The organism is Kineococcus rhizosphaerae (assembly GCF_003002055.1).
GTDB classification, from domain to species: domain Bacteria; phylum Actinomycetota; class Actinomycetes; order Actinomycetales; family Kineococcaceae; genus Kineococcus; species Kineococcus rhizosphaerae.
Map to the genome: position 1 here is coordinate 112,102 of NZ_PVZF01000004.1, position 55,836 is coordinate 167,937.

Sequence of the window (55,836 nt, forward strand, 5' to 3'; positions counted from 1 at the left end):
CTGATGCGGCGACGGGACCTGCTCGGGCTCACCCTGGCCGGCGGGCTGCTGGCCGGGTGCGGGGACGGGGACGGGGAGGCCACCCCCTCCGCCACGGACACCCCGACCGGAGCCGCGAGCGGGTCCCCGTCCGGGCCACCGGACCCCGCCACGGACGACTCGTTCGTCCCCGAGGGCCTGTCCCGCGACCAGCTGACGGTCTTCCGCTACGGCGAGCACTACCGGCAGGTCTCGGACCTGTGGGTGCCGGTGGGCGAGCACGCGGGCTTCCTCGTCGTCGCCGTGCACGGCGGCGGCTGGGACGACACCAACGACCGCCGGGACCTGAACGTCCTCGTGGCCGACCTCGTGGGCCGCGGCTACCCGACGCTGAACGTCGACTACCGGGGCTTCGGGGAGAACGGCGGGTGGCCGGGGACGTTCACCGACACCGGTCAGGCCGTCGACCTCGCCGCCGACGCCGCGGCGAAGGCCTCCGTGCCCGCCGACCGGATCGCCTTCGTCGGGCACTCCGCCGGCGGTCACCTCGCGATGTGGGCCGCGGCCCGGCACACCCTGGCCGCCGACCAGCCCGCCGCGAACCCCCGGGTCACCCCGGCGCTGGCGGCCTCGCTGGCGGGGGTCCTGCACCCGTCGGTCGACTACGGCGAGAACGACCTCGTGGAGGCGCTGTTCGGCGGCCTGCCCGACCAGCAGCCCGACCGGTTCGCCTACGGCGACCCGTCGCTGCGCGTGCCGTACGGCATGCCGCTGTTCGCCGGGGCCGGGCTGGCCGACGAGGTCGTCCCGGTCTCCCAGACGCAGTTCTTCGCCGACGCGGTGACGCGGGCCGGGGACACGATCGACGTGCAGCTCCTCGACGGGGCGACGCACGACGACGCGAAGGCCCCGGACGGGCCGGTCGTGCCGCTGTTCCGCGACTGGCTGGAACAGCACTTCGCCTGAGCGTCGCAGGGCGTCAGCGCCGGTAGCCCGCCAGCGCCTCCAGGCGCGCGATGCGCTCGGCCATGGGCGGGTGGGTGGAGAACAGCTTCGCCACCCCCTGCCCGCGGAACGGGTTCGCGATCATCATGTGGCTGGAGTTCACGAGCTCTCGCTCGGGCGGCAGCGGCAGCTCACGGGTGCCCAGCTCCAGCTTGCGCAGCGCCGAGGCCAGCGCGAGCGGGTCCCCCGTCAGCTTCGCGCCGTCCTCGTCGGCGTCGTACTCGCGGGTGCGCGAGATGGCGAGCTGGATGACGGTCGCGGCCAGCGGCGCCATCAGGGAGAGCAGCAGCACCGCCAGCGGGTTCGGCCGGTCCTCGTCGCGGCCGCCGCCGAGCATCGAGCCGAAGAGCGCCCCGAACTGCGCGATCGAGGTGATGACCCCGGCGAGCGCCCCCGCGACCGAGCTCGTGAGGATGTCGCGGTTGTAGACGTGCATGAGCTCGTGGCCGAGGACGCCGCGCAGCTCCCGCTCGTCGAGCATCTGCAGGATGCCCTCGGTGCAGCACACGGCGGCGTTCTCGGGGTTGCGGCCCGTCGCGAAGGCGTTGGGCGCCATGGTCGGGGAGACGTAGAGCCGGGGCATGGGCTGGCGGGCCGTCGTCGACAGCTCCCGCACGATCCGGTACATGCCGGGCTGCTCGGCCTCGGAGACGGGCCGCGCGCGCATCGAGCGCAGGGCGAGGGCCGCGGAGTTCCAGTACCCGTAGGCCGAGGTGCCGACACCGAGGACGACGAAGACGAGCAGAATCACGGGCGCTCGGAAGGACGAGGCCAGCAGGGCGCCGATGAGGAGCAGGACGGCCCAGATCGCGCCGAACAGGACGGCGGTCTTCAGGCCGTTGTGGTGCCGGTGCATCCAGTCCCTTCCCCCGTGCGAGGTTCCCCAGGGCTGAACGCCCCGGGCCCCCCGCGCGTTCCGGTCAGCGGTGCCGGCCCGTGACGGCCGTCACGACACCCAGCGCGATCATCGAGGCGCCGCCGACGCGGGTGACGGTCCGCAGCCGGGCGGGCCGGCCGAGGAAGGCCGAGCGGACCCGGGCGGCCAGCAGTCCCCAGCCGCTGTCGCAGACGAGGCCGATGAGGACGGGGACGAGGCTGAGCAGGGCCATCTGCACGGGGACCGGACCCGCCGCGGGGTCGACGAACTGGGGCAGGACCGCCGCGAAGAGCACGAAGACCTTGGGGTTGCTGACGCCGACGAGGACCCCGGCGCGGACCGCCCGGCCCGCCGACCGCTCCGGCCCACCGGCGGGTCCGGGGGCCGTCCCGGGGGTGTGGCCGGCCCCGCGCAGGGCCTGCACCCCGAGCAGGACGAGGTAGGCGGCCCCGGCCAGCTTGACGACCTCGAGCGCGACGTCCCAGCGCTGCAGCACCGGCCCGAGCCCGACGGCGATCACGAGGGCGGCGCCGAGGCTGCCGAGGGAGTTGCCGAGCACGCTGGCCAGCGCCGCCGCGCGGCCGTGGGCCAGGGCGCGCCCGACGACGAACAGCACGCTGGGACCGGGCACGAGGATGATCACGGCGCTGGTGGCGGCCAGCGCGAGGACCTGCTCGAGCGTCAGCGGCACCCCGTCAGCGTAGGCGTCCGACGGTTGCGTGATGCATGTGGACTGTGAGTGACTTCGCTGAGACGCCAGGACGGGTGGACACGGGAGGTGCGGGTGACGACGGGCACCGACCGGCGGGCCGGGACCCTGCTCGCGCTGGCCACCGCCCTCGCCGCGACCGACAGCGTGGAGGACGTGGCGCTCGCCGTGCGGGACGTCGCGCGCGCGGACCTCGACGCCTGCTACGCGGCCGTGTCCATGATCGAGGGGCCCTGGCTGACGACCCCCGCGCTGGGCCAGCTCGACGACGACACCGAGCAGCGCTGGCTGCGGTTGCCCCTGGACCTCGACTCCCCCGCCCACCGCGTGGCCCGCTCCGGCCGGCCCCTGGTCTTCGCCACCCGCGACGAGCTCCTGGGGGCCTTCCCCGGCATCGCCGACCCGCTGCGCCGCACCGGCTTGCGCGCCGGCTACGTGCTGCCGCTGCTGATCTCGGGCGGGTTCCGGATCGGGGCGCTGAGCATCGCGTGGGACGAGGACCGGCCCCTCGTCGAGGAGGACCGGCAGCTGGTGACGGCCTTCGCCGGCGCGACGGCGCAGGCGGCCCGGCGGGCCCAGCTGTACCGCGAGCGCCGCGACGTCGCGCACACCCTGCAGGCCGCGATGCTGCCCGAGCTGCCGACGCTGCCGGGCCTGGAGCTGGCGAGCCGGTACCTGCCGTGGTCCCCGACCGACGAGCAGGTCGGCGGCGACTGGTACGACGTCATCCCGGTGCCCGACGGCGGGGTCCTGCTGCTCATCGGGGACGTGGCGGGACACGACATCGAGGCGGCGGCCCGGATGGGCCGGGTGCGCTCGATGTTCCGGGCCCTGGCCGTCGACCACCCCGAGGAGGACCCCGCCGCGCTGGTGAGCCGGCTCGACCACGTCCTCGACGTCCTGCACGACCAGACGCTGGCGACGATGGCCGTGGTGCGGCTCGACCCGCCGGGGACGCCGCGGACGGTGCGGTGGACGACGGCCGGGCACCCCCCGCCGCTGCTCGTGGACCCCCGCGGGCGCAGCTCGGCGCTGCTGCGCGAACCGGACCTGCCGCTGGGGGTGGCCCCGGACCGCCCCCGGCACGACCACGAGCTGCCGTGGCCGGCGGGCGGTTCCCTCGTCCTGTACACCGACGGGCTCGTCGAGCGGCGCGGGCGGGACGTGGGTGAGGGGATCCGGGACCTGCGCAGCAGGCTCGAGCGGACGCACACCGAACCCCTGGAGGCGCTGCTCACCGAGCTGGTCGCCGAGCACGCCGCCACCAGCGAGGACGACTGCGCGGTCCTGGCCGTGCGCGACCTGCCCTGACCCCCCGGCCCGCGGGGTCAGGGACGCCGGTGGGAGGCGCCGACGTGGTCGGCCGGCAGCCGCGGGCCGGCCCCGAGCCGTTCGCGCAGGGTCGTGCCCGGCGCGACCCGCGGGGCGATCCGGCCCCGGCGCTCCAGCTCGGGCACGAGGTGGTCGACGACGTCGGCGAAGGTGCCCGGCAGCGTGGCGTACATGAGGTTGAACCCGTCGACGTCGGCCTGCTCGGCGAACTCCTCGAGCTGGTCGGCCACGGTCTGCGGGGACCCGGCCAGCACCGGCCCGCGCCCGCCGACGGTGACGAACCGCGCGAGGTCGTCGATCGTCCACTCGCGGTCGGGGTCGTCGGTGAAGCTGCGCAGCGCGGAGCGGTTGGCGTCGGTGGTGACGTGCTGCAGCGTCTCGCCGGGGTCCAGACCGGCGAGGTCGACCCCGGTCCAGCCGCCGAACAGCGCGAGGGCCCCCTCGCGGCTGGCGTGCTCGCGGTAGTCGGCCAGCAGGGCCCGCGCCTCGGCGTCGGTGCTGCGCACGACGGCGGTCAGGCCGGCGTACACGGCGACCGAGCGGGGGTCGCGACCGGCTTCGGAGATCTTGCGGCGCAACGAGTCCACCGACCGGCGGGCGATCGCGGCGGTGGGCGCGATGACGAAGACGCACTCGGCGTGCCGGGCGGCGAACTCCTGCCCGCGCGGGGAGGACCCCGCCTGGAAGATCACGGGCGTGCGCTGCGGGGACGGTTCGCACAGGAACGCGCCGGGCACGTCGAAGTAGCGGCCGTGGTGGTCGATGTCGTGGACCTTGGCGGGGTCGGCGTAGACGCCGCGCGCGGTGTCGCGCACGACGGCGTCGTCCTCCCAGGACCCCTCCCACAGCTTGTAGCAGACCTCGAGGTACTCCTCGGCGACGTCGTACCGCTCGTCGTGGGCGACCTGCGCGGAGAAACCCAGGTTCCTGGCGGCGGAGTCGAGGTAGCCGGTCACGACGTTCCACGCGACGCGGCCGTCGGTGAGGTGGTCCAGCGTCGTCAGCCGCCGGGCCAGCGAGTACGGCTGCTCGTAGGTCGTCGTGACGGTCAGCCCGAAGCCGAGGGTCCGCGTGACGGCCGCCATGGCCGAGACCGCGGCCAGCGGGTCGTTGACGGGCACCTGCACGGCGCCGCGCACGGCCGCGTCGCGCGAGCCGGCGTAGACGTCGTAGGTGCCGAGGACGTCGGCGAGGAACAGCGCGTCGAACCCGCCGCGCTCGAGGAGCTGGGCGAGGTCGGTCCAGTGCCGCAGCGTGCGGTAGTCGGCGCTGCGGTCCTCCGGGCGCGACCACAGGCCGGCGGCCTGGTGCCCGACGCAGGCCATCGTGAAGGCGTTCAGCCGCAACGGGTTCACCGGGCACCCGCGTCCAGGGGCGCGTGCGCGGTCTCGCGGGTGAGCGCGGCCGAGACGGTCGTCAGGACCGCCAGGAGCGAGAGGTAGCCCGCGACCAGCCACGGGCGTCCGCCCCCGGCCGCCAGCAGCGAGGCGGCGATGAGGGGCGTCAGGCCACCGCCGAGGACGGCCCCGATCGAGTACCCCAGCGACGCCCCGCTGTAGCGGGTGCGGTCGTCGAACTGCTCGGCGAAGAACGCGCCCTGCGCGCCGTACTGGCTGTCGTGGCCGAGGTTGATCGCGATGACGACCGCGCCGACGATCAGGACCGTCGACCCCGTGTCGAGCAGCAGGAAGGCGGGGACGGTGAACACCGCGGTGAGCACCGCCCCGAACAGGTAGACGGGCCGGCGGCCGATCCGGTCGGACAGCAGCCCCCACAGCGGGGTCGCGGCCAGGCTCAGCACCGAGGCCACGAGGACGGCGAGCAGGCCGACGTCGGCGCCGTCGGAGCGGACGTGGTTCGTCAGGTAGCTGAGGGCGAAGACGGTGTAGAGGACGTACGCGCCGTTCTGCCCCAGCCGCATGCCGGTGGTCAGGAGCACACCGCGCCGGTTGCGCCGCAGCACCTCCGCGACGGGCCGGTGGGCCGTGGCGTCGGCCTCGCGCAACGCCGTGAAGGCCGGGGAGTCGGTGACCTTCAGGCGGATCAGCAGGCCGACGACGACGAGGACGGCGCTGGCCAGGAAGGGGACGCGCCAGCCCCAGGCCAGGAAGGCGTCGTCGCTGGTCAGGGCGCGGGCCAGCCAGAACCCGCCGCTGGCCAGCACCATCCCGGCGGCCGAGCCCATCTGCGGGATCGCCCCGAACAGCCCGCGGCGCCCGGGCGGGGCGTGCTCGACGGACAGCAGGACGGCCCCGCCCCACTCCCCGCCGGCGGAGAAGCCCTGCAGGAGCCGGCACAGGACGAGCAGGACGGGCGCCCAGACCCCGACCTGGGCGTGGGTGGGCAGCACGCCGATCGCGGCCGTCGAGACGCCCATGGTCAGCAGCGAGGCGACGAGGACGACCTTGCGGCCCAGGCGGTCGCCGAGGTGGCCGGCGACGGCGCCGCCGAGCGGGCGGGCCACGAACCCGACGGCGTAGGTGGCGAAGGCGGCGATGACGCCGACCGCGCCGCCGACGGTCGGGAAGAACAGCGGCCCGAGGACGAGGGCGGCCGCGGTGCCGTAGAGGTAGTAGTCGTACCACTCGATCGTGGTGCCGACGAAGCTGCCGAGGGCGGCTCGGCGGCGCGCCAGGCGGGCGCCGGGGCGCACGAGGACGTCGGAGGACTGCGTGGTGCTCACGGGGCTCCCATCGGTCCCGGCGGTAGCACCTGCCCTCGCGGGTGGTTGCTGCGACGTCGACGAGCCGGGTCTCTCGGTCGCTCTGGATGGCTGCGCCGAACCTACGACGGGATGATCGGGTGGGCAAACCGCGTCCCGGGGAGCCCGGGACCACGTGCGGTTCAGAGGTTCGTCACAGGCGGGGGTGGGACGGTGCGCCGTGTGAGGGGATCGACACGCTTCGGAGCCGTCTTCGTCCTCCTGCTCGGCTGCGTCGCCGCCGCCGTCCCCGCGGACCCCACCTCCCCGCGCGCCGCCGCCGGACCCCCCGGCGTCCCCGGCGCGGCCACCGCGCAGGGCGTGGCCACGGCGAAGGTCGTGGCCCTCGGCGACTCCGTGCCCAGCGGCGCCCACTGCGACTGCGACCCCTACCCCGCCCTCGTCGCGCAGGCGCTCGGCCCGGCCTGGTCCCTCGACCAGCTCGCCGAGGACGGGGCGACCTCCACCGACACCGCGCAGACCGCGCAGGACAGCCTGGCGACCATCGGCGGCGGCGACCTCGTCCTGCTCGAGACCGGGGCCAACGACCTCGCGCCGTTCGTCGACGCCGACCCGCTGCCCACGCCCGCCCAGGTCGACACCGCGGTCGACGACGCCGTGGACCGGGTGACCGCGACGCTGGACCGGCTCGGCCCCACGGGCGCCCGCGTCGTCGTCCTGGACTACTGGGCCGTCGGGCTCGACGGGGACGTGGCCGCCCGGACCTACACGGGCCCGCAGGAGCAGGTGCAGGACGAGCTGACGGACGCGTTCGACGACCGCCTCGCGGCCGTCGTCGGGCCGCGCGCCACCGTCGTGGGCCTGCGGCCCGTCTTCCACGGCCCCGACGGCGCGCAGGACCCGACGGCCCTGCTGGCCGACGACGGCGACCACCCCGACACCGCCGGCCACGAGGCCATCGCCGCCGCCGTGCTGGCCGCCCTGCACCGGGAGAACGCCACAGGTTCACCGAACATCCCCTGAGAACGACCGCCGGTGCGCCCGCCCGGATCGATGATCGGTGCAGGCACGCACTCGTGCCCGCGTCCGGCTCGGGGGGAGTCGCAGTGAGCCTGTCCAGCACGACCACTCAGGGGGTGGCCATCGGCGTCGCCGCCCTGGCCCTGGTGGCGGTCATCGTCTTCTGGCGCGGCCTCGCGCGCCGCGGCGTCCTGGGCCTGCTGGCCCGCACGGCGTCCCTGGTCGGCGTCAACGCGACCGTCCTGGTCGCGGTCTTCCTCGTCGTCAACAGCCAGTTCGGCCTGTACTCGTCCTGGTCGGACCTGCTGGGCCTCGAGCACGCGACGACCACGACCACGACCACCGCCGCCGGCGGGACGACGCAGGGCTCGACCCCCGTCGACGACGTCCACCCCCGGCCCCTGGACGGCTACGACGGCCGCGTGGTCAGCGTCGACGTCCCCGGCCCGGCGTCCGGGACCACCGGCCAGGTCCTCGTCGTGCTGCCGAAGGACTACGGGAAGGTGAAGGCGCCCGCGGGCGGCTACCCCGTCCTGGAGGCCTTCCACGGCTGGCCCGGCACCCCCCAGCAGTGGCTGGACGCGATGAAGGTCCTGCCAGCCCTCGACGGGGCCGTGGCCGACCACCAGCTCGCCGAGTCGATCGTCGTCGTCCCCGACCTGGAGATCCCCGCGGGCCGCGACACCGAGTGCGTCGACGGCCCGGCGGGCGAACCGCAGCTGGAGACGTGGCTGGCGCGGGACGTGCCCGCCTACGTCGAGAGCCACTGGACGACCAGCCGGAACGCGGACGGCTGGGCGAGCATCGGCCTGTCGATGGGGGGCTGGTGCGCCAACGAGGTGACGATGCTGCACCCGCAGCAGTTCGGTGCCGCGATCACCTTCGGCGGCTACGCCCGGCTGAACCTCGGCTCCTGGCGCCCCTTCGCCGCGGGCAGCCCGCAGGCCAAGCGGTACGACCTCGTCGCCCTGGCGAAGACCGACCCGCCCGCGGTGAAGCTGTGGGCGCTGGCCTCCAAGAGCGACGGCCTGGCCTGGCCCTCGACCTCGGCCCTGGCCGACGCCGCCCACGGCCCGCTGCAGGTCACGCTCGTGACCCAGCAGCAGGGCGGTCACCGCACGAGCATCTGGGCCGGGTTCGTGCCCCAGGCGCTGCAGTGGCTCGGGGCGAACGAGGAGGGGTTCGCCCCGACCGCCTGATCAGGGGATGGTCGGAGGGTGGTCAGAGGTTGGTCGGGGGGTGGTCAGCCGCGGCGGGCGCGCAGGGCCGCGGTGAGCGCGGGCAGGACCTCGGTGAGGTCGCCCACGACCCCGTAGTCGGCGAACTCGAAGATCGGCGCGTCCGGGTCGTTGTTGATCGCGACGATCGTCTGCGCGGCGGCCATCCCACCCTTGTGGTGCACGGCCCCGGACACCCCGGCCCCCACGTACAGCCGCGGCGAGATCGTCACACCGGTCTGCCCGACCTGCGCCTCGTGCCCGATCCAGCCCTCGTCGGTCGCGACGCGGGTCGCGCCCACGGCCGCCCCGAGGACGTCGGCGAGCTCCTCGACCCCGGAGAAGTCGCCCTCGACCCCGCGGCCGCCGACGACGACGACCTCCGCCTCGGCCAGCGCGGGCCGCTCGCTGCGCGGGCGCGGCTCGCGGGAGACGACGCTCACGGCGCGCGCGGCGGCCGAGGCCTGCACGGCGTGCTCGACGAGCCGCGTCTCGGCCGGCACCGCCAGCGGGGCCGCCTGCACGGCGTGCGGGGCGAGCGCGACCACCGCCAGGGAGGACGCCGCGGCGCAGGCGGTGTCCCACGTCCCGGCCAGGACGGTCTTGCGGGCCGTCCAGTGCCCGTCGGCGAGCTCCACGCCCGAGGCGCCCGTGACGACCCCGGCGCCGGTCCGCACCGCCAGCCGCGCGGCGACCTCCTTGCCCTCGAAGGTCGAGGCAACCAGCAGCAGCGACACGTCGCCCAGGGCGGTCAGGACCGTCTGCAGCCCGTCGACGACCGAGGTCGTCAGGTGCTCGTCGGCGCCCTCGACCCGGACGACGTGCAGCGCGTCCGCGCCGTGGGCGGCCACCACCTCGGCCTGCGGGTCCGCGCCGGTCCAGACGGCGTGCACCGGCAGACCGGTGGTCGAGGCCAGCTGGCGGGCCAAGGTGAGCAGCTCCAGCGAGGTGCTGCGGACGTGGCCGTCGGTGTGGTCGACGAGGACGGCGATGCTCACGCGAAACCCTTCTCGGACAGGTAGTCCACCAGCGCGGGGACGGTCTCGGCGTCCCCGGTGACGAGCACGCGGTCGGAGCGCTCGGGACGTTCGGCGGCCTGCGCGACCCACGTCGCGGACCCGGCGGAGCCCACGGTCGCCGGGTCCACGCCGAGGTCGGCCAGCGACCAGGTCGCGACCGGCTTCTTGCGCGCGGCCACGATCCCCTTGAAGTTCGGGAAGCGGGCGCGGAAGGCCTGGTCGGTCACCGACAGCACCGCCGGGGCGGGCGCGGTGAGCACCTCGACGTCGGTGGAGGTCTCCCGGCGCACCGTGACGAGCCCGTCGGTGACCTCGATGCGGTCGGCCAGCGTGAGCTGGGGCCAGCCCAGGACCTCGGCCAGCGCGGCCGGGACCAGCGACGTCAGCCCGTCCAGGGCCGCCATGCCCGCGACGACGAGGTCGACGGGCTGCTCGGCGTGCAGCTTCGCCACCGCGGCCGCCAGCACGCGGGCCGTGGCGATCGCGTCGGAGCCCGCGAGGGCCTCGTCGCTGACGTGGACGGCGGTGGACGCGCCCATCGCCAGCCCGCGGCGCAGGGCCTCCACGGCCGGGGCCGGGCCGACGGTCAGGACCGTCACGTCGTGGCCCTCCCCCCCGTCGTCCTTCCCGAACCCGGCGGCCTCGGCGGTGCGCAGCCCGGCCTCGAGGGCGTCCTCGTCCAGCTCGTTGAGGGTGTCGTCGTCCCCGCCGCGGACGAGCCGGCCATCCTCCCCCAGGGACCGGGCCGACTGCAGGTCGGGGACGTGCTTGACGCAGACGACGACGCGCACGTCAGCCGACCCTGCGGGAGGCCTTGATCATGTCCTCGCGGGACACGACCTTGACGCGCTCGCGGCCGTGGGGCTCGCCCAGGGCCCGCTCGAACGCGTCGAGGACCTCCCAGTCGGTCCAGGTCAGGACGTCGACGCCCTTGTCCCGCAGGAAGTCCAGGATCGCCTGCGGGTCCGGCTCGCTCGCGCGGGAGAACCGCGCGGCGTCGGCCACGAGGTGCTTGACGGTCTCGGAGGCGTCGGACTTGGTGTGCCCGATGAGCCCGACGGGACCGCGCTTGATCCAGCCCGTCACGTAGACGCCGTCCACCGGCTCGCCCTCGGGGGACACGACGCGGCCCTCGTGGTTGGAGATGACGCCCGCGAGCTCGTCGAACGGCAGGCCCGGCAGCGGGGAGCCGAAGTACCCGACCGCGCGGTAGACGGCCTGCACGTCCCAGTCGTGCAGGTCGCCGGTGCCCTCGACGGTGCCGTCGCCCACCAGGCGGGTGCGTTCGGTCCGCAGGCCCGTGACGTGGCCGTCGGCGCCGGTGACGATCTCGGCGGGGGCGTGCAGGAAGTGCAGGTGGATGCGGCGCGAGGCCGTCGACTCCCCCTCCTTCAGCGTCCAGTCCGTCAGCGTCTTGACGACCTGGCGGGTCTGGTTGGACTTCGCGATGGCCGCCTCGGAGCCCTCGTCGAACTCGAAGTCCTCCGGGTCGACGATGACGTCGACGTCGGGGACGTGACCGAGCTCACGCAGCTCCAGCGGCGAGAACTTCACCTGCGCGGGACCGCGACGGGCGAAGACGTGCACGTCGGTGACCTTCGAGGCCTTCAGGCCCTCGTACACGTTGGCCGGGATCTCGGTGGGGAGCAGGTCGTCGGCGTGCTTGGCCAGCACGCGCGCCACGTCGAGGGCGACGTTGCCGGCCCCGAGGACCGCGACGGAGGCGGCGTCCAGCGGCCACTCGCGCGGGTAGTCGGGGTGGCCGTCGTACCAGGAGACGAAGTCGGCCGCGCCGAAGCTCTCGGGGGCGTCGACCCCGGGGATCGTCAGCGGGGCGTCCTTGATCGCGCCGGTGGAGAAGACGACGGCGTCGTAGTGGCGCCGCAGGTCCTCCAGGGTGACGTCGGTGCCGAAGTCGACGTTCGTCAGCAGCCGGATGTCGCCGCGCCCCAGCACCTTCTGCAGGGCCACGATGATCTGCTTGATGCGCGGGTGGTCGGGCGCGACGCCGTAGCGCACGAGCCCGAACGGCGCGGGCAGGCGCTCGAACAGGTCGATGCCGACGCCGTCGAAGCCCGTGGCCGACAGGTCGGCCTTGGAGAGGATGTCCGAGGCGTAGATCCCGGCCGGTCCGGCTCCCACGACGGCGACGCGCAGCGGACGGTTCGAATCGGTCACAGCTCTCGGTGTCCCTGTCTCTCGAGGAGGATTCATCCGTAGGCAAGCCTAAACGCCGGGCGCCACCACCACGAACGCGACGATGACCCCGTGACCCCCGTGGACCAACCCCCCGCCGGCCCTGCACGAACCGTCCACACCCGCAGCGGGGTCCTCGCCGGGGCGGCCGCCTACGGGCTGTGGGGGCTGTTCCCCTTCTACTTCCACGCCCTGCGCTCGGCCGGCGCCCTGGAGATCCTCGCCTGGCGCGTCGTGTTCTCCCTCGCGCTGTCCGCGGTCCTCGTCACGGCGCTGCGCCGCTGGGGGCGCGTCGCCGCCGTCGCGCGCTCGCGCGAGCAGCGCACCCTGCTCGCGGCGGCCGCCGTCGCCGTGGCCGTCAACTGGGGCGTCTACGGCCTGGCCGTGGTGGACGGGCACGTCCTGGAGGCCGCGCTGGGGTACTTCGTCAACCCGCTGCTGACCGTCCTGCTCGGGGTCCTCGTCCTGCGCGAACGGCTGCGGCCCGGGCAGTGGGCCGCGGTCGGCGTCGGGCTCGCGGCCGTCGTCGTCATCACCGTCGACCTGGGCCGGCTGCCGTGGATGGCGCTGACCGTGGCGGTCTCCTTCGCCGCCTACGGGCTGCTGAAGAACCAGCTCGGCCGCCGCGGCGGCGGGGTGGACCCGCTGACCGGGCTGACGGTGGAGACCACCGTCCTCGTCGTGCCCGCCGTCGTGGCCCTGCTCGTGCTGGGGCCGCGGGTGACGTTCGCCACCGAGGGGCCGCTGCACGCGGGCCTGCTCGTGCTGGCCGGCCCCACGACGCTGGTGCCGCTGGTCCTGTTCGCCACCGCCGCCTCCCGGGTGCCGCTGACCGTCATCGGGATGCTGCAGTACGTCACCCCCGTCCTGCAGTTCGTGGCGGCGCTGCTGCTCGGGGAGACCATGCCGGCCTCGCGCTGGATCGGCTTCGGGCTCGTCTGGCTGGCCCTGGCCGTGCTCACCGTCGACGTGGTGCGCCACCAGCGGCTGGGAGCGCGCCGGGAGTCCGCCGGGAGCACACCCGTCACGGTGCACGAGCGGTGATCCACCCGGCAGACTGCTGAGAGTGCTGCCCCCGCTCCTGGCCCGGCGCGCCCGACGGGCCCGCACCCGCCGCCTCGGCGCCGTCTTCGTCGTCGTCCTCGCGGTCGTCGGTGTCCTGTCCGCGGTGACCCCGCCGTTCCGGGAGCGCTTCGGCCCCCTCCTGGAGGTCCTGCCCCTCGGGGTCCCGCTGCTGACCAAGACGGTCCTGGTCCCCGTCTCCATCGCGCTGCTGCTGCTGGCCCGCGGGCTGCGGCAGGGGCAGCGGCTGGCGTGGGTCGTCACGCTCGTCCTGCTCGCCACCTCCGCCGTCCTGCACCTGCTGAAGGGCATCGACGTCGAGGAGGCCGTCCTCGACGTCGTCCTGCTCGTGTGGCTGTCCGCCAACGCCCGCTCGTTCCCCGTGCTGCCCAGCGCCGCCCGCACCCGGCGCGCGGCGCGCGTCCTGACCATCGGCGCCGTCCTCACCCTCGCCGTCAGCGCCGCCCTCGTCGTCGCCGTCGGGGAGGAGCGCCACCCGCGCGAGACGACCGCCGCCGTCGTCGAACGGCTCGTCGGGGACAGCAGCCGCCCGCTGCCGGTGCTGCGCGGGGACGAGAGCCACGTCTTCCTGCCGCTGCTCAACCCCTCGCTGCTGGCCCTGGGCATCACCCTCGTGGTGGTCCTGGGCTGGGTGCTGTTCAGCCCGCACCGCCCCGAGACCCTCAGCCCCGAGCAGCGGCTGGCCGAACGCGAACGCGCCCGCGCCGTCGTCCTGGCCCACGGCGGCGACACCCTCGACTACTTCGCGCTGCGCGACGACAAGGACTTCTTCTTCGTCACCTTCCCCGAGGGCGAGGGGGTCGTGGCCTACAGCGTCCGCAACGGCGTCTGCCTCGTCTCCCCCGACCCCATCGCCCCGCCGGAGCGCGGCGGCGCGCTGCTCACCGAGTTCCTCGACCTCGTCGAGCGCAGCGGCTGGTCCGTCGCCGTCGTCGGCGCCGGCACCGACTGGCTGCCCTCCTACGAGGCCGTCGGGCTGCGCCCGGTCTACCTGGGCGACGAGGCCGTGCTGGACTGCACGAAGTTCTCCCTCAAGGGCTCGTCGATGAAGAGCCTGCGCGGGTCGGTGAACCGCGTCACCAAGGCCGGGATCAGCGTCGAGTTCCTCGACGGCCCCACGGTGCCCGCCGAGGTGAAGGCCGAGCTGCTCGCCATCTCCGGGCAGTCCCGCCAGGGCGAGGCCGAGCGCGGGTACTCGATGACGCTCTCGCGCCTGTTCGACCCCGCCGACACCGGCGTCCTGGTCAGCGTGGCCCGCTTCGACGACGGCCGGCCCGCCGGGTTCATCCAGTGGACCCCCGCCGCGAAGGTCGAGGGGTACTCCCTGGACGTCATGCGCCGCTCGACGGCCGAGGACGTCCCCAACGGCCTGACCGACGCCCTCATCGTCGCCACCGCCGCGCACCTGGCCGAGAACGGCGGGCGGGGCCTGGGCCTGAACTTCGCCGTGCTGCGCGAACTGGTCGCCGGTGAGCGCGAGGGCGCCGTCGCCGACCTGGGCCGCCGCGCCCTGCACGCGCTGTCGCGCAGCGCCCAGATCGAGTCGCTGTGGAAGTTCAACGCCAAGTACGACCCGACCTGGAAACCCCGCTACGTCGTCCTGGACTCCGTCGAGTTCGCGGCCGCGCAGGGCCTGACGATCGCCGGCGCCGAAGGGGTCGCGGAACTGCCCGTCGTGGGCCGGTTCCTCGGACGCCGCCCGTGAGCCTGGCGCTGGGGGCCGCGCTGCTCGCGGCGCTCGCGTACGCGGGGGCCTCGATCCTGCAGGCCCTCGGCGTGCGCGGGGGGTCGTCGGCGGCGGCGCTGACCCGGTCCCCGCTCTACCTCGCCGGCCTCGGGCTCGACGGGCTCGCGTGGCTGCTCTCGCTCGTGGCGCTGCGGCGGCTGCCGACGTTCGCCGTCCAGTCGCTGCTCGCGGGCTCGCTGGCCCTGACGGTCCTGCTGGCGCGGGTGGTCCTGCGCTCGCGGTTGCGGACGCGGGACACCGTCGCGGTCCTGCTGCTCGTGGGCGCCCTCGGGGTCGTCGGCGGGGCCGGGACCGAGCAGCCCGCCCCCCTCGTGCCCGCCCCGGTGCTCGTCGCGCTGTGCGTGGCGGCCGGGCTGTGCCTGTCCGCGGTGCTCGCGCTGCGGCGCAGCGGGTCCACGGTGTTCGCGGTCCTGGCGGGGCTGGGGTACTCGGTGGCCGCCCTCGGGGCCCGGGCCGTCGAGGTCCCCCCGGCCTGGTGGCGGGTCGCGCTGGAACCGGTCGCGTGGGCCGTCGTCGTCGCCGGCGTCGCGGGGACCCTGGCGTACGCCGCGGCGCTGGAGAAGGGGTCGGTCGGGGCCGCCACCGCGCTGCTGTGGTCGGTGGAGGTCGTCGTCCCGGCCGTGGCGGGGTTCGCGCTGCTCGGCGACGAGGTGCGCCCCGGGTGGTTCGGGGCCGCGGTCGCGGCGCTGGTCGTCGTGGTCGGGTGCTCGGTGGTGCTCGCGGGCTCCCCCGCGATCCCCGAGGAGGGCTGAGACCCCGCCGGAGGCACACCTCCCGCCCGCGGGTGCGGGTCCGGAGGGCGCGAGGTGTGCCGTCAGCGGGAGGGGGCCCGGCGCCGGTGCAGGGTCCCCCAGCTCACGACCTCCAGCACGATCCACGACGAGACCGCCAGGACCTGCCAGCGCTGGGAGTCCCCGCCCCCGCCGTTGCCGCCCTGGAAGAACGTGACGACCTCGTAGAGCCCGCAGCCCGTCGAGACGAGCGCGACGAGCAGCGCCAGCGCGCGCAGCACCCCCGAGGTGCGCCAGACGAGCTCGGCCCCGGCGAGCACGGCCGCGGCGGTGCCGAGGACGGACACCCCGTCGTGGACGAGCTCGGCGCCCACCGACGACGCCGGGCACGGCCCGAGCGAGGGCGCGCACGTCACCGGGACCAGCGCCGAGACGAACGTGCCGAGACCGAACACGGCCAGGCACACCGCCCGGAACCGCGCGTGCCGGGGCCCGCTGCGCCACAGCGGCAGCGCCAGCAGGGCCGTGAGCAGACCCGCGCTGCCGTCGCCCAGGCGGAACCAGATCGAGCCCGGCTCGGTCGGCACCGACAGCTCGCTGATGACCCCCACCGCCAGGTCGACGCGCGCCCCCACGAACGGGGCGAGCAGGAAGTTCGCGTTGGCCAGCGCCGCGACGACGGCCACCGGCAGCCAGCCGGGGTGGGCGGCACGCCTCACCGCAGCGCCCGCACCGCGTCCACGATCGCCGACGGCCCGCCGACGTTGCCCGGCACGACGACCTGCCGGACCTCCCGGCCGTCCACGGGCAGCCGCCACACCGAGACCCCGGGCGCGACCTGCCCCTCGACGACGGCCTCGCGCGCCCCCAGGCCCGTGCGGGCGACCTCGGCGGCCGTGATGCCGCCCTTGCTGACCACGGCGTCGACGCGCGGGCGCAGGAGGCGGACGGCCTCCACGAGCGCGGCCATGACGCGCTCCCCGTGGTCCAGCGTGCCGTGGTCGGCGGCGCGGACGCGTTCGGTGGCGAGCACGACGAGGTCGCCCGTCGCCCGCGCGGCCAGTTCCCGTCCCGCCGCGAGCGGGTCCGCGAGCGCCGCCGCGGTCGGCAGGACGAGCCGGGTGCCTCCCCCGTCCCCGGCGAGGGCCTCCAGCTGGACCCGCGCGCCCTCGGTGTGCGACCCGCAGACCACCAGGACGCGCCGGGCCGTCGGCAGCCGGTCCAGGTACCCGGTGCTGGCCACCCCCGCCAGTTCCGCCGCCAGAGGGGCCGCGCAGCGCACCACGACACCCCGTCCGTCCCGCTCGGCCCGTTCGAGGTCGGCGGCCAGCGCCCGCACGTCGTCGTCGTCGCGCACGTCGGGCACGACGACGGCCCCGGCCGGGGCCTGCTCCAGCGGTCCCCGGAACGGGGTGCGCGAGGACTTCTCCCGCACGTAGTCCTCCAGCCGGGAACTGGTGAACCCGAAGACGGGGTCGGCGGCGTACTCGCTCTCGGCGGCCGGGACACCGCCCACGAGGTGCACGCCGTCGATCGTCGTGCGGCCCCCGGCCGGGAACGCCGGCACGAACAGGACCACGTCGTCGGGGCCGGTGAACACGTCGGTCTCGGCGAAGACGTGCCCGCGCAGGGTGGAGTCCCCGCGCAGCACGAAGCGCACCCGCACCCCGAGGCGGCCGGCCGCGGCGAGGACGTCGTCGCGGATCGAGGTCACGAGCGCGACCGCCGCCGCCTCGGTCAGGGCCCGCGAGTTCGTCTGGACGTACACGGCGTCCACCTCGCGCAGCGTGCGCTCCAGGACGGCGGCGTCCCACGCCAGCAGGACCCGCACCCCCGTCGCCGACTGCGTCCCCGTCGGATCGTCGTCCAGCACCACCGTCTTCACGCTCCGCAGTGAACCAGACCTCGTGCGGGTGTCCGGGGTGCGGCACAGTGGGGGCGTGGACCTGCCGGTGAACCCGCCCGTCGAGCCGATGCTCGCCAAGGCGGCCGGGGCCGTCCCGGCCCAGCCCGACGGCGAGCCCGCGTGGCTGTACGAGCCCAAGTGGGACGGGTTCCGCTGCATCGTGTTCCGCGACGGCGACGAGGTGGAGCTGGGCTCGCGCGGCACGAAACCCCTCACGCGGTACTTCCCCGAGGTCGTCGCGGCCGTCCTGGCCGAACTGCCGCCGCGGTGCGTCGTCGACGGCGAGCTGTTCGTCCCGCAGCCCGGCGGCGGCCGGCTGGCGTGGGACCTGCTGTCCCAGCGCATCCACCCCGCTGCCAGCCGCGTCGAGAAGCTGGCCGTCGAGACGCCCGCGCAGTTCGTGGCCTTCGACCTGCTGGCCCTCGGCGACGAGGACCTCACGTCCCGGCCCGCGGGGGAACGTCGCGAACGGCTCGTGGCGGCGCTCGCGGGCTGCGGTCCGGTGACGCACGTGACGACGGCGACGTCCGACGCCGCGGTGGCCGCGGACTGGTTCACGCGGTTCGAGGGGGCCGGGCTGGACGGGGTCGTCGCCAAACCCCTCGGCGAGCCGTACCGCCCGAAGGAGCGGGTCATGACGAAGGTGAAGCACCGCCGCACGGCCGACTGCGTCGTCGTGGGGTACCGGCTGCACAAGAGCCTGCCCGGGATCGGGTCGATGCTGCTGGGCCTGCACACCGACGACGGGGTCGTGTCCGTGGGCGGGGCGGCGGCGTTCACGGCCGCGCGGCGGGTGGAACTGCTGGAACTGCTGCAGGAGCTGCGCACGGGCGACGAACCCGCGCAGGGCGAGAAGAACCGATGGAACGCCCGCCGGGACGACTCGTGGATCCCCGTCCGGAACGAGCTCGTGTGCGAGGTGGAGTACGACCAGCTGGAGGGGCGGCGGTTCCGGCACAACCCGCGGTTCCTGCGCTGGCGGCCGGACAAGGAGCCCGGGCAGTGCCGGCTGGACCAGCTCGACGTCCCGGCCGACTACGACCTGACCGACGTGCTGTCGGGCGCCGCGGGAGCCTCGGCGGGGGGTTCGCGGTGAGTTCCAAGGCCCCGGCCGAGGAGATCGACGTCGACGGGATCGCGGTCCGGCTGACGAGCCCGGACAAGGTCTACTACCCCAGCCTCGGGGGCGCGGGCCGCAAGCGGGACGTCGTCGACCACTACCGCCTCGTCGCCCCCGCGCTGCTGAGCGCCCTGCGGGACCGCCCGACGCACCTGCAGCGGTTCCCCGACGGGATCGAGGGCGAGGAGGTGTACCAGAAGCGCGTCCCGAAGTTCGCGCCCGAGTTCGTGGAGACCGTGAACGTGACGTTCCCGTCGGGACGGACGGCCGACGTGATCCGCCCCACGACCACCGCCGCGCTCGTGTGGGCGGCGCAGCAGTCGACGATCACGTTCCACCCCTGGCCCTGCACGGCCCCCGACGTGGACCACCCCGACGAGCTGCGCGTCGACCTCGACCCCCAGCCGGGCACGGGGTTCACCCAGGCCCGCGCCGTGGCCCGCGACGTCCTGAAGCCCCTCCTCGACGAACTCGGGATCGAGGGTTTCGTCAAGACGTCCGGCGGCCGCGGGGTCCACGTGTTCGTGACGATCGAACCGCGCTGGACGTTCACCGAGGTCCGGCGGGCGGGCATCGCCCTGGCCCGGGAGGTCGAACGCCGCGCCGACGGCCTGGTGAGCACGGCGTGGTGGAAGGAGGAGCGCGGCGAGACGGTGTTCGTCGACTACAACCAGAACGCCAGGGACCGGACGATGGCCAGCGCCTACTCGCTGCGCCGCACGGCCCGGGCCACGGTGTCGACCCCGTTGCGCTGGGACGAGCTGGCCGGCGACCTCGACCCCGACGACGTCACGCTCACCACGTTCCCCGCCCGCTTCGCCGAGGTCGGCGACCTGTGGGCGCACCGCCGCGACCGGGCGTTCTCCCTGGAACCGCTGCTCGCCCTCGCCGACCGCGACGCCGGGGACGGCCTGGGGGACCTGCCGTACCCGCCGACCTACCCGAAGATGCCGGGCGAGCCGAAGCGCGTGCAGCCCTCGCGGGCCAGGAACCCCCCGGACTGACCGGCTCAAGTCCGGGTGGCACAGGGCCGAAGGAGTGGTGACCGGTGGACCGCCGGTCCTGCCCCCCGGAGGAACCCCGATGTCGAGCGCCCTGCCCGTGAGCACCTCCCGCACCACCCGCGTCTTCGCCGACCGCAGCGTGCGCACGAAGGTGCTCAGCGCCCTGGGCGCCCTCGGGCTGGTGACGATCGGCGTCAGCGCCGGCTCGCTCGTGGCCCTGGACGAGGGCGCGCAGCGCGCGGACGCCACCTACCAGGACACCGTCCTGGGGCTCACCGCCCTGGGCCGCGTCCACCAGGAGGAGCTCAAGACGCGGATGCTGGTCGCCCAGCACGCCGCGACCCCGGACGCCGAGGGCAAGGCGAAGGTCGCGCAGAAGATCAAGGACAGCGACGCCGAGCTCGACACGTGGGCCGCGAAGTACTCCGCCAGCCCGCTGGCCGACGCCGCCGACTGGAAGAGCTTCACCGACACCTGGGCGCAGTGGCGCCAGGCCCGCGACACCCAGCTCCTGCCGCTGTCCGAGGCCGGCGACCAGGCCGGCTGGGCCAAGGCCAACGCCGACGTGGCCCAGCCGCTGGTCAGCAGCGCCGCGGACGCCCTCGACGCCGTCGAGGGCGCCGAGAACAAGGTCGCGGAAGCCAGCGCCGCCGCCTCGCGCACCACGGCGAAGGACTCGCGCAACCTCATCCTGGCCGCCCTCGCCCTGGGCCTGGGCCTGTCCGGCGCCCTCGGGCTGGCGGTCGTCCGCTCCATCGTCCGTCCCCTGCACGAGGTGTCGGCCTCGCTGGAGGCCATGGCCGAGGGCGACCTGACCGTCGCCGCGCGCGTCGAGTCCCGCGACGAAGTCGGTCAGATGGCCGCCTCCCTGGAGAAGGCCCGCGCCAGCGTCCGCGGCACCGTCTCGGCCATCGCGTCGTCCTCGCAGTCGCTGCTGCTGGCCTCCGACCAGCTGACCGCCGACAGCGAGCGCATCGGCGGCACCGCCGGCCAGACCGCCTCGGCCGCCGCGTCGGCCGCCGACACCGCGGCCACCGTGTCCGCCAGCGTCTCGACCGTCGCCATGGGCGCCGACGAGATGCAGGCCGCGATCCGCGACATCGCCAACGGGGCCTCCGAGGCCACCGCCGTCGCCGCCCGCGCCGACGAGCTGGCCGGTCGCGCCGGGGAGACCGTCGCGCGCCTGGGCGTCAGCTCCGCCCAGATCGGCGACGTCGTCAAGGCCATCACCGCCATCGCCGAGCAGACCAACCTGCTGGCCCTGAACGCGACCATCGAGGCCGCGCGCGCCGGGGAGGCCGGCAAGGGCTTCGCCGTGGTCGCCGGGGAGGTCAAGGAGCTGTCCGCCCAGACCGCGCGCGCCACCGAGGACATCGCCGCCCGCGTCGGGTCCATCCAGACCGACACCGCCGAGGCGGTGCGGGCCATCGAGAGCATCGCCGAGGTCATCGGCGAGATCGGCAACCACCAGACGACGATCGCCTCGGCCGTCGAGGAGCAGTCGGCGACGACGGCCGAGATGAGCCGCAGCGTCGGCGAGGCGGCCGCCGGCTCGGAGCGGATCGCCGACAGCATCCGCGGGATCACCGGCTCGGCCGCCACGACGGCCGAGGTCGTCGCCGGGTCCCGCACCGCCGCCGACGACCTGGCGCGGTTGTCCGGCGAGCTCAGCTTCCTGGTGACGCGCTTCAAGGTCTGAGGCTCGGCCCGCTCGCGGGAACGGCACGTTGCCTCCGCGGTCCCGATGAACGGGACCGCGGAGGCAACGTGCCGTTCGGCGTTACCGGGCGCTCGGTGCGGCGACGTGGGCGGGCAGCTCGGCCACGACGGCGTCGAGGTGCTGCCCGAGCGTGCCGGCCCGGCCGGCGTCGGCGATCCAGCGCCGGTAGCCCTCCCGCCAGACGGTGAGGGTGAGCCCGGCGGCGAGGGCCGCGTCGGCCCGCGGCACGCCCTCGGCGCTCAGGAAGTCCTCGGCCTGCTGCTGCCAGCGCAGCTGCTGGGCGAGGTCGCGGGCGCGCAGCGCGGGGTGGGCGTCGAGCACCTGCTCGCGCAGGCACTTGACGTCGGGGGCCTGTTCGGCGTGCTCGACCAGGGCCCGCACACCGGTCAGGAGCCGGGCGAAGGGCGGCAGGTCGCCGGCGCCGGTGGCGGCCTCGACGACGGTGTCGAAGACGTCCTCGTCGGCCGCGAACAGGGCGTCGTCCTTGTCGCGGACGTGCCGGAAGAAGGTGCGCGTGGACAGGTCGGCGGCGTCGGCGATGTCGGCGACGGTGGTGCTCTCGTACCCCTGCGCGGCGAACAACCGCAGGGCGTGCTCGGCGAGCGCGCGGCGGGTCGCCGCGTGACGGCGTTCGCGGGGGGTGGGGCGCTCGGTCACGTCCGACATTCCACCACACCTTGACACTCGAGGTCCTTCTGTCACATCGTGCCACTACGTCACGAATCGACAGGAGAACACCGTGAACCTCACCGGACAGACCGCCCTCGTCACCGGGGCCTCGGGCGGGATCGGAGCGGGGATCGCCACGGCGCTCGCCGCCCGGGGCGCCGACCTCGTCCTCGTCGCCCGCAGCGCCGACAAGCTGCAGGCCCTCGCCGCGGACCTGCGCGCCCGGCACGGCCGTGACGTCCTCGTCGTGCCCACCGACCTGTCCGCCCCGGGTGCCGCCGGGCACCTGGCCGACACCCTGGCCGACCGCCCCGTCGACGTCCTCGTCAACAACGCGGGCTTCGGCCTCGGCGGCCGGCTCGCCGAGACCCCCGACCCGGCCCGGCTCAGCGCCATGGTCACCCTCAACTGCACGACGCTCACCGAGCTCACCGCCCGGTTCCTGCCGGCGATGGTCGCGCGCCGGCGCGGAGCCGTCGTCAACGTCGCCAGCCTCGCCGGCTACTACCCCGTCCCCGGCCTGGCCGCCTACGCCGCCACCAAGGCCTACGTCCTGTCGCTGACCGAGGCGCTGTGGGCCGAGACCCGCGGCACCGGGGTCCGCGTCGTCGCCGTCTCCCCCACCGTCACCGAGACCGGGTTCTTCGACGTGGCCGGCGAGGGGGCCGGGGCGGGGATGCGCCGGCGCAGCGTGGACCAGGTCGTCGCCACGTTCCTGGACGCCCTCGACGGCGACCGGCCCGTCGTCGCCGACGGACGGGCCACCGAGGTCGTGGCCGCCCTGGCCCGTCGCGCCCCTCGCGGCGCGCTGCTGCGGCTGGCTGGGCCGCGGTTCGCCGACCGCGCCTCCCGCTGAGCGGCGCTCACCCGCCCCCGGCCGTCACCCCGCACCCGAACCGTTCCCCCACAGCGGGTGTGTCGAGACCTCCGCGGTGACCACCGCGGCGCCGGCGAGCAGGAGGAGGGACCGGACCCCGGCCCCGGCGGACGGGCGGTCGGGGCCGGTGAGGAGGCGGTGCCCGAGGTGGGCCGCGCTGACCACCCCAACGAGCACCGCCCACACCAGCAGCACCCACCCCAGCAGCCAGGCCGGGGTGGACAGCGACTCCGCCCGGTCGCTGCGGAAGCCCACCGCGTCGGCGGCACCGAGCAGGACTGCGGCGCCGGCGGCCAGGGCGAGGGTGAGCACGGCACCCACCGGTGGTGAGGAGGTCCGCGTCACGCGACCACGCTAGAGCGCGACGGGAGCCGTGCCCAGAGGTCGCGGGACCGGGCTCAGACCACGCGGTCGGCGATCGTCGCCGCGTACGTCTCCAACGCCTCGCGCGCCGGGCTCGGCGGCAGGGCCGCCAGGTGCGTCGAGGCGCGGTGGGCCCACTCGCGCGCCGTCCGCCGGGCCTGGTCGGTGACCGGGTGCCGGCGCAGGGCGGCGACGGCCTCGGCCAGGACCGCGTCGTCGCCCAGGCGCCCGGAGTCCAGCAGCTCCACGACCCGCTGGGCCGCGGCGTCGCCCTCGGCGCCCGCGCGGCGGGCCAGCAGCACCGGCAGCGTCGGGACGCCCTCGCGCAGGTCGGTCCCGGGACGCTTGCCGGACTCGCCGACGTCGCTCGTCAGGTCGAGCACGTCGTCGGCGAGCTGGAAGGCGACCCCCACGTCCTCGCCGTAGCGGATCATCGCCTGCACCACGTCGTCGGAACCGCCCGCGAACACCGCCCCGAACCGGCCGGCCGTCGCGATGAGCGAGGCCGTCTTGTCGGACAGGACGTCGAGGTAGTGCACGACGGCGTCCTCGCCGGGCCGCGGGCCGACGGTCTCGTGCAGCTGCCCCAGGCACAGCCGCTCGAACGTCTCGGCCTGCACCTTCACGGCCACCGGCCCGAGCGCGGAGACGACGTTGGACGCGCGCGCGAACAGCAGGTCGCCCGTCAGGATCGCGACGTTGTTGCCGTAGAGGTGCTGCGCCGCAGGGGCTCCGCGCCGTGTGGGCGCCGAGTCCATGACGTCGTCGTGGTAGAGCGAGGCCAGGTGCGTCAGCTCGCAGACCACGGCCGCGTCCACGACCTCCTCGGGCACGCGAGCCCCCGGGTTCGCCAGGTGCGCGCCCAGCAGCGTGAGCATCGGCCGCACCCGCTTGCCGCCGGCCTCGACGAGGTGGCGCGAGGGCGCGTCGGCGATCGGGTCGGCGTTGGCGACGGCGGCCCGCAGCTTCGCCTCCACGAGGTCGAGGCCGGCGCGCAGGGCGTCCTCGAGGGCGGGGTCGGTCGTGGGCAGCGCACCGGAGGTGCCGGCCGGGGTGTTGACGGAGGTGTTCACGAGGCAGGGGCCAATCGCTTCAGCGCCACGACCACGCGGTCGGTGGCGTCCTTCGACGTGGGGTCGGCCAGGTTGGCCAGGAGCTTCACGACGAGCTTCATCAACCCCGGCCGCGGCAGGCCGAAGCGCGTGGCGACGCGCATGACCTCGGGGTGACCGATGAGGGCGACGAACGCGCGACCGAGCGTGTAGTACCCGCCCAGGTCGGCGCGCACAGCCGCCGGGTAGGACTGCAGCGCGCGCTCGCGGGCGCGCTCGTCGCGGGCGGCCAGCGCCTCGTCGACCGAGCGGGCGGCCAGCCGGGCGGACTGCATGGCGTAGGCGATGCCCTCGCCGTTGAACGGGTTGACCATGCCGCCGGAGTCGCCGACCAGGACGAGCCCGCGCGTGTAGTGCGGGGTCCGGTTGAAGGCCATCGGCAGGGCCGCGCCGCGGATCGGGCCGACCTGGTCCTCCTCGCGGAACCGCCACTCCGGGGGCATCCCCGCCAGCCAGCGGCGCAGGAGCTGGCGCCAGTCGACGTCACCGGAGCCCGCGTCGGCGTCCAGCACCCCGAGGCCGACGTTCGAGGTGCCGTCCCCGACGCCGAACACCCACCCGTACCCGGGCAGCAGGGGACCGTTCGCGGAGTCCTGCTCGCGCAGCTCCAGCCAGCTCTCCAGCCAGTCGTCGTCGTGGCGCGGGCTGGTGAAGTAGGTGCGGACGGCGATGCCGAGCGGGCGGTCCTCGCGCCGGGTCAGGCCCATCGAGACGGCCATCCGGCTGCCGACGCCGTCGGCGGCGACGACCACGGGCGCGCGGTAGGTGCGTTCCGCACCGGCCTTGCGGCCCTTGTCGTCCACGGGCCGGGCGGTGACGCCGACGACGTGGCCGGTCCGCTCGTCGAGGACGGGGCCGGTGACGCTCGTGCGCTCCAGGACGCTCGCGCCGCCGTCGCGGGCGTGCTCGGCGAGGGTCTGGTCGAACCGGTGACGGGTCTGGACGAGGCCGTGGCCGGGGAAGTCGGAGATCTCGGGCCACGGGACCTGCAGGCGGACCCCGCCACCGAGCAGGCGCAGGCCGCGGTTGCGGATCCAGCCGTCGCGTTCGGGGGTCTTGACACCGAGCAGGTCGAGCTCGTGGACCGCGCGGGGGGTCAGGCCGTCGCCGCAGACCTTCTCGCGCGGGAAGGCGGACTTCTCCAGCACCAGGACGCTGCGGCCGGCGTCGGCGAGGTGGCGTGCCAGCGTCGAGCCCGCCGGCCCGGCTCCGACGACCAGCACGTCGGCGTCCTGCGTGTCCATCGCCCCTCCGCTCGTGAAAACTTTCACGAAGTCTAGTGCCCCGCCGTCAGGACTGCGCGCGAACGGCGCGGTGCAGCGCGACGACCCCGAAGGACAGGTTGCGCCACGCCACGCGCTCCCACCCGGCGTCGGCGATGCGCAGCGAGAGCTCGGCCTGGTCCGGCCACGCGTCGATCGAGTCGACGAGGTACTCGTACGCCTCGGCGTGCGAGCTCACGAGCCGGGCCACCCGCGGCAGACCGTGGTGCAGGTACGCCCGGTACGCGCTGCGCAGCAACGGGTTCGGGATCGTCGAGAACTCGCAGACGACGAGCCGTCCCCCCGGGCGCACGACCCGCGCCATCTCGGCCAGCCCCGCGTCCGGGTCCACGACGTTGCGCAGCCCGAAGGAGATCGTCGCGGCGTCGAAGACCCCGTCGGCGAACGGCAGCCGCGTCGCGTCGCCCACCACGAAGCCCAGGTCGGGGCGACGTCGCTTGCCCGCACGGACCATGCCGGTGGAGAAGTCGCACGGGACCGTCAGGACGCCGCGGTCGGCGAACGGCTCGCTGGAGCGGCCGGTCCCGGCCGCCAGGTCCAGGACCTTCTCCCCCGGCCGGGCGTCGACGGCCTCGAGCACGGCCCGCCGCCACAGCCGGTCCTGGCCCGCGGACAGCACGTCGTTGGTGCGGTCGTACTTCTCCGCGACGTCGTCGAACATCCCCGCGACCTGGGACGGTCGCTTGGACAGGTCGGCCAGTTCGCGCTGGGTCTGCACGTCGGAGGTACCCATCTCACCAGTCTGGCAGCCACCCGCGATCCCGCCGTCCACGCTGGGGTCCTGCCGACGTGACTCCCGCCACCCCGCGATCGACGACTCCCCCGCGATCGAGGAGACGCGCACCGCGATCGAGGAGACGCGCACCGCGATCGAGGACCCGACTGCCTCAGGATCTCGCGCAGTCCTCGATCGCGGAGCGGAAGTCCTTGATCGCGGAGCGGAAGTCCTTGATCGCGGAGCGGAAGTCCTTGATCGCGGAGCGGAAGTCCTTGATCGCGGTGGGGGATTCCTCGATCGCGGGGGTCAGGCGTCGAGGACCGCCGCGCGGACGGCGGCGGTGATCCGCTCCAGGCGCGGGCGCACGGTGGCGCGGTCGACGACGAGCTCGACGACGCGCAGCCCGGCGGGGCGCGCGCCGATCGCCGCGGCGGCCTCGGCCCGCGTCGCGGGCCGCACGTGCGGGACGCCGTACGCCGCGCACAGCGCGGCGACGTCCACGCCGTGCGGGGTGGCCACGACCCGCTCGAACGTCGCGCGGTCCACCGCGGCGGCGTGCTCGAGCGTCTCGAAGATCCCGCCGCCGTCGTCGTTGACGAGGACGACGGTCAGGTCCGGGCGCTGCTCCCCCGGCACGGGCAGCAGCGCGTTGACGTCGTGCAGGAAGGCGAGGTCGCCCACGAGCAGCCGCGTCGGCCCCAGCCCCAGGGCGACCCCCTCGGCGGTGGCCAGCGTCCCGTCGATCCCGGCCAGCCCGCGGTTGGACACCGTCCGCACGCCCAGCGGCCGGCCCGCCAGGTCGACGTCGCGCACGGCGTTGCTGGCCGCGACCACCAGGGCCGACCCGTCGGCGGCGCAGGCGTCCACGACCTCCCGGCCGGCCCACGGGCCGGTCAGGGCGTCCTCGTCGTCGACGACCGCGTCGATGGCGTCGGCGGCCAGCTTGGCGGCCCGGTCCCAGCGGGCGGCGAAGTCGTGCTCGGCCTCGCTGGCGGGACCGTCGACGGTCACCGCGGGCAGCACGCGGGCGGCGCGGAAGCCCGCGTCCGGCCACGCCCCGGTCGCGCTGACCACGACGAGGTCGACGTCGTCGCGGGCCAGCAGCCGCGTGACGGGCCGCGACAGCGTGGGGTGGCCGAACAGCACGACGCGCTCCACCGCGCCCAGCGGGCCCTGGGAGTCGAGCGCGTCCAGGAGCAGCCGGTAGGCGCCGACGGCCCGTTCGCCGCCGCGCGCCCCCGAACTCGGTTCGGCCAGCAGCGGCCAGCCGGCGTGCTCGGCCAGGTCGCGGGCGGCCCGCCCCGTCGCCGGGTCGGGGGCGTCCCCGGCCAGCACCAGGGTCCGCTCCCCGCGGGGCAGCGCGACCGGCTGCGGCGCAGGCAGTCCCGCGACCTCCGTCAGCCCCGTGGTCGACTCGGGGAGCACGTCGGGCGACGGGGTGAGGGGGTCGGCGAAGGCCACGTCGAGGTGCACCGGACCCGGGCCATCACCGCGCAGGCCCCGCGCGGCCGCCACGGCCCGCGAGACGACCGAGCGCCAGGCGGGGGCCTGCGCCCGCGGGTCCACGGGCGCAGGCAGGTCGGCGCTGAAGCGCACCGACGGCAGGAACATCCGGGGCTGGGCCTCGGCGGTCTGGCTGGCCCCCGAGCCGCGCAGCTCGTGCGGGCGGTCGGCGGACAGCACGACGAGCGGCACCCCCGCGTGGTGGGCCTCCAGGACGGCCGGGTGCAGGTTCGCGACCGCCGTCCCGCTGGTCGTGACGACGGCGACGAGTTCACCCGCCCGGGCGAGCCCGAGGGCGAGGAACCCGGCGGAGCGCTCGTCGACCCGCACGTGCAGCCGCAGGCGGCCGGAGTCCGCGGCGCGGGCGGCCGCGTAGGCCAGCGGGGCGCTGCGGGAGCCGGGGCTGAGCACGAGGTGTCGCAGGCCGAGCCGCACGAAGGCGTCGACGAGGACCGTCGCGAAGGCGGTCGAGGGGTTCACCCCTCCATGGTGCGCCCCTGCGGGTGTGGCAACCTGCCGCGGTGACGCAACCGACGCCTCCCCTGGACGAGATCCTCGCCACGTTCGCGACCGGGACGCTCATCGACCGCATGGGCATCCGGCTCGTGGAGGCCACCCCCGAGCACCTCGTCGGGACGATGCCGGTCGAGGGCAACACCCAGGTGGCGGGGTTCCTGCACGGCGGCGCGAGCTGCGTGCTGGCCGAGACGCTGGGGTCGGTCGGGGCGTTCCTGCACGTGTGGCCGGGCGGGCTGGCGCTGGGCACCGACATCAACGCCACGCACCACCGGTCGGTGCGCTCGGGGATCGTGACGGGGGTGGCCACGGCCATCACGCTCGGCCGGACCCTGACCAGCCACGAGGTCGTGATCTCCGACGAGGAGGGCCGGCGGTTGTGCACGGCCCGGATCACGAACTACGTGCGCGCGGCCGAGCCCGGGCCGTCCACGTCCTGACCGCGGCGGTTCGCCGCGGCGGACCCGGTGTCCCGGGGCGCCAGGGTCGCGCGACGCCGGAACTCACTGGGGGTCAGTCCGCGGACCCGCTTGAACGCCGCACTGAAGGCGAAGGGGTCGGAGTAGCCCACGGCCCGGGCGACCTCGGCGACGGTCGCGCCCGGGCGCTCGGCGAGCAGGTCCGTGGCGAGGGTCGTGCGCCAGCGCGTGAGGTAGGTCAGGGGCGGTTCGCCCACCAGGTCGCTGAACCGCTTGGCCAGCGTCGCGCGCGAGACCCCGGTGCGCCGGGCCAGGGCGGCCACCGTCCACGCCGCCGCGGGCTCGCCGTGCAGCAGCCGCAGCGCGGCCCCGGCGACCGGGTCGTGCTGCGCCGCCCACCAGGACGGGGCCTGCGCCCCGGCGCGGTCGAAGAACTCGCGCAGCGTGCAGACGAGCAGCCAGTCCAGCAGCCGGTCCAGGACGACCTGCTGCCCGGGAGCGTCGACGGCGACCTCGGCGGCGAGGTGGTCCAGCACCGGGTCGACGCTCCCCCCGGCGGTCACGTGCAGCACGGGCGGAAGCGCGTCGAGCAGGCGCCGGCTGATCTCGCCGTGCACCGGGTAGGCGCCGACGACGAAGGTCGTCGTGCCCCCCTGCGCGCCGGGGTCGTACCAGCCCAGGCGGTGCCGGGTGCCGCCCTGCTCGGGGACGGCGCACTCCACCCCGCAGTCCACCGGCACGGCCGCGGTGCCGACCTCGTCGACGAAGCCGAAGGTTCCCGGCCCGCGCACGAGCACGGTGTCGTAGGCGTCGAGGCGAACCGGGGGGCCGTCGTCGGGCACGACCCACCCCGCCCCGCGCACGGCGGTGCACAGGCTCAGCGGCGGTCCGTCGACGAAGCGCAGGGACCACGGCGGGGTCAGGGTCGTGCTGCCGAACAGCGAGCCATGGGCCCGGACCCCCCGGAGCAGGTCGCTGAACGCATCCACCTACCTGACGCTAGACGATCACCGGGGTTCTTCGGCGCCACACCCATGGATGCGTCCAGCACGAAGGCTTTGGATGGGCTCCACGGAACTGTCCCACCGAGCGCGAACGGAGTCCCGCCGTGACCATCGCCCACCCCCCGACCCCGGGGACGGCCCTGTGGGTGCACGCCCACCCCAGCCCGTCCTCCCTCAACGGTCACCTCCTGCGGGCGGGGGTGCGGGCCCTGTCCGCCGACCGTGAGGTGACGGTCTCGGACCTGTACGCCCAGGGCTTCGACCCCGTCCTGGACCCCGGAACCCTGATCGACGGCGCCCCCGGGAGCGAGGCGGGACCCGCGGGCCTCGCCGACCTCCTCGGCGACGCGCACGCCCACGACCGGTTGCCGGCGGACGTGGTCCGCGAGCAGGAGGCGCTGGCCCGGGCCGAGCTGCTGGTGCTGCAGTTCCCCCTGTGGTGGTACGGGCCCCCGGCGATCCTCAAGGGCTGGTTCGACCGCGTCCTGACCGCCGGGTTCGCCTTCGGCGACGTCGACGACCGGGGGGTGCCCCGCCGCTACGGCGACGGCGGCCTGAGCGGGCGCCGGGCGCTCGTCGTGGTGACCGCCGGGGAGGACGCCGCCTCGATCGGCCCGCGCGGCGTCAGCGGGGACCTGGAGTCCCTGCTGTTCCCCCTGACCCACGGCGTGCTCTGGTACGTCGGGATCGAACCGCTCGACCTGCACGTGGTCCACGACGCCGACGCGCTGGGGGCCGACGGGCTCGCACGGGAGGTCGAGCGCCTGATGCACCGGCTGCGCACGCTCGACGACGAACCGGGTCGCCCCTACCGCCGCCTGCGCGACGGCGACTACCGCGGCACCCGCGCCCTGCGCGAGGACCTGCTGCCGGGACGGACCGACCTGGGCATCCACCGTCTCCCCGCCGGCTGAGCCCGGTCCCTCACCGCAGGCCGCGGAACGTGGCGCGGATGTCGTCGACGAGCAGGCCGGGCTGTTCCAGCAGGGCGAAGTGGCCGCCGCGGGCGACCTCGTTGAAGTGCACGAGGTTCGGGTAGCGGCGTTCGGCCCACCGCCGGGACCGGCGCACGTACTCACCCGGCATGACGCTGAGCCCGACCGGGACGGTGAGGGGTTCGTCGAGGCTGCCCGGGGTGGCCCATCCCGTCCTCGCGCTCTCCCAGTACATCCGCGCGGCGGAGGCGGCGGTGTTCGGCAGCCAGTAGAGCATCACGTCGTCGATGACCTCGTCGAGGTCGAAGACGGCCTCGACGTCGCCGTGCTCGTCGTGGGAGCCCCCGACGTCCTGGAACATCGCGTAGATCCAGGCGGCCAGGCCGACCGGGGAGTCGGCCAGGGAGTACCCGACGGTCTGCGGCCGGGTCGCCATCTGCTGCGAGTAGGCGGACAGTTCCCGCCAGTAGTGGCCGGTCTCGCGCAGCATCTGCTGCTCCTCGGCGGTGGCGTCGCGCACCTCCTCCTCGCTGGGGGAGAACAGGGCCATGTTCAGGTGGACGCCGGCCAGCCCGATCGGGGTGGTGGCCTGCAGGGCGGCGAGCTCGGCGGTGACGGAGGCGCCGAGGTCCCCACCCTGGGCGAACCAGTCCACGTACCCGAGGCGGTCCATCAGGACGGCCCAGGCCCGCGCGGTCCGCCGCAGGGTCCAGCCGGTGGTGGTGGGTTTCCCGGAGAACCCGAAACCGGGCAGGCTCGGGACGACGACGTGGAAGGCGTCCTCGGCGGTGCCGCCGTGAGCCAGCGGGTCGGTCAGGGGCCCGACGGCGTGCCGGAACTCCAGGACGGACCCGGGCCAGCCGTGGGTCAGGAGCAGCGGGCGCGCGCCGGGGACGGCGGAGCGCACGTGCAGGAAGTGGATCTCCAGGCCGTCGATCGTGGTGGTGCCCTGGCCCCAGCCGTTGAGCAGCGCCTCGGTCCGGCGCCAGTCGTAACCGGTCGCCCAGTGCTCGACGAGGGCGCGGACCTTCTCCAGCCGGGGTCCCTGGGAGGTGTCCAGGACGGTCTCGCGGTCGGGCCAGCGGGTGGCGTTCAGCCGCCGCCGGAGGTCGTCGAGGTCGGCGTCGGGGACGTCGAGGGTGAAGGGCGTGATCGCGGTGGTGCCGGTCGTGGTCACGGGTCGTCTCCTGGGTGGGTGCGGATCGTGGGGGCGGGTCGCGAGAGCGGGTCGTGGGGGCGGGTCGTGAGGGCCTCGCCGGACGGAGGAGGTCGTCGCTCACGGCGGCGCCAGCACCCATCTTGCCGTAAAACCATCTTTGCGCAAGACGATCTCTTTCGCGTACAGTCCTACCCGTGACGACTCCACCGCAGGGCACCGCGGCGGCCTCCCCGCCCGAGATCGACTGGGACGCGCAGGGGATCGAGACCGAGCTCGGCTGGGCCCTGCCGGCCGTGTACCAGGGCTTCTCCCGCTCGGCGACGGGCGCGGTCGCCGACGTGCCCGCCGGGCCCCGGGGGTACCAGGTGCTCGTGGCGATCACCACCGAGGAACCCTCCTCGCAGCTGGCGCTCGCCCAGCGCCTGGGCATCGACAAGACGCAGATGACCTACGTGGTGGACGCGCTGGAGGACGGGGGGTTCGTCGAACGCCGCCCCCACCCCGGCGACCGGCGCGTGCGCCAGGTCCTGCCGACCCCGGCGGGCCGAGCGCTGCTCACCTCGGCCCGCGCCGCCCTGCGCGAGGTCGAGGCCGGACTCATGCGGCACCTCAGCGGTGAGGAGCAGACCCAGCTGCGCCGGCTCCTGGCCCGGGTCGCGCTCACCGCCGGTGACGTCGTGGCCTGCACCCCCGGCGACCCGCTCGCCACCACGGACGCCCACTCCCCCGCCTCCCCGAAGGACTGAGACGCACCCCGTGACCACCACCGTCCTGCTCGCCGGTGCCACCGGCGACCTCGGTCGCCGCACCCTGCGCGAACTCCTGCACCACGACGTGCGCCTACGGGTCCTCACCCGTCCCGGCGGCACGGCGGCCCGCGTCGACGACCCCCGCGTCGAGGTCATCAGCGCCGCCTACTCCGACCACCGCGCCCTCACCGCCGCCGCCGCGGGCGCCGACGTGGTCGTGTCCACCGTCAGCGGGGTGCGGCCCGTGGTCGTCGACGCGCAGCGGGCCCTGCTCGCCGCGGCGCTCGCGGCCGGCGTCGAGCGGTTCGTGCCCTCGGACTACTCCGCCGACTACCGCCGGGTCGCCCCGGGCGGCAACCGGAACTTCGAACTGCGCCGGGAGTTCGCCGCCGACCTCGACGCCGCTCCCCTGCGGGCGACGTCGGTCCTCAACGGCATGTTCACCGAGCTGCTCACCGGCGAGGCGCCGATGGTCCTGTTCGCGCGCCGGCGGGTCCTGTTCTGGTCCTCCGCCGACCAGGTCCTCGACTTCACCACCAAGGACGACGTCGCCCGCACCACCGCCCTGGTCGCCCTCGACCCCACCGCCCCGCGGGTCGTCGAGGTCGCCGGCGACCGGGTCAGCGCCCGCGACGTCGCCCGGACGCTGACCGACCTGACCGGTACCCCCTTCCGGCTGCAGTGGGCCGGCACCGCCGGGACCCTCTCGCTCGCCGGCCGCGTCGGGCGCCTCCTGGCGAAGGACCGCGACGAGACGTTCCCGGCCTGGCAGGGCATGCAGTACTTCGCCGACATGTTCAGCGGCCGGGCGCAGCTGCACCACGTCGACAACGACCGCTACGGCCCCCACGCCTGGACGAGCGTGCGCGACGTGCTCGGGCAGCACCTCGCCCGGAACTCCTAGGACACCCCGGAGAGCACCAGGGGCAGGACGAGGCCGACGGCCACCAGCACCAGCAACCCCACGCCGATCACCGCCCCGACGCGGTGCCCGAAGTTCAGCGTCCACCCCACCCCGACGCGCTTGGGCACGAGCAGCGCCGGGTCGTCGCGGTTGACGTAGAACAACCCCGCCCGCCAGAACCGGTCGTCGTCGGGGGCCTGCGCCCCGCCCGCCGGGGACGGGGTGGCGGGCACGCGCGAACGCACGGCGCACACCACGACCGCCACGACGGTCCCCGCCCCGAACACCCCCAGCGCCGGGCCGAAGAACTCCAGCCGCCGCGGGTGCAGCCAGCCGTCGGCGGCCAGGGCGCAGATGAGGGCGGTCGCGAGCAGCGTCACCGAACCCAGCAGCGACTGGGCGGCGCGCTCGCGGGCCAGCGGCAGCGCCAGCGGGTCGGCGTCCCCGGCCCGCGGGCGCAGCGGCGCGACCCGGACGAGCCGGGTCAGCACCAGCAGGAAGAGCAGGACCGCCGCGCCGGCGACCAGGGGGCCGAACACGCTCCAGAAACCCTTCGCGGAGTACGCGTCGGGAACCCCGGCACCGCCCCAGTGCGTGGGGAACGGGTCGGGCAACTCGTCGTAGCGGGTCCAGCCGAACGCGGCCGTGGCGACGAGGACGCCGGCCGAGGCGGCGTACCAGAACACCGGGACCGGGGGCCGAGAAACGCCCCCGACCCCGGCGACGAGGCGCACCGGGACGTCGCGGAACCACCCCCGGGTTTCCTTCGCCGAGCGGATCGGTCTGCGGCACACGACGAACGCCACGGTTCCCGTCACCAGCAGCAGGTAGGTCGGCAGGACGAGGAACCGGCCCGCGACCGCGGCGAGCACCGCCAGCACCGCCAGCACGGCGACGGCGACGCGGTAGGTCCGCACCGCCCGGCGCACGACGGGTTCGGTGACGCGCTCGCGCGGGACGGAGACCCCCAGCGGCAGCGTCGGCGCCGACAGGGTCGGCACGAGCAGCAACGTCAGCGCCACGAGCAGGACGCTGCCGACGCCCACGGCGGTGTTCAGACCGGTGTTCAGAGCGGTGTTCACGAAGGCCTCCCGAAGTTCCCGACGACCTGCGCGCACTCCCCCAGGACGTCGGGAACCCCCTGGGCGTGCCCTTCGGCGAGGAGCGTGAGCAACCGTTCCCGCCAGTCCGCGGCGACGTGCGGCGCGGCCGGTCCGCTGCCGGGTCCGCGCGCGACGACGGACCCGGACTTGCTCGTGGTGCGCAGGAGACCCTCGCCGCGCAACCGGTCGTAGGCCTTGGCGACGGTGGCGGTGTTGACGCCGAACTCGGCCGCGAGGGCGCGCACCGAGGGCAGCGGCGCACCGACGGGCAGGGTCCCGTGCGCGATCGCTTCGACCACGCGGTCGCGGATCTGCTGGTAGATCGGCACCTCGGACAGGGGGTCCAGTTCCAGGACCACGGGACCGGGCATCACGGGCACCTCCCATCTGTACCACCAAGAGTAGTACAGATAGGACAGATCACACCAGGTGCGCGTGCGCGGCGGCGATCCGCTCGCGCCACCAGGCCCGCCGATCGGCGGGGGCCCGGAACCGTTCCAGGAGGCCGGGGTCGGCCGTGACGGCCCCCACGCGCAGCGCCCCGTCGACGGGCAGCAGCGGCTCGGCGACGACGTCGGCCGCCAGCAGGGCCGCCGTGCCCAGCCCGCACGCGAACGGCAGCTCGGGCAGCGCGGCCGCGAGCGCCGTCCCGGCCGCGATGCCGACGCTGGTGTCGAGCGCGGAGGACACCACGACGGGCAGCCCGCAGCCCTGCGCCACCTCCAGGGCCCGGCGGACCCCCGACAGCGGGGCGACCTTGACGACGACGACGTCGGCCGCCTCCAGCCCGGCCACGCGCAGCGGGTCCTCGGCCTTGCGCACGCTCTCGTCGGCGGCGAGCAGCACGGGCGTCCCGGCGCGGGCCAGGCGGCGGCGCAGCTCGGCCATCTCCTCCAGCGTCGCGCAGGGCTGTTCGGCGTACTCCAGGCGGTGCGGGGCGAGCTCGGTGAGGGCGCGTTCGGCCTGCTCGAGCGTCCACCCGGCGTTGGCGTCGACGCGGACCCTGCCGGCCGGGCCCAGCGCCTCGCGGACGGCGGCGACGCGCGCGACGTCCTCGCGCAGCCGGGTCGGGAAGTCGGCGCCGGCCTCGGCGACCTTCACCTTCGCGGTGCGGCAGCCGGGGAAGCGGGCCAGGACGGCGGGCACGTCGTCGGCGGGGACGGCGGGCACGGTCGCGTTGACCTCGACCCGCTCCCGCCGGGCGACGGGGAACCCCTGCCAGGCGGCCTCGATCCCGGCGGCGAGCCAGCGGGAGGACTCTGCGGGCCCGTACTCCAGGAACGGCGCGAACTCCCCCCACCCGGCCGGGCCGTCGAGCAGGACGGCCTCGCGCTCGACGATCCCGCGGAACCGGCGGCGCAGCGGGAGGCGGACGACGTGGGCGCGGTCGAGCAGGTCGGTGAGGTCGGGGAGGTCGGGGAGGTCGGGGAGCACACCCCCAGCATCCCCCGACCCCGCGACCGGGCCGGAGGCACACCTCCCGCCCTCCCCGGGGCCCGGGGAGGGCGGGAGGTGTGCCCGCGGCCCGAGGGCGCTGGCCTACCCTGCAGGACGTGTCGGCCCTGGACGGTGTGAGCGAGACCTTCGACCCCTCGGCGTGGGCGGAGGTGCCCGGTTTCGAGGACCTGCAGGACATCACGTACCACCGCAGCACGGTGGAGGGTGCGGCGCGCGGGACCGTCCGCATCGCCTTCGACCGGCCCGAGGTCCGCAACGCGTTCCGGCCCGGGACGGTCGACGAGCTGGCCCGCACCCTCGACCACGCCCGCCGCACCCCCGACGTCGGCTGCGTCCTGCTGACGGGCAACGGCCCGAGCCCGAAGGACGGCGGGTGGGCGTTCTGCTCCGGCGGCGACCAGCGCATCCGCGGGCGCTCGGGGTACCAGTACGCCGACGGCGAGACGGCCGACACCGTCGACGAGCGCCGCACGAAGGCCGAGGGCGGGCGGCTGCACGTCCTGGAGGTGCAGCGGCTCATCCGGTTCATGCCGAAGGTCGTCATCGCCGTCGTCCCCGGCTGGGCCGCCGGCGGCGGGCACTCCCTGCACGTCGTCGCGGACCTGACGCTGGCGAGCGCCGAGCACGCCCGGTTCAAGCAGACCGACGCCGACGTCGGCTCGTTCGACGCGGGCTACGGGTCGGCGTACCTGGCCCGGCAGGTGGGGCAGAAGTTCGCCCGCGAGATCTTCTTCCTGGGCCGGCCCTACACCGCCGAGCAGGCGCACGCGATGGGCATGGTCAACGCCGTCGTCCCGCACGCCGAGCTGGAAACCGTTGCGCTGCAGTGGGCCGCGGAGATCAACGGCAAGTCTCCGACGGCGCAGCGGATGCTGAAGTTCGCGTTCAACGCCGTCGACGACGGCATGGTCGGCCAGCAGGTGTTCGCCGGGGAGGCGACGCGGCTGGCGTACATGACCGACGAGGCCGTCGAGGGCCGCGACGCGTTCCTGGGCAAGCGGGAGCCGGACTGGTCGCCGTTCCCCTGGTACTTCTGAGGCGCCCGCGGGTTCAGAGCGGGGAGTAGACGACGAGCACCTGCTCCGGGGCCCCGGCGACCGTGAACGAGGCGTGCGACAGGGAGATGCGGCCCCGCACGGGGTGCCGCAGCTCCTTGGTGCCCGCCCCGGACCCGGCGATGTCGTAGCGGGGCCACCAGGCGTCGGCCTCGGCGCTGCCGGTGCGCAGCTCCCGTTCCAGCGCCGCGAAGGCGGCGTCCCCCCGGTGGCGGCCGGCGGCGGCGCGGACGCGGGCCAGCACCGACTGCGCGACGTCGATCCACTCCACGAGCACCTCGCGCGCGGCGGGGTCCAGGAACACCCAGCAGGCGAGGTTCGGCACCCGGCCGGTGCCGTCGGCCCGGTCGAGGAAGCCGGGGAAGAACTCCGCGGCGGCCGCGTTCCAGGCCAGGACGTCGGTCGTGCGGCCCGTGACGTAGCTGGGAGCGGGCCCCAGCAGGGCGGGCACGGCGGCCACCTCGGGGGCCAGCACCTCGGGAGCGGCCGGCGCGGTCCGGCCCCCGGCGAGGGTGAACAGGTGCTCGCGGGCCACCGGGTCCAGCCGCAGCGCCTCGGCGACCGCGGCGAGCACGTCGTCGGAGGGCTGCACGTCCCGGCCCTGCTCCAGGGACGCGTACCAGGTGGCGGAGATGCCGGCCAGGGTCGCGAGCTCCTCGCGGCGCAGCCCCGGGGTGCGGCGGCGGGCCGTGCGCGGCAGGCCCAGCGCCACAGGGTCGCTCCCCTCCCGGCGGGCGCGCAGGAACGCGCCCAGCTCGCGGCGGGAGGCGCGCCGGTCGGCGGAGGCGCTGGTCGGGGCGCTGGTGGGGGTGCTCATCGGCTCGCTCATCCTGGTGCTCGCAGTGCCTGCGTCGAGCGGCTCTGGATGCGCTCGCCGGATCGCCGTGGACTGGGCCCGTGAAGGCCTGGCAGATGTTCTCACCCGACGACGGGCTGCGGCTCGTCGAAGTCCCCGACCCCTCGGAGGCGCCCGTGCGCGGCGGCGGCGTCGTCCTCGACGTCCTCGCCGCGCACGTCCCCGCCTACACCGACGTCCTCGTGGCCGGTGGCCGCGGCGGGTTCCCGACCCCGATCGTCCTGGGCCCCGGCGGGATCGGCCGGGTGCGGGCCGTGGCCGACGACGTGTTCGGGGTCCGCCCCGGCGACGTCGTCGTCGTGGACGGCCTGTTCCGCACCGGCCGCGCCGAGGACCCCGAGGAGGCCATCCTCGGCTGGACGGGCCTCGGCGGGGACCGGCCCACACCCACGACGGACCGCGTCCGGGACGTGTGGCGCGACGGGACGTTCGCCCAGCGGGCCGTCCTGCCCGAGCGCTGCCTCGTGGCGCTGCCGGGCGCGGCCGGCCACGACCCGGTCCGGCTGGCCTTCCTGCCGTGGCTGGCCATCGCGGGCGAGGCCGTCGAGCGCGGCGGGGTCGCGGCCGGGCAGTCGGTCGCGGTCGTCGGGGCGACGGGGTCGCTGGGGACCGCGGCCCTGCTCGTGGCCCTGTCGCGCGGGGCGGGCACGGTCGTCGCCGCCGGTCGCGACCGCGCGGTCCTGGCCGAGCTCGCGGCGCTGGACCCGCGGGTGCGCACGGTCGCCCTCACCGGGTCGCGGGAGGTCGACGGCCCGGCCCTGCGCGCGGCCGCCGGTCCCGTGGACGTCGTGGTGGACGCCCTCGGCGCGGTCCCGCACGCCGAGGCGACCATGAGCGGGTACGACGCCGTGCGCACCGACGGCACGTGGGTCCTCGTCGGCGGCGTGCGCCAGGACCTGCCGATCCCCTACGGGCAGTTCATGCACCGCCGGCTCACGCTGCGCGGGTCGTGGATGGCGCGGCCGGCCACGACGACGGCCCTGTGGCGCTCGATCCGCGCCGGGGTGCTGGACCTGTCCGGGCTGCGTCCGCAGGTCGTCGACCTGGCCGACCCCGGCGCCGCCCTGCGGGTGGCCGCCGCGACCGGGGGCCCGAGCTACGCGGTCCTCGTGCCCTGAGCAGTCCCCTGAGCGGTCCCCCGAGCGGCGTCCTGAGCCGTGCCCCGGGCGGTGAGCTCGGCCCGCAGCCGCCGCAGGTCGGCGACCGCCGCCTCGAGCGGCTGGGGCCGGGCGTGCAGGTACCCCTGCTGCGTGGGGGCGCCCATGCGCTGCAGGAGGTCCGCCTGGCCCTGCGTGTCGACGCCCTCGACGACCAGGCCGAGGCCGACGGTCGCCGCGAGGAGCACGAGTCCCTCCACGAGGGCCCGGGTGCGGGGGTCGGTCTCGATCTCCCGGACGTAGGACCGGTCGACCTTGAACGCCGAGAAGGGCCGCCGGCGCAGGTAGGCGAGCGTGGCGTACCCGGTGCCGAAGTCGTCGACCGTCAGGTGCCCGCCGGCCGCGACGAGGGCGTCGAGGGCCTGCGCGGTGGCGTCGTCCTCGGCGACCAGGACGCTCTCGGTCATCTCCAGCACGAGCCTGCCGTCGCCCAGCCCCGCCACGGCCCGTGCGACCGCGGGCGCCAGGCGCGGGTCCTGCAGCTGGGGAGCCGAGACGTTGACGGCGAGCACGAGGGGGTGGCCGGCGGCGGCGCGCAGGGCGGGCAGGTCCGCGACGGCCCCCTCGAGGACCAGCAGCCCCAGGTCGCTCACCAGGCCGTGGCGCTCGGCGAGCGGAACGAACTCCTCGGGCCCGACCAGCCGCCCGTCGCGGTGCCAGCGCACCAGGCACTCCACCCCCGTCACGGCGAGGGACTCCACGTCGACGGTCGGCTGGTAGTGCCGTTCCAGGTGGTTGCCGGGCGTCGGCGCGCACACGGCGGCGCGCAGCGCCTCGACGGTCCTGCGGGTCCGCTCCCCGCGCAGGTCCTCGGCCTCGTCCCAGACCCGCACGCACGCACCCCCGGCCGCCTTGGCCCGGGCCAGGGCCGCTTCGGCGGCGCGCAGCAGGTCGGCGCCGGCCGCGCGCGAGTGCGCGACCCCGATCGCGGCCCGCACCTGCACGCGCGCGCCGGCGACCTCGTGGGGTTCGGCCAGCACCGCGAGCAACCGGACCGCGACGTCGACGGCGGCGTCGGGGTCGGTCAGCAGGACGGCGAACTCGTCACCCCCGAGCCGGGCCAGCTCGTCGGCGCCCCGCACGGCCCTGCGCAGCCGGCGGGCGACCTCGACCAGGACCGCGTCCCCCGCGGCCCGGCCGTGCGTGCCGTTGACGGTGCGGAAGCCGAGCAGGTCCACGTGCAGCAGCGCGACCGGGGGCCCGGAGCGGGCGGCGGCGACGACCGCGGCGAACGCGACCCCGCGGGGCAGCCCCGTGACCGGGTCGACCTCCACCGAGCGCCGGTCCTGCTCCAGGGCCGTCAGCCGGGCCCGGACCGCGGCCAGCGCGCACCGCGTGCTGACGGTGCGCCGCCACAGGCTCCCGGCCACCACGACGGCCCCGGCCGCCACGACGACGGCCGTTCCCGCGACGACGGGGGCGAGCGAGGGGTCCAGCACCTGCACGTCCCTCCTGCCGGGTGGGTCCTGCGATCCTGCGGCAGACGCCGCCGGAGCGCCAGGGGGTCAGGCGCTGAGCTGCGGGGTGACGGGGGCGTCGAGGACGTCGGCGATCTCGTCGACGGCCAGCGGCCGGCAGTACAGGTGCCCCTGGGCGAGCTGGCAGCCCATCTCCCGCAGGATCCGGGCCTGCTCGACGTGCTCGACGCCTTCGGCGACGATCGTCAGGCCCAGGGCCTGCCCCATCTTGACCATGCCCTCGACCAGGGCGCGGGCCGTGGGTTCGGTCGCGATGTCCCGCACGAAGCTGCGGTCGATCTTGAACGACGAGAACGGCCGGTGCCGCAGGTACCCCAGCGAGGAGAACCCCGTCCCGAAGTCGTCGATGGTCAGCTGCGCGCCCGTCTCGGCCAGGTCGCGCAGGCGGTCGACGGTGTCGTCGTCGATCATCACCGACTCGGTCATCTCCAGGTGCAGCCGGCAGCCGCTGGCGGCGGTCTGGCGCACCGCGGCCGCGACCCGCTCGGTGAAGTCGGGGTGGCGCAGCTGCACGGGCGAGACGTTGACCATCAGGTCCAGCCGGCGTCCCGCGTGCTCCTGGATCTGCGAGGCGTCGCGCGCGACCTGGCGCAGCACGGAGTCCCCGATGCCGATGACGGTCCCCGAGCGCTCGGCCAGGCCGATGAACTCGTCGGGACCGACGAGGGGTTCGACGGCACCGCCGCGGTCGCGGCGCCAGCGGACCAGCGCCTCCAGGCCCACGATGGGTGCGCCCACGGCCCCCGGTTCGGCCGACTGCAGGTCCACGATCGGCTGGTAGTGCACGACGAACGCCTCGGCGGGCGCCTGCTGGAGGTCCTCGATGACCTGCAGCCGGGCGATCTCCTCCTCCAGCAGCTCGGGGCGGAACTCGACCCAGCGGTTCTTGCCCGTGGCCTTGGCGCGGTACATCGCGGTGTCGGCGTTGCGCAGCAGCGTCCCCACGTCGTCGCCGGGGCGGGCGCGGGACAACCCGATGGACCCCTGCACGCGCAGCACGTGACCGCGCATGCGGACCTCGACCCGCAGGGCCACCAGGACCCGGCGGCACAGCCCCTCGACGTCCAGGCACTCCGGCAGCAGCACCGCGAACTCGTCGCCGCCCAGGCGGGCCACGGTGCTGCCCCCGCGCAGGGTGTCGCGCAACCGCGACCCGACCAGGCGCAGCAGTTCGTCACCGGCCTCGTGCCCGAACCGGTCGTTGACGCCCTTGAAGCCGTCGAGGTCGAGGTAGAGGACGACGAGCCGGTCGAGCCGGCCCGCCTCGCGGGCCCGCTCCAGCTCGGCGGCGAGCCGCTCGGAGAACTGCAGGCGGTTCGGCAGGCCCGTCACGACGTCGCGGCGGGCCAGGCCGTGCATCTCCTCGCTGGCGCTGACGCGGAAGAACGCGGCCTCGCCCACCGAGGCCAGCGCCTCCAGGGCCTTCTCGTCCGAGGCCCGCTGGGCGGGGTCGCGGCGCCGCGGGGCGGTGATGTGCAGGACGACGCCGTCACCGGCCACGACCGGCACGCCGATCTCGCCCTCGCCCGGCCCCACGGAGCGGACCATCGCGGCGGGGGTCCCCGCCACCATCCGCGCGTGCTTCTGCAGCGCGCGGGCCAGGTCGGCGCGCCGGCCCTGGGTGTGCAGCGCGGTGGCCGCCTCGAACAGGGCCTCGCTGCGCCGGGCCACGTCGCGGGTCTGGCGCATGGCGCGCGTGGCGACCATCGTCACGACCATCGGGATGACGAGCAGCAGCGCCGCCCACGGCGTGACCTTGTAGTAGACGAGGCCCCCGAGGTAGCCGAGCCCGCCGACGGCGACGCTGGTCCCCATCGCGAGCCACGCGCCGGTGTGCAGCAGCTCGGCCTTGATGGAGGTGCGTTCCTGCACGGCCACCGACACGGCCGAGACGGCCACGTCGACGACGAAGACCGCGGCGACGGCGGCGGCGACGGCGAGGAGTTCGCGCGCGTCCATGTCCAGCGGGATGGCGCGCCAGTCCTCTTGCGCGTTGGGCCCGGGTGTCCCCAGGACCGTCAGGACCGCGATCGCGATCGGCAGGAAGAGCACCCCGATGCTCGCGTTGTAGACGCGGCTCACCCAGCTCTTGCGCTGCAGCAGGTTGGTGGGGACCACGCACAGGCACCACGCGAGGGCGGCGACCTCGGGGCGCTTGAAGCAGAGCAGGAAGATCAGGACGCCGACGTCGAACTGGACCTCGATGCCCGCGTGCTTGGTGTTGATCTGGAACGGGAACCGCGTCAGCAGCTGCATGAGCGGGAAGCCGAGGACGAGGCAGAGCGCGAGGTCGCGCCACTGCCCCGGCTGGCCGGTGCGTGCGAAGAGCACGGCGGACACCACGACGGTCGCGAGGGCGGCGACGGTGACGACCCCGTCGTACACGACGCTCGCCACCGGCCGGCGCTCCCGCACGGCTCCGCTCATCGCCACCTCCCCCGACGTCGCCAGAACGTGGCTCATCCTGACACTGAGAAACCGTGCGGTCACGCTCGATCGAAGATCAGCGAACTGCCTCTACCCGATCGGAGCAACCCGGAGCCGCACTGACCTGCAAGGTCTCACTCACAGCGAGATAGAACAACTGACCGTTGATTCTAGAACATTCAACCGCCTGACCTACCCTGCCCCCGTGCGCCCCCTGCTCCCCCTGGCCGTGCCCGCCGGCGACGCCGTCCTGGGCCTGCTGCCCACCCTGGCCCGCGCGCTGGACGGCGACCTGCCCCACGCCCTGCTGCCCCACGCCGACCGGGACGCGCCCCCGGCCACGCTGGCCCCGGGCACCGCCCTGACCCCGGCCGAGGACGACCCCGACGACCCCACCGCCGTCGTCGTCGCCACCTCCGGCTCCACCGGCACCCCCAAGGGCGCGCTGCTGCCCGCGGGCGCGCTGCGCGCCTCGGCCGCCGCGACCGCCGCCCGGCTGGCCCCCGGCCCCGGCGCCCAGCAGTGGGTCCTGGCCCTGCCCGCCCACCACGTCGCCGGACTGCAGGTGCTGCTGCGCTCGGTGCGGGCCGGGACCGAACCCGTCGTCCTGCCCGCCGGGCCCTTCGGCGCCGACGCCTTCGTCGCCGCGCTGGAGCGGACCACCGGCGCGCAGCTCCTGACCTCCCTCGTGCCCACCCAGCTCGTCCGGCTGCTCGACGCCGGCCCCGCCGCGCTGCAGGCCCTGCGCCGGTTCGCGGCCGTCCTCGTCGGCTCGGCCGCCACCCCCGCCCCCCTGCTCGAGCGCGCCCGCGCCGCGGGCGTGCGCGTCGTGACCACCTACGGCTCCAGCGAGACCTGCGGGGGCTGCGTCTACGACGGCGTGCCCCTCGACGGCGTCGAGGCGGACCTGGACGCCGACGGCCGCCTCGTCCTCGCCGGCCCCGTCGTGGCCCGCGGCTACCGCGGGATGCCCGGCCACCCCGCCTTCGCGGACGGGCGGTTCCGCACCGACGACACCGCCGTCCTGACCGGCGGCCGCGTCCGCGTCCTCGGTCGCGTCGACGACCTCGTCACCACCGGCGGCCTGAAGGTCGCCCCCGCCCTCGTCGAGGACGCCCTGGCGGGCACCCCGGGCGTCGGCGAGGTCGTCGTCGTCGGCGTCCCCGACCCCGAGTGGGGCCAGCGCCTCGTCGCCTGCGTGGTGCCCGCCGGGACCCCGCCCACCCTGCAGGAGGTCCGCGAGCGCGTCGGGACCGCCGTGGCCCGCCACGCCGCCCCGCGCCAGCTGCTGCTGCTGGACGCCCTGCCGCTGCGCGGCCCCGGCAAACCCGACCGCACGCGGTTGCGCGAACTGGCCCTGGGCCGGGCCCCGGGCTGAGCCCGCGGTGGGGCGTGCGCCCCTCCGGTGACAGACTGGGGCATGGTCAGAATCCTGCCGACGCTGCTGGTCCTGGCCCTCACGGTGTGGTGCCTGGTCAGCCTGGTGCAGGCCCCCGAGGGGTCGGTGCGCAACCTGCCGAGGTGGGCCTGGATCCTGCTCGTCCTCTTCTTCCCCCTCGCCGGTGGCATCGCCTACGTCCTGGCCGGCCGCCCCGTCGAGGGGTACGGACCCGGCCCCCGTCGCCCGCGCCAGGCCCCCCGCGGCCCGGACGACGACGAGGAGTTCCTGCGAGGACTGTGACCCCGTGACGCGGCGCGCAGGAGAGCTTGGGAGGATCGACCCTCGTGTCCGACCCCGCTGACCTGCCCCTGCCCTCCGCCCCGGTGACGCACCGCCGGGCCACCCCGAAGCAGTGGGTCGCCGCGGCCCGCCCCCGCACGCTGCCCGCGGCCGTCACCCCCGTGCTCGTCGGGACCGGAGCCGCGGCGGCGATCGGCGGCGTCGCGTGGGTCCCCGCGGTCCTCGCGCTCGTCGTGTCCCTCGCCCTGCAGGTCGGCGTGAACTACGCCAACGACTACTCCGACGGCATCCGCGGCACCGACGACGACCGCGTCGGCCCGTTCCGCCTCGTCGGCTCCGGCGCCGCCGAACCGCGGCACGTGCGCGACGCCGCCTTCGCCTGCTTCGCCGTCGCGGCCCTGGCCGGGCTCGCCGTCGTCGCGCTGTCCGGCGCGTGGTGGCTGCTGGCCGTCGGGGCGGCGAGCGTGGCGGCCGCCTGGTACTACACCGGCGGCAGGCGCCCCTACGGGTACTCGGGTCTGGGCGAGGTCTTCGTCTTCGTCTTCTTCGGGCTCGTCGCGGTCATGGGCACGACGTTCGTGCAGGCGGGCCGCATCGGCGGGTCCGCCGTCGCGGGCGCGTTCTGCGTCGGGTTCCTGGCCTGTGCGATCCTCGTGGCGAACAACCTGCGCGACGTCCCCACCGACGCGCAGGTCGGCAAGCGCACCCTCGCGGTGCGGCTCGGGGAGCGGCGCACCCGCACCCTCTACGCGGCCCTCGTCGTCGGCGCGTTCGTGGCGGCGCTGACGACGGTGCCGCGGCACCCGTTCGCGCTGCTCGTCCTGCTGGCCCTCGTGCTCGCGCAGCGGCCGCTGCGGACCGTGCTGGGCGGTGCGACGGGCCGCGACCTGATCGGAGTCCTCAAGGACACCGGCCTGCTGGAACTGCTCACCGGGGCCCTGCTCGCGCTCGGACTGGCGCTGTGAGCGGCGGCGCGGGACAGTTCGCGCATGGGTGAGATCGACGTGGTCGCGGACGGCGAGCACCGCTACCGCGCAGCGCTGGTGACGGCCGACGGTGCCCGCTCCGAGCACGTCGTCACCAGCGACTCCGAGCTGCTGGAGCGGGTGCGCGCCACCGAGGCCGAGGAGCCGTTCCTCGTGCGCCGGGTCCTGGAGGTCCTGCTGGAGGCGTCGGAGAACTCCGGGAACCCCGTGCCGCCCGTCGTCGACCTGCGTCAGCTCGACCGCGAACGCCCCGAGCTGCTGCCGAGCGTCCCCCTGCGCTGACCGGGCTCAGTCCTCGGCGGCGTTGTCCTCGTCGAGAGCGCGGGAGAACCGCGACCTCTTCGCCGTGCCGTTCTGGCGGGCCTCTATGCGCCCGTCGATGCGCTGCTGCAGCGCGGCCGCCATCTGCTCGCGCTGCTTGCGCAGCAGCACGACCGACAGCAGGACCGAGACGACGGCGGCGATGGCCAGGCCCAGCCAGCCCTTGGCGCCGAGGGCGTTGACGCCGATGAGGACCAGGACGAAGATCCCCAGCCGCATCGCGGTGTACCGGAACGTGACACCCATCGTCAGACCCCCGCGTAGGAGTGCAGGCCGGGGAAGAAGATGTTCACGACCAGGTAGTTGAAGAGCATGCAGGCGAACCCGAGGACCGACAGCCACGCGGCGCGCCGGCCGTCCCAGCCGCGGGTGGCGCGCGCGTGCAGGTAGGCGGCGTAGACGACCCAGATGACGAACGTCCAGACCTCCTTGGAGTCCCAGTTCCAGTAGCGGTTCCAGGCCACCTGGGCCCAGACGGCCCCGGCGATGAGGGTGAACGTCCACATGACGAACGCCACGGCGTTGAGGCGGAACGCGGTGCGCTCCAGCTCCACGGACCCGGGCAGCGCGTCCATGAACACGCCCCCGGCGCGGGCACCGGCGGCCTTCACGCGGTCGCGCTTCTCCTGGACGAGCTGCAGGACCGTCGCCGAGAAGCCCAACGTCGACAGCGCCGTCGCCAGGATCGCGACGAAGACGTGGATGACCAGCCAGTAGCTGTCCAGGGCCGGGACGAGCTGGGCGGCGACGACGTAGAACTTCACGAGCGCGATGCCGAGGGTCACCAGGATCGGGCCGGTGACGAACGTGCCCAGGTAGCGGGCGTCGCGCCCCCCGCCCAGGCCGGCGCGGTGCGCCCGCAGGACCGCGACGAGGTACCCGACGGCCACGACGCACGTGCCGGTCAGGGCGAACTCGAACATGTTGCCCCACGGCACGCGGTGCACCGAGAGCCCGCGGGTGACGACCGAGCCGACGTGCAGGGCGGTGGCCAGCACGAACAGCGAGGTGCCGATGGCGGCCGCACGACGGCGGCGGCCCACGGCGGGCTTCTCCAGGGTCGTCGTGCCGCCCCCGGCGGAGGCCTGGGCGCGGCGCGCCTCGCGGGACCTGATCTCCTTGCCGCCCTCGGCGAGGTCGGCGGCGTAGGCGATGAAGGAGAACAGGTAGGCGGTCATGCCGCCGTACAGCAGGACGTTGCTGATCCTGGCGATGTTCTCGTCGACGGTCACGGACTCTCCTCGGGAACGTGCGCGGGTGCTCCATGGTCTCCCACGGCAGGGACTGCTGGCGAACCGTCCGGCTCCTGCGGGGCGTCGGGACCGCCGGGCGGTTCGCCCAGCGCCTCCCGCAGCCGGCGCAGGACGGCGTCGACCTCCTCGGCCAGACCCGCGTCGTTGCCGCGGGCCAGCCCCGCGACCTCGACCGCCGAGCCCGCGCCGGTGCCCGAGGCGGTCGCCTTCACCCAGACGCGGCGGCGGGGCAGGAACAGCGACAGGACCAGGCCCAGGGCGGCGAGCAGGGCGAAGACGAGCGCCGCGCTCTGGCCGGGGGTGGAGCGGACGTCGAAGCTGGCGAACCGCTCGACGCCCGTGAACTCGACGGTGCCCAGGCCGTTCGGCAGGGTCACGACGTCACCGGGTTTCATGGTCAGGGCCACGGGCTGGCCGTCGGCGCCGGTGACCTCGCTCATCCGCGTCGTGTCGAGCGTGTAGACGTTCTGGGCCACGCCCTCGTCGAGCCCGAGGTCGCCGGTCCAGACCTTGGCCACGAGCACGGGGTTGGCGGCACCCGGGAACGACGAGACGGGCGAGCCGTCGGCGTTCTGCGAGGCCGTCGGCAGGAAGACGCCCTGGATGCCGAGCTGCACGGGGCGACCGTCCGCGTCGACCGCGTCCGGGACCTTCACGACCCCGGTGGAGTCGTAGTTCGCCGTCTGCGGCAGGAACGGCGTCGCCCCGTCCTGCACGACGTCGCCCTGCCCGTCGCGCACCACGATGACGGGCGCGTAGCCGTTCCCGGACAGCGAGATCTGCGTGTGGCCGACCTTGGCCGGGTGGTTGACGCGGATGGTCTCCCGCTGCGCCCGCCCCCCCGGGGCGTCGGTGAGCGTGACGTTGGCGGCGAAGGTGCGCGGTTGGCCGATCTGCGCGGTCTGCTGCGCCTCGAACGAGACGTCCATCGAGTCCAGCCGCAGGGTGAACGGCGGGACGTCGTCGGCGGTCGTCCAGGTGCCGCCGGAGAAGCTGTCCATCGTGGTGCCGACCATCGTGCCGCCGGTCGTCACCAGCCGCTGGCCCGAGTAGGAGAACAGCGAGCTGGACGCGATGGCGACGAGCAGCCCCACGAGCGAGAGGTGGAACAGCAGGTTGCCCGTCTCGCGGTGGTGGCCCTTCTCGGCCGCCACCGAGCCCTCGCGCAGCTCGGCCCGGAACCGGCGCCGGGCCAGGACCGCGCGGGCGGCCTCCAGCACCTCCTGGGGTGCGGCCCCCACCTCGGCGCTGCGGTGCTCGGGCAGCTTGCCCAGCCGGGCCGGGGTGCGCGGCGGCTTCGCGCGCAGCGAGCGCCAGTGCACGCCGACGCGCGGGGTCACGCAGCCGATGAGGGAGATGAACAGCAGCAGGTAGACCGCCGAGAACCAGACCGAGGAGTACACGTGGAACCCCTGCAGCCGCTCCACCCACGGCCCGGCGCTCGGGTGGTCGGCCATCCAGGCCGCGACGCCCGCGGGGTCGTTGTTCTCCTGTGGGAACGTCGAGCCCGGCACGGCCGCGACGGCCAGCAGCATCAGCAGGAACAGCGCCGTGCGCATGCTCGTCAGCTGCCGCCAGCAGTACCGCACGAACTCGCGCGGCGCCATCTCCGAGGCCAGTTCGCGCCGGGGCCTGGGTGCGGCGGGCTCGGCGCTGTCGCGGTAGGCGTCGCGCAGGTCGTCGAGGTGGGTCTCGTCGGTTCGGGCCATGCTCAGATCACCGGCTGGAAGTTGGAGACGAGGTGGGCCTGCATCCAGCTCACCAGGGACTGGAACTGCCCCGTGACCAGGAGCAGCCCGATGACGATGAGGAGGACCGCGCCGAAGCGGTCCAGGGCGACGCGGTGCCGGCGCAGCGCCCCGAGGACGCGCATGCCCCGCCCGTAGGCCACCGCCACGAGGACGAAGGGGATGCCCAGCCCGAGGCAGTAGACGAGGCCGAGGCCCGTGGCGCGCGAACCGCTGCCCGTGGTGAACGCCATCGCGGAGATCGCCGCGAAGATCGGCCCGATGCACGGGGTCCACCCCAGGCCGAAGAGGAAGCCGAGCACCGGTGCCCCCAGGAGGCCCGCCCGCGGGCGCCACCGGACCTTCAGCTCGCGCTGGGCCCACAGGGGTGAGAACAGCAGGAGCAGCCCGCCGGCCAGCACCACCACGCCGAGGAGGCGCTGGAGCCCGTGCTGGTACTGCTTCAGCACGTCGCCCACCGCCCCGGCCGTGAAGCTGATCAGCACGAAGACGACCGAGAACCCCAGCACGAACAGCAGGGCCCCGAGGAACATCCGCCCCCGCCGCTGCTGCTCCAGGTTCCCGCCCGACAACCCCGTCACGTACGCCAGGAACCCCGGGACCAGCGGCAGCACGCACGGGGACAGGAAGGACACGAGCCCGGCGAGCGCGGCGAGCGGGACCGCCAGGAGCAGCGGCCCGTGCTGGACGTAGTCGGGGAGGGTCATGCGGGCGCCGCCCCCGCGTCGTCGAGCATCCCGGACAGCGTCAGCGGCCGGACGATCCCCGAGGCGCGCGCCGCGACCCGGCCCTCGGTGTCCAGGACGAGCGTGGTCGGCGTGGCCTGCGGGGAGTACGTGCGCAGCGCGAGCATGGCCGCACCGGAGTCCGCGTCCAGGATCGAGGGGTAGGTGATCCCGAACTTGTCCTGGAACGCCCGCGCGACGGCGGCCGTGTCGTAGGTGTTGATGCCGAGGAACTGCACGTTCCGGCCCTGGTACTGCTTCCACACCGACTCCACGTCGGGCGCCTCGGTGCGGCACGGGGCGCACCCGGCGAACCAGGTGTTGAGCACGACGACCTGGCCGCGGTACTGCGACACGTCGACCTTCGTCCCGTCGACCAGGGTGCCGGTGAACTCGACGGGGTCCTTGCGCTCGGCGGCCGCCCACCGCGCCGTCGTGCCGTCGCCCTCGATGTAGTTCTGGCCCTGGGACTTCGGCAGGCCGTCGCCGCTGGAGCAGCCCGCGACGACGAGCGACGACAGGGCGGCGAGGCCGAAGGCCCGGCGGGTCGGTGCCATCAGGCGCCCGGGACCGGGTCGGCGCCGACGAGCAGGTCGGCGGCGGGTTCGGTGTAGGCGACCGAGACGAGGGTGCGGCCGGAGAACTCCAGCGAGGTCACCGACGCCAGGGCGCACTGCCGCTTGCGGGGGTCGTGCACGAGCGGGCGGTGCTCGGCGCGCAGCCGCGTCACCCACACCGGCAGCTGGTGGCTGACGAGCACCGACTCCCGGCCCGGGAAGGCGTCGCGCACGTCGCGCACGACGGCGCTCATCCGGGCCACCTGCTGCTCGTACGGCTCGCCCCAGCTGGGCTGGAACGGGTTCCACAGCCGCGGCCACACGCGGGGGTCGCGGATCGAGCCCGCCCCCTCGGTGACCTTGTGGCCCTCGAAGCTGTTCGCGGCCTCGATGAGCCGCGCGTCGGTGCCCAGCGGCAGGTCGTGGACGCGGGCCACGGGCGTCGCGGTCTCCTGGGCGCGCTGCAGCGGCGAGGCCGTGACCGAGGCCACGTCGCGGTCGGCGAAGAACTCCCCGAGCCGCTCGGCCATGGCCCGCCCGCGCTCGGACAGCCGGAAGTGCAGCAGCCGGCCGTACAGGACGCGCTCGGGGTTGAAGACCTCGCCGTGGCGGACGAGGTGGACCGTGGTGCGGCTCACAGCGAACCACTCCCTTCCGCAGCGGCCCGCGCCGCGCCCGGCAGCGCCTCGAGGATCCGCCCGATCGCGGTCTCGTCGTGGCTGGCGGACAGGAACCACGCCTCGAACGCGCTCGGCGGCAGGTGGACGCCGGCGTCGAGCATCGCGTGGAAGAACGCCCGGAACGCGCCGAGGTCCTGCCGGCGGGCCTCGTCGTAGTTCGTGACGGCGTCCAGGCCGGTGAAGAAGACGCTGAACATCGACCCCGCCGTGTTCACCAGGTGCGGGACCCCGGCCTCGCTGAGCGCGGCGCTCGCGGCGTCGCGCACGGTGGCCGCGTTGCGCTCGACCGCCGCGTACACCTCGGGCGTCGTGCCGCGCAGCGTCGCCAGTCCGGCGGCCGTCGCGATCGGGTTCCCCGACAGCGTGCCCGCCTGGTAGACGGGACCGGCCGGGGCCAGGTGCGCCATGACGTCGGCGCGGCCCCCGAAGGCCGCGGCCGGGAAGCCGCCGCCCATGACCTTGCCGAACGTCAGCAGGTCCGGGGCGTGCTCGGGGCCCAGGCCCTCGTAGCCGTACCAGCCGGCCGCGCTGACGCGGAAGCCCGTCATGACCTCGTCGGAGACCAGCAGGGCGCCGTGCTCGCGGGTGGTCCGGCGCAGCTCGGCGGTGAAGCCGGGCTGCGGCCGCACGACACCCATGTTCCCGGCGGCGGCCTCGGTGATGACGCACGCGATGCGCTCGCCGTGGGCGCGGAACACCTCGGCCAGGGCCTCGGGGTCGTTGTACGGGATGACGATCGTGTCGGCGGCGGCCGTCCCCGTCACCCCGGGGGTGTCCGGCAGCGCGAACGTCGCCAGGCCCGACCCGGCCGAGGCCAGCAGGGCGTCGACGTGCCCGTGGTAGTGCCCGGCGAACTTCACGACGACGGGACGGCCCGTGAACCCGCGGGCCAGGCGGATGGCGCTCATGGTCGCCTCGGTGCCCGAGCTGACCAGGCGCACCTGCTCGACCGGCTCGACGCGCGCGACGATCTCCTCGGCCAGCAGCACCTCGCGCTCGGTGGGGGTGCCGAAGGAGAAGCCGTCGAGCGCGGCCGTCCGCACGGCCTCCAGGACGTCGGGGTGCGCGTGCCCCAGGATCATCGGACCCCACGAGCACAGCAGGTCGACGTACTCCCGGCCGTCCACGTCGCGCAGGTACGGGCCCTGCGCCGAGGCGATGAAGCGGGGGGTGCCGCCGACGGCGCGGAAGGCGCGCACGGGCGAGTTCACCCCACCGGGGATCACCTGCGCCGCCCGCTCGAACAGGGCGGCGGAGGCGGGAGCGGCTGAGGTCGTCGGGACGGACGTCGACGGGGTCACGGGCTCCAGTGTCGCAAGCTCCGGGGGGTGCGGCCGCCCCAGGGGCGTCTACGACGGCGTGTCGGAGGTCCGGCGTGACGGACCTCACGTCCCACCCGTTCGGCCCACCCGCCCGGTCGGCGCGCCGGGGTCCTCAGTCCCACCACAGGTACCACCCCGCCCGGCCCGTGCGCCGGCACTGCCGGGGCACGATCAGCTGCGGGGCGTGGTCGGCGTCGGCCAGCCCGAAGGACGCCTGCACCGAGGACCAGAACGCGACGTGCTCGCAGCCCGTCACCTCGCACGGCTCCTCGGAGTCCACGATCCGGAACTCCTCCAGCTCGGGGTGGTCGTAGACCACGATCCCCTCCGCCGTGATCCGCTCGTCGCTGCGCGAGGGCGGCACGAGGTAGCCGTGGACCTCGACCTCGCGCGGGTGCCCCACGGACGCCACGAGGACCGACCCGAGCGAGGGGGCGCCGTTCTGCTTGTCGGCCAGCCGCTCGCGCGGCAGCAGCTGCAGGAGCCGAGCCGCCGCGGTCCACGGCAGGTCGCGGAAGCGGGCGATGTCGCCGGGGTGCGCGGGCCGGTCCAGGACGTAGGGCTCCACGACCTCCAGGAGGTCGTGCGTCCAGCCCGACCCCTCGTCCTGGAGCCGGCGCCAGACCTGCTCGAGGGTCTCGCGGGGCCGGGCGGGGCGGGTGGGCAGCGTGTCCGGGGTCATGCCGCCACCCTGCGGCGCGCGGGCCGCTCCCCCGCGCCGGTCCGGTCGCCGCTGTGGACGACACGCCACACCCCGCACCTGGGGACCCCGCGGCGCCCCGCTCCCCCGCCGTCCACAGCTCTCGCGCCCCTGCCCCGCACCGCTGTCCCGTGCCCCGCGCATCGCACACGAAGGACCCCGCCCGACCCGGTTCCGAGGGCCCGAGGTGTGCGATGAGCCCCGGACGGACCGGCGGGGAGGTCCGACGTGTGCGTTGCGTGCGACGGGGCGCGTCAGGACCGGGAGGCGGCGGCCGCCAGGGGCTGGTTGAAGCGGAGCTGGTTGCCGGAGGGGTCGCGGACGCCGAAGTCGCGGACGCCGTACTGCTGGTCGACCGGCTCCGACGTGATCTCCGCGCCGCCGGCGGACAGCCTGTCGTGCAGGGCGTCGACGTCGTCGGTGGTGAAGACCAGCCGCGACATGAGGCCCTTGGCCAGCAGGTCCGCGGCGGCCTCGCGGTCGGCCGGGGACGCGTCCGGCCACGACTGCGGGGTCTCCAGGACGATGTGCACGTCGGCGCCGGGCGGGGTCACCGTGACCCAGCGCATGCCCTCGTAGGAGACGTCCTGGGTCACCGCGAAACCGAGCAGGTCGCGGTAGAACTCCAGGGCCTCGTCGTGGTCGTGGACGGTCAGCAGGACGTTCGAGACGGTCACCATGGGCCCGACGCTAGGACCGCTCACGTCCGCTGCGCTTCTCCGATCCTGCGCGGTCTGGCCGCGCGCGCGAGCACGCAGCTCGGGATGCCCGCGGCCGCCGAGTGGTCGCGCGCCCGGTAGGCGCTGGGCGTCTCCCCCACCAGCCGCGTGAACCGCGCGCTGAACGAGCCCAGCGACGAGCACCCCACCGCGAAGCACGCCTCGGTCACCGACACGTCCCCGCGCCGCAGCAGCGCCTTGGCCCGCTCGACGCGGCGGGTCATCAGGTAGTCGTACGGCGTCACGTCGAAGGCGGCCTTGAAGCTGCGGGAGAAGTGCCCCGGCGACATGAGCGCCTGGTGGGCCAGGACCGCCACGTCCAGCGGCTGCGCGTGGTCGCGGTCGATGCGGTCCCGGACCCGCCGCAACCGCACGATGTCGTCCCGCGACAGAGGCACGTCCCGAGTGTGGCCCGGCGGCGGACCCGACCGCCACCCTCGGCCGGGCGGGAAACGGCACGTTGCCTCCCCGGTCCCCTTCATCGGGACCGGGGAGGCAACGTGCCGCAACCCCTCAGTCCCGGCGCAGCTCCCACAACCCGTACCGCACGACGTAGGAGTACTCCTCGTGCCGCCACGCGGGCACGTACCGGTAGGTCCACGGCGACAACCCCGCCGCCGTGACCGCCGCGAGCTGCACGCCCGCGTCGTAGCAGTGCATGTCGATCCCGGGCAGCCCGTCGGCGGAGAACTCCCGGCGGCCCGTCCCCACCGACCGGTCCTCGACGGCCCCCACGAGCAGCCGCGCCCCGGGCGCGCACGCTGCGGCGAGGTTCGCCAGCGTCGCGGTCAGGTCCCGGCAGAACTCCAGGCACCCCACGGCGAGGACGACGTCGAACCTCCCCCAGGCCGCCGGGACCGGGTCGTGCAGGTCGAGCAGCTCGTAGCGGCCCTGCGGGCGCCCGGCGCGGGCCGCGGCGAGCATCTGCGGGGACACGTCGGTGCCCGTCACCGCGACGTCCGGGGCGAGGTCGCGGGTCAACTGCCCCGGCCCGCAACCGATCTCGAGGACCCGGCACTCCGGCGTCACCGCGCGCAGCAAGAAGTCGGCGACGAGCGGGCCGTAGTACTGGATCGAGCGCCAGCCGGGGACGTAGTGGTCGGCGAAGTCGTCGTAGTAGTCGCGGACGGCGTCCGCCGGTCCGTTCACCGTCATGGGCCTCAGCCCAGCCACTCCCGCGCCGCCTCGAGCGCCCAGTAGCTCAGGACGATCTGCGCCCCGCCGCGCCGCAGCGCCAGCAGCGACTCCAGCACCACCCGTTCGCGGTCCACGGCCCCGGCCTGCGCCGCGAACTCGACCATCGCGTACTCCCCCGACACCTGGTAGCTGGCGACGGGGACATCGGCGACGTCGGCGACGGCGCGCAGGACGTCGAGGTAGGGCAGCCCGGGTTTGACCATCACCATGTCCGCGCCCTCGTCGAGGTCGAGGCGCACCTCGCGCAGCGCCTCGGCGACGTTCGCGGCGGGGTCCTGCTGGTAGGTGCGGCGGTCGCCCTTGAGCTGGGAGTTCACAGCCTCGCGGAACGGGCCGTAGAAACCGCTGGCGTACTTCACGGCGTAGGCGAACAGCGACACGTCGTCGAAACCGCCGGAGTCCAGCGCCTCGCGCAGGAACGCGATCTGCCCGTCCATCATCCCGCTCGGCCCGAGCACGTGGGCCCCGGCGGTGCTCTGCGCCAGCGCCATCGACGCGTACCGGTCCAGGGTGGCGTCGTTGTCGACCCGCCCGCGGGAGTCCAGGACCCCGCAGTGGCCGTGGTCGGTGAACTCGTCCAGGCACAGGTCGGCCATGACGACGATCTCGTCGCCGACGGCGTCGCGGACGTCCTTCAGCGCGACGTTGAGGATCCCGTCCGGGTCGTCGGCGCCCGAACCCGTCGCGTCCAGCTCCTCGGGCACCCCGAAGAGCATGATCCCGCCCAGGCCCGCCGCGACGGCCTCCTTCGCCGTGGCCACCAGCGACTCGCGGGTGTGCTGCACGACCCCGGGCAGGGTCCGGATCGGCTGGGGGGCGCTGATGCCCTCCCGCACGAACACCGGCAGGACGAGGTCACCCGGGTGCAGGTGCAC

General features: G+C 75.1%; 57 protein-coding genes and 1 riboswitch (2 of these 58 cut by a window edge). Of the genes, 22 read left to right on the top strand and 35 right to left on the bottom strand.

The window, feature by feature from the left end; translation table 11 throughout:
• Both CLV37_RS09720 and CLV37_RS09725 read left to right on the top strand, forming a co-directional pair.
• Positions 1-4: the 3' portion of a YajQ family cyclic di-GMP-binding protein gene (locus CLV37_RS09720; RefSeq protein WP_106209676.1), read on the top strand. The gene continues 488 nt to the left of window position 1, outside the view; only the last 4 of its 492 coding nucleotides appear in the window; its start codon lies beyond the left edge, outside the window; the stop codon is at positions 2-4.
• Complete coding sequence (locus tag CLV37_RS09725; protein ID WP_106209678.1) at positions 4-945, top strand: alpha/beta hydrolase family protein; 942 nt, start codon at positions 4-6, stop codon at positions 943-945. Before CLV37_RS09720 ends, CLV37_RS09725 begins: the two co-directional genes overlap by 1 nt.
• Positions 946-958: 13 nt before the next feature.
• On the opposite strand, the gene htpX is transcribed toward CLV37_RS09725, so the two are convergent.
• Together htpX and CLV37_RS09735 are read right to left on the bottom strand one after the other, a co-directional pair.
• A complete protein-coding gene (gene htpX, locus CLV37_RS09730; RefSeq protein ID WP_106209680.1) occupies positions 959-1,840 on the bottom strand; it encodes a zinc metalloprotease HtpX in 882 nt (293 codons plus the stop codon).
• A 64-nt stretch (positions 1,841-1,904) separates the two neighbouring features.
• Positions 1,905-2,552, bottom strand: a complete 648-nt coding sequence (locus tag CLV37_RS09735; RefSeq protein WP_211298525.1) for a LysE family translocator — start codon at positions 2,550-2,552, stop codon at positions 1,905-1,907.
• Between the two features lie 93 nt (positions 2,553-2,645).
• Here CLV37_RS09735 and CLV37_RS09740 point away from each other — a divergent pair, with 93 nt between their 5' ends.
• A complete protein-coding gene (locus tag CLV37_RS09740) occupies positions 2,646-3,881 on the top strand; it encodes a PP2C family protein-serine/threonine phosphatase (RefSeq protein ID WP_170127152.1) in 1,236 nt (411 codons plus the stop codon).
• A gap of 17 nt (positions 3,882-3,898) precedes the next feature.
• On the opposite strand, the gene CLV37_RS09745 is transcribed toward CLV37_RS09740, so the two are convergent.
• A complete protein-coding gene (locus CLV37_RS09745) occupies positions 3,899-5,257 on the bottom strand; it encodes an LLM class flavin-dependent oxidoreductase (protein ID WP_106209685.1) in 1,359 nt (452 codons plus the stop codon).
• A complete protein-coding gene (locus CLV37_RS09750; RefSeq protein WP_170127153.1) occupies positions 5,254-6,585 on the bottom strand; it encodes an MFS transporter in 1,332 nt (443 codons plus the stop codon). The genes CLV37_RS09745 and CLV37_RS09750 overlap by 4 nt, the downstream gene beginning before the upstream one ends.
• 4 nt (positions 6,586-6,589) lie before the next feature.
• Positions 6,590-6,678, bottom strand: a riboswitch (SAM riboswitch).
• A gap of 108 nt (positions 6,679-6,786) precedes the next feature.
• Here CLV37_RS09750 and CLV37_RS27480 point away from each other — a divergent pair.
• A complete protein-coding gene (locus CLV37_RS27480; RefSeq protein ID WP_170127154.1) occupies positions 6,787-7,587 on the top strand; it encodes an SGNH/GDSL hydrolase family protein in 801 nt (266 codons plus the stop codon).
• An 83-nt stretch (positions 7,588-7,670) separates the two neighbouring features.
• The gene (locus tag CLV37_RS27485; protein WP_170127155.1) at positions 7,671-8,783 is read left to right on the top strand and encodes an alpha/beta hydrolase; all 1,113 of its coding nucleotides are present in this window, start codon (positions 7,671-7,673) and stop codon (positions 8,781-8,783) included.
• Between the two features lie 44 nt (positions 8,784-8,827).
• Here the strand turns inward: CLV37_RS27485 and CLV37_RS09760 are convergent, their stop codons facing one another.
• The 3 genes from CLV37_RS09760 to CLV37_RS09770 are packed head-to-tail and all read right to left on the bottom strand — an operon-like array spanning position 8,828 to position 12,034.
• Positions 8,828-9,799 carry an electron transfer flavoprotein subunit alpha/FixB family protein gene (locus tag CLV37_RS09760; RefSeq protein ID WP_106209687.1) on the bottom strand — a complete coding sequence of 324 codons (972 nt, stop codon included), beginning with the start codon at positions 9,797-9,799 and terminating at the stop codon, positions 8,828-8,830.
• The gene (locus tag CLV37_RS09765) at positions 9,796-10,611 is read right to left on the bottom strand and encodes an electron transfer flavoprotein subunit beta/FixA family protein (RefSeq protein ID WP_106209690.1); all 816 of its coding nucleotides are present in this window, start codon (positions 10,609-10,611) and stop codon (positions 9,796-9,798) included. Before CLV37_RS09765 ends, CLV37_RS09760 begins: the two co-directional genes overlap by 4 nt.
• 1 nt (position 10,612) lies before the next feature.
• Positions 10,613-12,034 (bottom strand): FAD-dependent oxidoreductase, encoded by a 1,422-nt coding sequence (locus tag CLV37_RS09770; protein ID WP_106209693.1) that lies wholly within the window; start codon positions 12,032-12,034, stop codon positions 10,613-10,615.
• A 54-nt stretch (positions 12,035-12,088) separates the two neighbouring features.
• Here CLV37_RS09770 and rarD point away from each other — a divergent pair, with 54 nt between their 5' ends.
• The 3 genes from rarD to CLV37_RS09785 are packed head-to-tail and all read left to right on the top strand — an operon-like array spanning position 12,089 to position 15,598.
• Positions 12,089-13,060 (top strand): EamA family transporter RarD, encoded by a 972-nt coding sequence (gene rarD, locus CLV37_RS09775; RefSeq protein ID WP_211298527.1) that lies wholly within the window; start codon positions 12,089-12,091, stop codon positions 13,058-13,060.
• A gap of 22 nt (positions 13,061-13,082) precedes the next feature.
• On the top strand, positions 13,083-14,804 hold the full coding sequence (locus CLV37_RS09780) for a bifunctional lysylphosphatidylglycerol flippase/synthetase MprF (RefSeq protein ID WP_170127156.1): 1,722 nt from the start codon (positions 13,083-13,085) through the stop codon (positions 14,802-14,804).
• Positions 14,801-15,598 carry a hypothetical protein gene (locus tag CLV37_RS09785; RefSeq protein WP_106209697.1) on the top strand — a complete coding sequence of 266 codons (798 nt, stop codon included), beginning with the start codon at positions 14,801-14,803 and terminating at the stop codon, positions 15,596-15,598. The genes CLV37_RS09780 and CLV37_RS09785 overlap by 4 nt, the downstream gene beginning before the upstream one ends.
• A gap of 62 nt (positions 15,599-15,660) precedes the next feature.
• On the opposite strand, the gene CLV37_RS09790 is transcribed toward CLV37_RS09785, so the two are convergent.
• Together CLV37_RS09790 and CLV37_RS09795 are read right to left on the bottom strand one after the other, a co-directional pair.
• On the bottom strand, positions 15,661-16,296 hold the full coding sequence (locus CLV37_RS09790; RefSeq protein WP_170127157.1) for a DUF998 domain-containing protein: 636 nt from the start codon (positions 16,294-16,296) through the stop codon (positions 15,661-15,663).
• The gene (locus tag CLV37_RS09795; RefSeq protein ID WP_106209702.1) at positions 16,293-17,462 is read right to left on the bottom strand and encodes a four-carbon acid sugar kinase family protein; all 1,170 of its coding nucleotides are present in this window, start codon (positions 17,460-17,462) and stop codon (positions 16,293-16,295) included. Before CLV37_RS09795 ends, CLV37_RS09790 begins: the two co-directional genes overlap by 4 nt.
• 55 nt (positions 17,463-17,517) lie before the next feature.
• Here CLV37_RS09795 and CLV37_RS09800 point away from each other — a divergent pair, with 55 nt between their 5' ends.
• From CLV37_RS09800 to CLV37_RS09810, 3 genes are all read left to right on the top strand, one after another.
• Entirely contained in the window at positions 17,518-18,579 is a 1,062-nt protein-coding gene (locus CLV37_RS09800) for an ATP-dependent DNA ligase (RefSeq protein WP_106209705.1), read from the top strand.
• Positions 18,576-19,607 (top strand): non-homologous end-joining DNA ligase, encoded by a 1,032-nt coding sequence (gene ligD, locus CLV37_RS09805; RefSeq protein ID WP_106209707.1) that lies wholly within the window; start codon positions 18,576-18,578, stop codon positions 19,605-19,607. Before CLV37_RS09800 ends, ligD begins: the two co-directional genes overlap by 4 nt.
• Before the next feature lie 79 nt (positions 19,608-19,686).
• Positions 19,687-21,306, top strand: coding sequence for a methyl-accepting chemotaxis protein (locus CLV37_RS09810; protein ID WP_106209709.1), 1,620 nt, complete (start codon positions 19,687-19,689; stop codon positions 21,304-21,306).
• A gap of 81 nt (positions 21,307-21,387) precedes the next feature.
• On the opposite strand, the gene CLV37_RS09815 is transcribed toward CLV37_RS09810, so the two are convergent.
• Complete coding sequence (locus tag CLV37_RS09815) at positions 21,388-21,993, bottom strand: TetR/AcrR family transcriptional regulator (RefSeq protein ID WP_106209711.1); 606 nt, start codon at positions 21,991-21,993, stop codon at positions 21,388-21,390.
• Positions 21,994-22,066: 73 nt separating this feature from the next.
• Here CLV37_RS09815 and CLV37_RS09820 point away from each other — a divergent pair, with 73 nt between their 5' ends.
• On the top strand, positions 22,067-22,852 hold the full coding sequence (locus CLV37_RS09820) for an SDR family NAD(P)-dependent oxidoreductase (protein WP_106209713.1): 786 nt from the start codon (positions 22,067-22,069) through the stop codon (positions 22,850-22,852).
• 24 nt (positions 22,853-22,876) lie between these two features.
• On the opposite strand, the gene CLV37_RS09825 is transcribed toward CLV37_RS09820, so the two are convergent.
• From CLV37_RS09825 to menD, 5 genes are all read right to left on the bottom strand, one after another.
• The gene (locus tag CLV37_RS09825) at positions 22,877-23,218 is read right to left on the bottom strand and encodes a hypothetical protein (RefSeq protein WP_146149352.1); all 342 of its coding nucleotides are present in this window, start codon (positions 23,216-23,218) and stop codon (positions 22,877-22,879) included.
• 53 nt (positions 23,219-23,271) lie between these two features.
• The gene (locus CLV37_RS09830) at positions 23,272-24,309 is read right to left on the bottom strand and encodes a polyprenyl synthetase family protein (protein ID WP_106209718.1); all 1,038 of its coding nucleotides are present in this window, start codon (positions 24,307-24,309) and stop codon (positions 23,272-23,274) included.
• Entirely contained in the window at positions 24,306-25,592 is a 1,287-nt protein-coding gene (locus CLV37_RS09835) for a geranylgeranyl reductase family protein (RefSeq protein ID WP_106209720.1), read from the bottom strand. Before CLV37_RS09835 ends, CLV37_RS09830 begins: the two co-directional genes overlap by 4 nt.
• Positions 25,593-25,638: 46 nt before the next feature.
• On the bottom strand, positions 25,639-26,364 hold the full coding sequence (locus CLV37_RS09840) for a demethylmenaquinone methyltransferase (protein ID WP_106210152.1): 726 nt from the start codon (positions 26,362-26,364) through the stop codon (positions 25,639-25,641).
• A gap of 291 nt (positions 26,365-26,655) precedes the next feature.
• Positions 26,656-28,332: a 2-succinyl-5-enolpyruvyl-6-hydroxy-3-cyclohexene-1-carboxylic-acid synthase gene (menD, locus tag CLV37_RS09845; protein ID WP_106209723.1), complete on the bottom strand. Its 1,677-nt coding sequence runs from the start codon at positions 28,330-28,332 to the stop codon at positions 26,656-26,658.
• 41 nt (positions 28,333-28,373) lie between these two features.
• Between menD and CLV37_RS09850 the strand changes: the two genes are divergently transcribed.
• Positions 28,374-28,808 carry a hotdog fold thioesterase gene (locus CLV37_RS09850; protein ID WP_211298528.1) on the top strand — a complete coding sequence of 145 codons (435 nt, stop codon included), beginning with the start codon at positions 28,374-28,376 and terminating at the stop codon, positions 28,806-28,808.
• Here the strand turns inward: CLV37_RS09850 and CLV37_RS09855 are convergent.
• Entirely contained in the window at positions 28,769-29,776 is a 1,008-nt protein-coding gene (locus tag CLV37_RS09855; protein ID WP_106209725.1) for a cupin domain-containing protein, read from the bottom strand. The two genes, CLV37_RS09850 and CLV37_RS09855, sit on opposite strands and share 40 nt — an antisense overlap.
• A 119-nt stretch (positions 29,777-29,895) precedes the next feature.
• Here CLV37_RS09855 and CLV37_RS09860 point away from each other — a divergent pair, with 119 nt between their 5' ends.
• Positions 29,896-30,705 (top strand): NAD(P)H-dependent oxidoreductase, encoded by an 810-nt coding sequence (locus tag CLV37_RS09860; RefSeq protein ID WP_106209727.1) that lies wholly within the window; start codon positions 29,896-29,898, stop codon positions 30,703-30,705.
• A 10-nt stretch (positions 30,706-30,715) separates the two neighbouring features.
• On the opposite strand, the gene CLV37_RS09865 is transcribed toward CLV37_RS09860, so the two are convergent.
• Complete coding sequence (locus CLV37_RS09865; protein WP_106209730.1) at positions 30,716-31,903, bottom strand: epoxide hydrolase family protein; 1,188 nt, start codon at positions 31,901-31,903, stop codon at positions 30,716-30,718.
• A 176-nt stretch (positions 31,904-32,079) separates the two neighbouring features.
• Between CLV37_RS09865 and CLV37_RS09870 the strand changes: the two genes are divergently transcribed.
• Both CLV37_RS09870 and CLV37_RS09875 read left to right on the top strand, forming a co-directional pair.
• The gene (locus tag CLV37_RS09870) at positions 32,080-32,631 is read left to right on the top strand and encodes a MarR family winged helix-turn-helix transcriptional regulator (protein ID WP_106209733.1); all 552 of its coding nucleotides are present in this window, start codon (positions 32,080-32,082) and stop codon (positions 32,629-32,631) included.
• 10 nt (positions 32,632-32,641) lie between these two features.
• Entirely contained in the window at positions 32,642-33,538 is an 897-nt protein-coding gene (locus CLV37_RS09875) for an NmrA family NAD(P)-binding protein (protein WP_106209735.1), read from the top strand.
• On the opposite strand, the gene CLV37_RS09880 is transcribed toward CLV37_RS09875, so the two are convergent.
• From CLV37_RS09880 to CLV37_RS09890, 3 genes are read right to left on the bottom strand one after another with little or no spacing between them, the layout of a single operon-like run.
• The gene (locus CLV37_RS09880; protein WP_170127158.1) at positions 33,535-34,620 is read right to left on the bottom strand and encodes a DUF5808 domain-containing protein; all 1,086 of its coding nucleotides are present in this window, start codon (positions 34,618-34,620) and stop codon (positions 33,535-33,537) included. The genes CLV37_RS09875 and CLV37_RS09880 overlap by 4 nt on opposite strands.
• Positions 34,617-35,012 carry a GntR family transcriptional regulator gene (locus CLV37_RS27490; RefSeq protein ID WP_211298529.1) on the bottom strand — a complete coding sequence of 132 codons (396 nt, stop codon included), beginning with the start codon at positions 35,010-35,012 and terminating at the stop codon, positions 34,617-34,619. The genes CLV37_RS09880 and CLV37_RS27490 overlap by 4 nt, the downstream gene beginning before the upstream one ends.
• Positions 35,013-35,061: 49 nt before the next feature.
• Positions 35,062-36,075 (bottom strand): o-succinylbenzoate synthase, encoded by a 1,014-nt coding sequence (locus CLV37_RS09890; RefSeq protein ID WP_106209740.1) that lies wholly within the window; start codon positions 36,073-36,075, stop codon positions 35,062-35,064.
• 119 nt (positions 36,076-36,194) lie between these two features.
• On the opposite strand from CLV37_RS09890, the gene CLV37_RS09895 reads away from it, so the two are divergent.
• On the top strand, positions 36,195-37,136 hold the full coding sequence (locus tag CLV37_RS09895; protein ID WP_106209742.1) for a 1,4-dihydroxy-2-naphthoyl-CoA synthase: 942 nt from the start codon (positions 36,195-36,197) through the stop codon (positions 37,134-37,136).
• A 13-nt stretch (positions 37,137-37,149) separates the two neighbouring features.
• Here CLV37_RS09895 and CLV37_RS09900 read toward each other — a convergent pair whose 3' ends face one another.
• Positions 37,150-37,971, bottom strand: coding sequence for a helix-turn-helix domain-containing protein (locus CLV37_RS09900; protein WP_106209745.1), 822 nt, complete (start codon positions 37,969-37,971; stop codon positions 37,150-37,152).
• 80 nt (positions 37,972-38,051) lie between these two features.
• On the opposite strand from CLV37_RS09900, the gene CLV37_RS09905 reads away from it, so the two are divergent.
• Positions 38,052-39,128, top strand: coding sequence for a zinc-binding dehydrogenase (locus CLV37_RS09905; RefSeq protein WP_106209747.1), 1,077 nt, complete (start codon positions 38,052-38,054; stop codon positions 39,126-39,128).
• On the opposite strand, the gene CLV37_RS09910 is transcribed toward CLV37_RS09905, so the two are convergent.
• Positions 39,107-40,612: a bifunctional diguanylate cyclase/phosphodiesterase gene (locus CLV37_RS09910; RefSeq protein ID WP_106209750.1), complete on the bottom strand. Its 1,506-nt coding sequence runs from the start codon at positions 40,610-40,612 to the stop codon at positions 39,107-39,109. The genes CLV37_RS09905 and CLV37_RS09910 overlap by 22 nt on opposite strands.
• Positions 40,613-40,672: 60 nt before the next feature.
• On the bottom strand, positions 40,673-43,108 hold the full coding sequence (locus tag CLV37_RS09915) for a putative bifunctional diguanylate cyclase/phosphodiesterase (protein ID WP_146149354.1): 2,436 nt from the start codon (positions 43,106-43,108) through the stop codon (positions 40,673-40,675).
• 169 nt (positions 43,109-43,277) lie between these two features.
• On the opposite strand from CLV37_RS09915, the gene menE reads away from it, so the two are divergent.
• The 4 genes from menE to CLV37_RS09935 are packed head-to-tail and all read left to right on the top strand — an operon-like array spanning position 43,278 to position 46,021.
• On the top strand, positions 43,278-44,450 hold the full coding sequence (gene menE, locus CLV37_RS09920; protein WP_106209754.1) for an o-succinylbenzoate--CoA ligase: 1,173 nt from the start codon (positions 43,278-43,280) through the stop codon (positions 44,448-44,450).
• A gap of 42 nt (positions 44,451-44,492) precedes the next feature.
• The gene (locus CLV37_RS09925) at positions 44,493-44,753 is read left to right on the top strand and encodes a PLD nuclease N-terminal domain-containing protein (protein WP_106209756.1); all 261 of its coding nucleotides are present in this window, start codon (positions 44,493-44,495) and stop codon (positions 44,751-44,753) included.
• Between the two features lie 44 nt (positions 44,754-44,797).
• Complete coding sequence (locus CLV37_RS09930; protein ID WP_245885338.1) at positions 44,798-45,718, top strand: 1,4-dihydroxy-2-naphthoate polyprenyltransferase; 921 nt, start codon at positions 44,798-44,800, stop codon at positions 45,716-45,718.
• Positions 45,719-45,742: 24 nt separating this feature from the next.
• The gene (locus tag CLV37_RS09935; protein WP_106209759.1) at positions 45,743-46,021 is read left to right on the top strand and encodes a hypothetical protein; all 279 of its coding nucleotides are present in this window, start codon (positions 45,743-45,745) and stop codon (positions 46,019-46,021) included.
• Positions 46,022-46,027: 6 nt separating this feature from the next.
• Here the strand turns inward: CLV37_RS09935 and CLV37_RS09940 are convergent, their stop codons facing one another.
• The 12 genes from CLV37_RS09940 to hemB all read right to left on the bottom strand — a co-directional run.
• Positions 46,028-46,306, bottom strand: a complete 279-nt coding sequence (locus CLV37_RS09940; protein ID WP_106209761.1) for a DUF4229 domain-containing protein — start codon at positions 46,304-46,306, stop codon at positions 46,028-46,030.
• 2 nt (positions 46,307-46,308) lie between these two features.
• Positions 46,309-47,292 (bottom strand): c-type cytochrome biogenesis protein CcsB, encoded by a 984-nt coding sequence (gene ccsB, locus CLV37_RS09945; RefSeq protein WP_106209763.1) that lies wholly within the window; start codon positions 47,290-47,292, stop codon positions 46,309-46,311.
• Positions 47,289-49,022, bottom strand: a complete 1,734-nt coding sequence (gene resB / locus CLV37_RS09950) for a cytochrome c biogenesis protein ResB (RefSeq protein WP_106209766.1) — start codon at positions 49,020-49,022, stop codon at positions 47,289-47,291. The genes ccsB and resB overlap by 4 nt, the downstream gene beginning before the upstream one ends.
• A gap of 2 nt (positions 49,023-49,024) precedes the next feature.
• The gene (locus tag CLV37_RS09955; protein ID WP_106209768.1) at positions 49,025-49,768 is read right to left on the bottom strand and encodes a cytochrome c biogenesis CcdA family protein; all 744 of its coding nucleotides are present in this window, start codon (positions 49,766-49,768) and stop codon (positions 49,025-49,027) included.
• A complete protein-coding gene (locus tag CLV37_RS09960) occupies positions 49,765-50,343 on the bottom strand; it encodes a TlpA family protein disulfide reductase (protein ID WP_106209770.1) in 579 nt (192 codons plus the stop codon). The genes CLV37_RS09955 and CLV37_RS09960 overlap by 4 nt, the downstream gene beginning before the upstream one ends.
• Complete coding sequence (locus tag CLV37_RS09965) at positions 50,343-50,981, bottom strand: histidine phosphatase family protein (RefSeq protein WP_106209772.1); 639 nt, start codon at positions 50,979-50,981, stop codon at positions 50,343-50,345. Before CLV37_RS09965 ends, CLV37_RS09960 begins: the two co-directional genes overlap by 1 nt.
• A complete protein-coding gene (gene hemL, locus CLV37_RS09970; protein ID WP_106209774.1) occupies positions 50,978-52,324 on the bottom strand; it encodes a glutamate-1-semialdehyde 2,1-aminomutase in 1,347 nt (448 codons plus the stop codon). The genes CLV37_RS09965 and hemL overlap by 4 nt, the downstream gene beginning before the upstream one ends.
• A gap of 133 nt (positions 52,325-52,457) precedes the next feature.
• A complete protein-coding gene (locus CLV37_RS09975; RefSeq protein ID WP_106209777.1) occupies positions 52,458-53,027 on the bottom strand; it encodes a hypothetical protein in 570 nt (189 codons plus the stop codon).
• A 272-nt stretch (positions 53,028-53,299) separates the two neighbouring features.
• Positions 53,300-53,725: a VOC family protein gene (locus tag CLV37_RS09980; protein ID WP_106209779.1), complete on the bottom strand. Its 426-nt coding sequence runs from the start codon at positions 53,723-53,725 to the stop codon at positions 53,300-53,302.
• Positions 53,726-53,745: 20 nt separating this feature from the next.
• The gene (locus CLV37_RS09985; RefSeq protein WP_106209782.1) at positions 53,746-54,162 is read right to left on the bottom strand and encodes a helix-turn-helix transcriptional regulator; all 417 of its coding nucleotides are present in this window, start codon (positions 54,160-54,162) and stop codon (positions 53,746-53,748) included.
• A 115-nt stretch (positions 54,163-54,277) separates the two neighbouring features.
• The gene (locus CLV37_RS09990; RefSeq protein WP_106209784.1) at positions 54,278-54,919 is read right to left on the bottom strand and encodes a class I SAM-dependent methyltransferase; all 642 of its coding nucleotides are present in this window, start codon (positions 54,917-54,919) and stop codon (positions 54,278-54,280) included.
• Between the two features lie 5 nt (positions 54,920-54,924).
• On the bottom strand, positions 54,925-55,836 hold the 3' portion of the coding sequence (gene hemB / locus CLV37_RS09995) for a porphobilinogen synthase (RefSeq protein ID WP_106209786.1). It continues 69 nt past the right edge of the window; 912 of the gene's 981 nt are visible here — the last part of the coding sequence; its start codon lies beyond the right edge, outside the window — the gene reads right to left on this strand; it ends in the stop codon at positions 54,925-54,927.

Coding starts and splice junctions, on each gene's coding strand:
- CLV37_RS09980 (WP_106209779.1), bottom strand. CDS start 53,725: ATGGTGACCGTCTCGAACGTCCTGCTGACCGTCCACGACCACGACGAG.
- CLV37_RS09810 (WP_106209709.1), top strand. CDS start 19,687: ATGTCGAGCGCCCTGCCCGTGAGCACCTCCCGCACCACCCGCGTCTTC.
- CLV37_RS09840 (WP_106210152.1), bottom strand. CDS start 26,364: ATGGGTACCTCCGACGTGCAGACCCAGCGCGAACTGGCCGACCTGTCC.
- CLV37_RS27490 (WP_211298529.1), bottom strand. CDS start 35,012: ATGCCCGGTCCCGTGGTCCTGGAACTGGACCCCCTGTCCGAGGTGCCG.
- CLV37_RS09925 (WP_106209756.1), top strand. CDS start 44,493: ATGGTCAGAATCCTGCCGACGCTGCTGGTCCTGGCCCTCACGGTGTGG.
- CLV37_RS09900 (WP_106209745.1), bottom strand. CDS start 37,971: ATGAGCACCCCCACCAGCGCCCCGACCAGCGCCTCCGCCGACCGGCGC.
- resB (WP_106209766.1), bottom strand. CDS start 49,022: ATGGCCCGAACCGACGAGACCCACCTCGACGACCTGCGCGACGCCTAC.
- CLV37_RS09960 (WP_106209770.1), bottom strand. CDS start 50,343: ATGGCACCGACCCGCCGGGCCTTCGGCCTCGCCGCCCTGTCGTCGCTC.
- CLV37_RS09815 (WP_106209711.1), bottom strand. CDS start 21,993: ATGTCGGACGTGACCGAGCGCCCCACCCCCCGCGAACGCCGTCACGCG.
- CLV37_RS09975 (WP_106209777.1), bottom strand. CDS start 53,027: ATGACCCCGGACACGCTGCCCACCCGCCCCGCCCGGCCCCGCGAGACC.
- CLV37_RS09770 (WP_106209693.1), bottom strand. CDS start 12,034: ATGAATCCTCCTCGAGAGACAGGGACACCGAGAGCTGTGACCGATTCG.
- CLV37_RS09835 (WP_106209720.1), bottom strand. CDS start 25,592: ATGGACACGCAGGACGCCGACGTGCTGGTCGTCGGAGCCGGGCCGGCG.
- htpX (WP_106209680.1), bottom strand. CDS start 1,840: ATGCACCGGCACCACAACGGCCTGAAGACCGCCGTCCTGTTCGGCGCG.
- CLV37_RS09940 (WP_106209761.1), bottom strand. CDS start 46,306: ATGGGTGTCACGTTCCGGTACACCGCGATGCGGCTGGGGATCTTCGTC.
- CLV37_RS09955 (WP_106209768.1), bottom strand. CDS start 49,768: ATGACCCTCCCCGACTACGTCCAGCACGGGCCGCTGCTCCTGGCGGTC.
- CLV37_RS09725 (WP_106209678.1), top strand. CDS start 4: ATGCGGCGACGGGACCTGCTCGGGCTCACCCTGGCCGGCGGGCTGCTG.
- CLV37_RS09990 (WP_106209784.1), bottom strand. CDS start 54,919: ATGACGGTGAACGGACCGGCGGACGCCGTCCGCGACTACTACGACGAC.
- CLV37_RS09935 (WP_106209759.1), top strand. CDS start 45,743: ATGGGTGAGATCGACGTGGTCGCGGACGGCGAGCACCGCTACCGCGCA.
- CLV37_RS09915 (WP_146149354.1), bottom strand. CDS start 43,108: ATGAGCCACGTTCTGGCGACGTCGGGGGAGGTGGCGATGAGCGGAGCC.